Annotated in this window: 55 protein-coding genes, 3 pseudogenes and 1 riboswitch (1 of these 59 running past the window's edge); of the genes and pseudogenes, 49 read left to right on the top strand and 9 right to left on the bottom strand. The window is 39.3% G+C overall.

The features are described 5' to 3' along the window. Nucleotides 1–1,070 carry the 5' portion of an iron-containing alcohol dehydrogenase gene (locus J2R98_RS10795; protein ID WP_307068864.1) on the bottom strand. Its footprint begins 94 nt before the window's first position, so 1,070 of the gene's 1,164 nt are visible here — the first part of the coding sequence; its start codon is at nt 1,068–1,070; its stop codon lies off the left edge, out of view. 312 nt (nt 1,071–1,382) lie between these two features. On the opposite strand from J2R98_RS10795, the pseudogene J2R98_RS10790 reads away from it, so the two are divergent. Next, a pseudogene (locus J2R98_RS10790) lies at nt 1,383–2,651 on the top strand (SLC13 family permease). A gap of 255 nt (nt 2,652–2,906) precedes the next feature. Here the strand turns inward: J2R98_RS10790 and J2R98_RS10785 are convergent. The 4 genes from J2R98_RS10785 to J2R98_RS10770 all read right to left on the bottom strand — a co-directional run bounded on the left by J2R98_RS10785 (nt 2,907) and on the right by J2R98_RS10770 (nt 6,426). Then, nucleotides 2,907–3,857, bottom strand: coding sequence for a nuclease-related domain-containing protein (locus tag J2R98_RS10785; RefSeq protein ID WP_307068862.1), 951 nt, complete (start codon nt 3,855–3,857; stop codon nt 2,907–2,909). A gap of 249 nt (nt 3,858–4,106) precedes the next feature. Further along, a complete protein-coding gene (locus tag J2R98_RS10780; protein ID WP_307068860.1) occupies nt 4,107–4,862 on the bottom strand; it encodes a hypothetical protein in 756 nt (251 codons plus the stop codon). A 28-nt stretch (nt 4,863–4,890) separates the two neighbouring features. Next, the gene (locus tag J2R98_RS10775; RefSeq protein WP_307068857.1) at nt 4,891–5,268 is read right to left on the bottom strand and encodes a hypothetical protein; all 378 of its coding nucleotides are present in this window, start codon (nt 5,266–5,268) and stop codon (nt 4,891–4,893) included. Between the two features lie 147 nt (nt 5,269–5,415). Next, nucleotides 5,416–6,426: an acyltransferase family protein gene (locus tag J2R98_RS10770; protein ID WP_307068856.1), complete on the bottom strand. Its 1,011-nt coding sequence runs from the start codon at nt 6,424–6,426 to the stop codon at nt 5,416–5,418. A gap of 191 nt (nt 6,427–6,617) precedes the next feature. Here J2R98_RS10770 and J2R98_RS10765 point away from each other — a divergent pair, with 191 nt between their 5' ends. From J2R98_RS10765 to J2R98_RS10650, 24 genes are all read left to right on the top strand, one after another. Then, nucleotides 6,618–7,739, top strand: coding sequence for a CdaR family transcriptional regulator (locus tag J2R98_RS10765; RefSeq protein ID WP_307068854.1), 1,122 nt, complete (start codon nt 6,618–6,620; stop codon nt 7,737–7,739). 85 nt (nt 7,740–7,824) lie between these two features. Further along, nucleotides 7,825–9,267: an FAD-binding oxidoreductase gene (locus J2R98_RS10760; protein WP_370871981.1), complete on the top strand. Its 1,443-nt coding sequence runs from the start codon at nt 7,825–7,827 to the stop codon at nt 9,265–9,267. Next, nucleotides 9,267–10,586, top strand: coding sequence for a (Fe-S)-binding protein (locus J2R98_RS10755; RefSeq protein WP_370871983.1), 1,320 nt, complete (start codon nt 9,267–9,269; stop codon nt 10,584–10,586). The genes J2R98_RS10760 and J2R98_RS10755 overlap by 1 nt, the downstream gene beginning before the upstream one ends. A 21-nt stretch (nt 10,587–10,607) precedes the next feature. Then, nucleotides 10,608–11,609 (top strand): DctP family TRAP transporter solute-binding subunit, encoded by a 1,002-nt coding sequence (locus J2R98_RS10750; RefSeq protein ID WP_307068850.1) that lies wholly within the window; start codon nt 10,608–10,610, stop codon nt 11,607–11,609. A 24-nt stretch (nt 11,610–11,633) separates the two neighbouring features. Then, nucleotides 11,634–12,116 (top strand): TRAP transporter small permease, encoded by a 483-nt coding sequence (locus J2R98_RS10745; protein ID WP_307068849.1) that lies wholly within the window; start codon nt 11,634–11,636, stop codon nt 12,114–12,116. Continuing rightward, complete coding sequence (locus J2R98_RS10740) at nt 12,113–13,447, top strand: TRAP transporter large permease (protein WP_307068848.1); 1,335 nt, start codon at nt 12,113–12,115, stop codon at nt 13,445–13,447. Before J2R98_RS10745 ends, J2R98_RS10740 begins: the two co-directional genes overlap by 4 nt. 22 nt (nt 13,448–13,469) lie before the next feature. Then, nucleotides 13,470–14,234 carry an SDR family NAD(P)-dependent oxidoreductase gene (locus tag J2R98_RS10735; protein ID WP_307068846.1) on the top strand — a complete coding sequence of 255 codons (765 nt, stop codon included), beginning with the start codon at nt 13,470–13,472 and terminating at the stop codon, nt 14,232–14,234. Next, entirely contained in the window at nt 14,227–14,712 is a 486-nt protein-coding gene (locus J2R98_RS10730) for a PPC domain-containing DNA-binding protein (RefSeq protein ID WP_307068844.1), read from the top strand. Before J2R98_RS10735 ends, J2R98_RS10730 begins: the two co-directional genes overlap by 8 nt. A gap of 3 nt (nt 14,713–14,715) precedes the next feature. After that, entirely contained in the window at nt 14,716–16,197 is a 1,482-nt protein-coding gene (locus tag J2R98_RS10725) for a class I adenylate-forming enzyme family protein (protein WP_307068842.1), read from the top strand. Beyond that, nucleotides 16,194–17,327 carry a thiolase C-terminal domain-containing protein gene (locus J2R98_RS10720; RefSeq protein ID WP_307068840.1) on the top strand — a complete coding sequence of 378 codons (1,134 nt, stop codon included), beginning with the start codon at nt 16,194–16,196 and terminating at the stop codon, nt 17,325–17,327. Before J2R98_RS10725 ends, J2R98_RS10720 begins: the two co-directional genes overlap by 4 nt. 3 nt (nt 17,328–17,330) lie before the next feature. Beyond that, the gene (locus J2R98_RS10715; protein ID WP_307068913.1) at nt 17,331–17,636 is read left to right on the top strand and encodes a Zn-ribbon domain-containing OB-fold protein; all 306 of its coding nucleotides are present in this window, start codon (nt 17,331–17,333) and stop codon (nt 17,634–17,636) included. Nucleotides 17,637–17,862: 226 nt separating this feature from the next. Next, nucleotides 17,863–18,774 carry a DMT family transporter gene (locus J2R98_RS10710; protein ID WP_370871979.1) on the top strand — a complete coding sequence of 304 codons (912 nt, stop codon included), beginning with the start codon at nt 17,863–17,865 and terminating at the stop codon, nt 18,772–18,774. Between the two features lie 60 nt (nt 18,775–18,834). Continuing rightward, a complete protein-coding gene (locus tag J2R98_RS10705) occupies nt 18,835–19,938 on the top strand; it encodes an NAD(P)/FAD-dependent oxidoreductase (RefSeq protein ID WP_307068836.1) in 1,104 nt (367 codons plus the stop codon). 15 nt (nt 19,939–19,953) lie between these two features. Next, nucleotides 19,954–20,889, top strand: coding sequence for a nucleoside hydrolase (locus J2R98_RS10700; RefSeq protein WP_307068834.1), 936 nt, complete (start codon nt 19,954–19,956; stop codon nt 20,887–20,889). A 598-nt stretch (nt 20,890–21,487) separates the two neighbouring features. Continuing rightward, nucleotides 21,488–23,848, top strand: a complete 2,361-nt coding sequence (locus J2R98_RS10695) for a glycoside hydrolase family 65 protein (protein ID WP_307068832.1) — start codon at nt 21,488–21,490, stop codon at nt 23,846–23,848. 26 nt (nt 23,849–23,874) lie between these two features. Beyond that, nucleotides 23,875–25,119, top strand: coding sequence for an ABC transporter substrate-binding protein (locus J2R98_RS10690; protein WP_307068830.1), 1,245 nt, complete (start codon nt 23,875–23,877; stop codon nt 25,117–25,119). A gap of 114 nt (nt 25,120–25,233) precedes the next feature. Next, nucleotides 25,234–26,109, top strand: coding sequence for a carbohydrate ABC transporter permease (locus tag J2R98_RS10685; protein WP_307068828.1), 876 nt, complete (start codon nt 25,234–25,236; stop codon nt 26,107–26,109). After that, the gene (locus J2R98_RS10680) at nt 26,109–26,945 is read left to right on the top strand and encodes a carbohydrate ABC transporter permease (RefSeq protein WP_307068912.1); all 837 of its coding nucleotides are present in this window, start codon (nt 26,109–26,111) and stop codon (nt 26,943–26,945) included. Before J2R98_RS10685 ends, J2R98_RS10680 begins: the two co-directional genes overlap by 1 nt. Nucleotides 26,946–26,964: 19 nt before the next feature. Continuing rightward, nucleotides 26,965–27,657, top strand: coding sequence for a DUF624 domain-containing protein (locus tag J2R98_RS10675; RefSeq protein WP_307068826.1), 693 nt, complete (start codon nt 26,965–26,967; stop codon nt 27,655–27,657). Between the two features lie 5 nt (nt 27,658–27,662). Next, the gene (locus J2R98_RS10670; RefSeq protein ID WP_307068824.1) at nt 27,663–28,688 is read left to right on the top strand and encodes a LacI family DNA-binding transcriptional regulator; all 1,026 of its coding nucleotides are present in this window, start codon (nt 27,663–27,665) and stop codon (nt 28,686–28,688) included. A gap of 15 nt (nt 28,689–28,703) precedes the next feature. After that, on the top strand, nt 28,704–29,393 hold the full coding sequence (gene pgmB, locus J2R98_RS10665) for a beta-phosphoglucomutase (RefSeq protein ID WP_307068820.1): 690 nt from the start codon (nt 28,704–28,706) through the stop codon (nt 29,391–29,393). 183 nt (nt 29,394–29,576) lie between these two features. Next, nucleotides 29,577–31,817: a glycoside hydrolase family 65 protein gene (locus tag J2R98_RS10660; RefSeq protein ID WP_307068819.1), complete on the top strand. Its 2,241-nt coding sequence runs from the start codon at nt 29,577–29,579 to the stop codon at nt 31,815–31,817. A gap of 15 nt (nt 31,818–31,832) precedes the next feature. Beyond that, nucleotides 31,833–33,143: a sulfatase family protein gene (locus tag J2R98_RS10655; protein WP_307068817.1), complete on the top strand. Its 1,311-nt coding sequence runs from the start codon at nt 31,833–31,835 to the stop codon at nt 33,141–33,143. Nucleotides 33,144–33,352: 209 nt separating this feature from the next. Continuing rightward, nucleotides 33,353–34,288 carry a formylglycine-generating enzyme family protein gene (locus J2R98_RS10650; RefSeq protein WP_307068816.1) on the top strand — a complete coding sequence of 312 codons (936 nt, stop codon included), beginning with the start codon at nt 33,353–33,355 and terminating at the stop codon, nt 34,286–34,288. A gap of 187 nt (nt 34,289–34,475) precedes the next feature. Here the strand turns inward: J2R98_RS10650 and J2R98_RS10645 are convergent. Further along, a pseudogene (locus J2R98_RS10645) lies at nt 34,476–35,573 on the bottom strand (ABC transporter ATP-binding protein). Nucleotides 35,574–35,736: 163 nt separating this feature from the next. On the opposite strand from J2R98_RS10645, the gene J2R98_RS10640 reads away from it, so the two are divergent. From J2R98_RS10640 to J2R98_RS10575, 14 genes and pseudogenes are all read left to right on the top strand, one after another. Next, a complete protein-coding gene (locus tag J2R98_RS10640) occupies nt 35,737–36,012 on the top strand; it encodes an ROK family protein (RefSeq protein WP_307068813.1) in 276 nt (91 codons plus the stop codon). Then, nucleotides 36,002–36,154 carry a BadF/BadG/BcrA/BcrD ATPase family protein gene (locus tag J2R98_RS10635; RefSeq protein ID WP_307068811.1) on the top strand — a complete coding sequence of 51 codons (153 nt, stop codon included), beginning with the start codon at nt 36,002–36,004 and terminating at the stop codon, nt 36,152–36,154. Before J2R98_RS10640 ends, J2R98_RS10635 begins: the two co-directional genes overlap by 11 nt. A gap of 130 nt (nt 36,155–36,284) precedes the next feature. After that, nucleotides 36,285–36,632, top strand: a complete 348-nt coding sequence (locus J2R98_RS10630) for a hypothetical protein (protein WP_307068809.1) — start codon at nt 36,285–36,287, stop codon at nt 36,630–36,632. A gap of 52 nt (nt 36,633–36,684) precedes the next feature. Continuing rightward, nucleotides 36,685–37,938 carry an aminopeptidase gene (locus tag J2R98_RS10625; protein ID WP_307068807.1) on the top strand — a complete coding sequence of 418 codons (1,254 nt, stop codon included), beginning with the start codon at nt 36,685–36,687 and terminating at the stop codon, nt 37,936–37,938. A 403-nt stretch (nt 37,939–38,341) separates the two neighbouring features. Beyond that, nucleotides 38,342–38,851 carry a GNAT family N-acetyltransferase gene (locus J2R98_RS10620; RefSeq protein WP_307068805.1) on the top strand — a complete coding sequence of 170 codons (510 nt, stop codon included), beginning with the start codon at nt 38,342–38,344 and terminating at the stop codon, nt 38,849–38,851. Nucleotides 38,852–38,950: 99 nt separating this feature from the next. Further along, complete coding sequence (locus tag J2R98_RS10615) at nt 38,951–39,592, top strand: HD domain-containing protein (RefSeq protein ID WP_307068804.1); 642 nt, start codon at nt 38,951–38,953, stop codon at nt 39,590–39,592. Nucleotides 39,593–39,647: 55 nt separating this feature from the next. Beyond that, on the top strand, nt 39,648–40,280 hold the full coding sequence (locus tag J2R98_RS10610) for an HAD family hydrolase (RefSeq protein WP_307068910.1): 633 nt from the start codon (nt 39,648–39,650) through the stop codon (nt 40,278–40,280). A 153-nt stretch (nt 40,281–40,433) separates the two neighbouring features. After that, a complete protein-coding gene (locus tag J2R98_RS10605; RefSeq protein WP_307068802.1) occupies nt 40,434–40,985 on the top strand; it encodes a putative glycolipid-binding domain-containing protein in 552 nt (183 codons plus the stop codon). Between the two features lie 345 nt (nt 40,986–41,330). Then, nucleotides 41,331–41,822, top strand: a complete 492-nt coding sequence (locus J2R98_RS10600) for a GNAT family N-acetyltransferase (protein WP_307068800.1) — start codon at nt 41,331–41,333, stop codon at nt 41,820–41,822. 23 nt (nt 41,823–41,845) lie between these two features. Beyond that, the gene (locus J2R98_RS10595; protein WP_307068798.1) at nt 41,846–42,145 is read left to right on the top strand and encodes a MazG-like family protein; all 300 of its coding nucleotides are present in this window, start codon (nt 41,846–41,848) and stop codon (nt 42,143–42,145) included. A 125-nt stretch (nt 42,146–42,270) separates the two neighbouring features. Continuing rightward, a complete protein-coding gene (locus J2R98_RS10590) occupies nt 42,271–42,543 on the top strand; it encodes a hypothetical protein (protein WP_307068797.1) in 273 nt (90 codons plus the stop codon). Between the two features lie 315 nt (nt 42,544–42,858). Continuing rightward, nucleotides 42,859–44,004 carry an N-acetylglucosamine-6-phosphate deacetylase gene (gene nagA, locus J2R98_RS10585; protein ID WP_307068795.1) on the top strand — a complete coding sequence of 382 codons (1,146 nt, stop codon included), beginning with the start codon at nt 42,859–42,861 and terminating at the stop codon, nt 44,002–44,004. Next, a complete protein-coding gene (gene nagB, locus J2R98_RS10580; protein WP_307068793.1) occupies nt 43,985–44,689 on the top strand; it encodes a glucosamine-6-phosphate deaminase in 705 nt (234 codons plus the stop codon). Before nagA ends, nagB begins: the two co-directional genes overlap by 20 nt. A 196-nt stretch (nt 44,690–44,885) precedes the next feature. Next, nucleotides 44,886–45,122, top strand: a pseudogene (locus J2R98_RS10575) (MurR/RpiR family transcriptional regulator); the annotation flags it as partial. Between the two features lie 27 nt (nt 45,123–45,149). On the opposite strand, the gene J2R98_RS10570 reads toward J2R98_RS10575, so the two are convergent. The 3 genes from J2R98_RS10570 to J2R98_RS10560 all read right to left on the bottom strand — a co-directional run bounded on the left by J2R98_RS10570 (nt 45,150) and on the right by J2R98_RS10560 (nt 47,915). After that, nucleotides 45,150–45,998: a PucR family transcriptional regulator gene (locus J2R98_RS10570; protein WP_307068788.1), complete on the bottom strand. Its 849-nt coding sequence runs from the start codon at nt 45,996–45,998 to the stop codon at nt 45,150–45,152. Between the two features lie 264 nt (nt 45,999–46,262). Next, complete coding sequence (locus J2R98_RS10565; protein ID WP_307068785.1) at nt 46,263–47,621, bottom strand: hypothetical protein; 1,359 nt, start codon at nt 47,619–47,621, stop codon at nt 46,263–46,265. Nucleotides 47,622–47,708: 87 nt separating this feature from the next. Then, entirely contained in the window at nt 47,709–47,915 is a 207-nt protein-coding gene (locus J2R98_RS10560; RefSeq protein WP_017186851.1) for a zinc ribbon domain-containing protein, read from the bottom strand. A gap of 145 nt (nt 47,916–48,060) precedes the next feature. Here J2R98_RS10560 and J2R98_RS10555 point away from each other — a divergent pair, with 145 nt between their 5' ends. The 10 genes from J2R98_RS10555 to J2R98_RS10510 all read left to right on the top strand — a co-directional run bounded on the left by J2R98_RS10555 (nt 48,061) and on the right by J2R98_RS10510 (nt 57,466). Beyond that, a complete protein-coding gene (locus J2R98_RS10555) occupies nt 48,061–48,996 on the top strand; it encodes a nucleoside hydrolase (RefSeq protein WP_307068782.1) in 936 nt (311 codons plus the stop codon). A 154-nt stretch (nt 48,997–49,150) separates the two neighbouring features. After that, nucleotides 49,151–49,435 (top strand): YhdT family protein, encoded by a 285-nt coding sequence (locus tag J2R98_RS10550; protein WP_246118855.1) that lies wholly within the window; start codon nt 49,151–49,153, stop codon nt 49,433–49,435. Beyond that, a complete protein-coding gene (gene panF, locus J2R98_RS10545) occupies nt 49,432–50,874 on the top strand; it encodes a sodium/pantothenate symporter (protein WP_307068780.1) in 1,443 nt (480 codons plus the stop codon). The genes J2R98_RS10550 and panF overlap by 4 nt, the downstream gene beginning before the upstream one ends. Nucleotides 50,875–50,888: 14 nt before the next feature. After that, on the top strand, nt 50,889–51,767 hold the full coding sequence (locus tag J2R98_RS10540; protein WP_307068779.1) for a DUF1028 domain-containing protein: 879 nt from the start codon (nt 50,889–50,891) through the stop codon (nt 51,765–51,767). Nucleotides 51,768–51,899: 132 nt separating this feature from the next. After that, the gene (gene rbsK, locus J2R98_RS10535; protein ID WP_307068777.1) at nt 51,900–52,799 is read left to right on the top strand and encodes a ribokinase; all 900 of its coding nucleotides are present in this window, start codon (nt 51,900–51,902) and stop codon (nt 52,797–52,799) included. Nucleotides 52,800–52,858: 59 nt separating this feature from the next. Continuing rightward, a riboswitch (cyclic di-GMP riboswitch) is annotated at nt 52,859–52,941 on the top strand. Between the two features lie 275 nt (nt 52,942–53,216). Then, nucleotides 53,217–53,837 (top strand): methyl-accepting chemotaxis protein, encoded by a 621-nt coding sequence (locus J2R98_RS10530; protein WP_370871982.1) that lies wholly within the window; start codon nt 53,217–53,219, stop codon nt 53,835–53,837. 18 nt (nt 53,838–53,855) lie between these two features. Continuing rightward, a complete protein-coding gene (locus J2R98_RS10525) occupies nt 53,856–55,322 on the top strand; it encodes an aldehyde dehydrogenase family protein (protein WP_307068772.1) in 1,467 nt (488 codons plus the stop codon). 163 nt (nt 55,323–55,485) lie between these two features. Next, nucleotides 55,486–55,947 carry a flavin reductase family protein gene (locus tag J2R98_RS10520; RefSeq protein WP_307068770.1) on the top strand — a complete coding sequence of 154 codons (462 nt, stop codon included), beginning with the start codon at nt 55,486–55,488 and terminating at the stop codon, nt 55,945–55,947. Between the two features lie 167 nt (nt 55,948–56,114). Continuing rightward, nucleotides 56,115–56,591 carry a DUF3237 domain-containing protein gene (locus tag J2R98_RS10515; protein ID WP_307068768.1) on the top strand — a complete coding sequence of 159 codons (477 nt, stop codon included), beginning with the start codon at nt 56,115–56,117 and terminating at the stop codon, nt 56,589–56,591. A gap of 17 nt (nt 56,592–56,608) precedes the next feature. After that, a complete protein-coding gene (locus J2R98_RS10510; RefSeq protein WP_307068766.1) occupies nt 56,609–57,466 on the top strand; it encodes an alpha/beta fold hydrolase in 858 nt (285 codons plus the stop codon). Nucleotides 57,467–57,671: the final 205 nt, after the last annotated feature.

Below are 57,671 nucleotides of genomic sequence, written 5' to 3'. Positions count from 1 at the left end.
ATACCATTTCCTGAAAGTGCATCTTCTGTAAGTTGAGGGATGTCGTCTTGAAAGTCATGTTGAATATAAGTTTGAGCAAGTTCGTAAATGTTAAATGTATCGTTAAGGTCTTCGATGAATTGATACGTGTCTTGCGCATCTGTTTTTAGAGGGTCTTGGTGTAAAGCGCTTGCTATATTAGCATAACGTTGTTCAGTAGATTGGAGCCCGAATTTGACGACTTGTGAAAGTGTTAATGCTACGCTTAATCCGTGTGGAATTTTGAACCGCGCTCCTAATGGTCTGGCAGTCGCATGAGCTAGGTTTGTAGATGCATTTGAAAAGGCAATGCCAGCGTAAAGACTTCCTTTTAACATTTTTTCACGGGCTTCGATGCTTTCTGGTTGATGGACGGCAATTGGTAGATATTCACCGATTAAGCGAATGGCTTTCAATGCATAATCGTCGGTTAAATCACTTGCTAACGTTGAAACATATGCTTCCATTGCATGAGCGAGTGCATCTATTCCAGTATAGGCTGTGATGTGTTGAGGCAAAGATGTTGTTAGAAGCGGATCTAGTATTGCAACATCTGGGGTGAGGTCATGGTGAGCAGGGTTCATTTTAATTTGGCTAGTCTCATCTGTGATCACCGTTATTTTTGTTGCTTCAGAACCAGTGCCAGCTGTAGTTGGAACGGCGATTAGTGGAACTCTCGGGATGTGATCTTGATTAGGTATTTCAGTAAGTTTCATAGAAGGATTTAAAGTTTGATACGAAACAGCCTTAGCTAAGTCGATTGCGCTGCCGCCACCAATCGCAACGATACTGTCACATTGCTTTTGTTGGAAATGGTCTGTTGCTAGAGTTAAGTGGTTAGTGTTTGGTTCGCCTTGAAAGTTAGTAAAAGTTGACGTTTCGTATGGTAGTTTGTTAATAGTCTCTTGGACGTATGGTGATTTTGCTAGAGTTTGACTCATGATGAAGAGCGGGTTAGTGGTATTTAGTTGTTTTAAAGTTTGCTGTAATTTCGTTAAACTTTTTTCACCGATATAAATTGAACGCGGGTATTGCACTGCTTGTACGATCAAACCACCTTCCTTAAATGTTTGTAGAATAGTATTTATTTACTATTATAACGAAAATATATGAAGAGAGGTAGGTTTTATTCAGAAAAGTTTGATAAATTTAGAGTGGAGTAAGAAAGCGAAGAATGAAATCGTCTGGTTATTGTGGAATCAGGCGATTTTTTTGATATTCAGGCGAAATCCACGATAATTAGGCGAACGCCCGATTAATTAAGCGTTCGCTTAATTACGCTATCAATCCTAGGTCGTCCGCTCTTACCGATCGACTTTTGTTTTCATAGATTATGTGAGAACTCGAGGTAGAGGATTGGTAATATGACGGTTGAAATGATGTTGGTTAGTGGACTTATATGTTTCATGATTATCGTTTTATTGACGGATCGGTTTCGAGCGGAGTGGGTTGTTTTTGTGGCGTTAGTCGTGCTTTTGTTATCGGGAGTGCTCGAGCCGAATGAAGCGGCGAGAGGCTTTGTTAATGAAGGGGTCTGGACGATCGGTTTGTTGTTTGTCATTGCTGGCGTGATTGAAAGAAGCGGAGTGATGACGCGAATCGTTGGGAAGCTTTTGCGTGGAGCGGAAGTGGGTTCGATGAGAGATTTAGTGGTCCGGTTACTCGCACCTGCAGCTGGGGCTTCAAGTTTTTTGAATAACACGCCGATTGTGGTCACTTTAGTTCCGGTTGTATGAAATTGGTGTAAGCGAAACGGCGTGCCAGAGACGAAACTATTAATTCCGCTTTCTTACGTGACGATTTTAGGCGGAACGGTGACGTTAATTGGGACGTCGACGAATCTTGTTGTCGATGGCTTGCTGCGAGAAGTTGAGCTGGAAGGGTTTGGTTTTTTTCAATTGGCGGTCGTTGGTGTGCCTATTACCCTTGTAGGGCTTGTTTATGTGGCGATTGTCGGCTGGCGACTTTTGCCTGATAAAAGAACGAAGCGTGGTCGTCGGGGGCGGGGGATGCGTCGGCGTAAAATGGGTACAAGCCGAGGGAATCCGGCAGACGGATGGATTGCTTTATCGCTTTTAGGCGTGGCGATTGTGTTAGTTGCTTTTGGCTTGGTGCCGATGTTGATCGCTGTTACATCTGTTGTCGTGTTGCTTTTAGTATCGCGCGTGTTGAAAACGGGGGATGTTGTGCGAACGATTCCTTGGCAAATTTTAATCCTCGTTTCGAGTGCGATTGGCGTTGGGATGGCTATGTCGAAGTCCGGTTTAGCAGATTGGATCGCCACGGTCGTGTTGGCGGCCGTCGCCCCGCTAGGCATGTTCGCCGTGGTCGTCGCACTGTACCTTTTAACGAACCTATTCACTGAGCTGATGACGAACGTCGCTGCCGCCGTGCTCATGCTGCCAATCGGTTTAGAAATGGCACGGGTGCTACATGTCGATCCGATTGGCTTCGCAGTCGTCATCGCCATTGCCGCCTCCGCAAGCTTCGTCACCCCAATCGGCTACCAGACGAATCTCGTTGTATACGAGGCGTGCGGCTATAGATTTGTAGATTTCGTTAAGGTCGGGCTGCCGTTGAGTGTGGCAGTCATGCTGGTGACCAGTGCGATTGTTTATGGGGTGTATTTTTAGGAAGGATTATTAAGGAAAGGGTTGAATGTTGATTTACTTGTGATTTTTTATTGTGAGCTTAGTTAATATCGCTTACATTATCTGGATTATCAGCGACTTTTATGGTAATCCGGCGAAAATCACGATATTCCGGCGAATTTTTCAATAATCCGGCGAAAATTAAATTTTTCCGGTGAAAGTGCCTCATAATCCGGCGAACGCTGAATTCCTAGATTATGCCAAAATAACTTAACCGCTCTCTCATTTGAGGAGCGGTTAAGTTAATGAATTTAAAAGGTATAGACTTCCTTTTGTATCACCGATTCTATCAAACTTTGACAGCAACCTTTTAGCTGTTGATTCGGATTCGATTTTTAAAAATGTTCTAGCCTCTTTATTGGTAATCTGTTGTCGATCATACAAAATCGAGAATTCTCTTAATGCTTGCATGTGTGCAGTTTTGTCTTTGTGGTTACATTTTGGGCAGTGCCAATTTCCGTGGATGCGAATCATCATTATTTTTTGACAAGCTGTGCACCATACTCCTTTCCGAACTAGGTGGTCAGTGATTCCGTAATAATTTATTAAGTTATTGTTTTTAGGTGAGTGTTGGAATTTTAATGTAGTGGCAATTGAATGAGCTTTTTGGTTACTAATGATAGGTTTTTTATTTTGAGATAAGACTTTATAGATATAGCTGGGAAGGTTCTGGCTTGGGAAGATGTCAACGGAGTTTTTATTGATGTTGAGAATTGATTTAGGATGTGTGAAAGTAACACACGTATAAATGGGCAAGAGATCTAACTCCCGCTGTGATAATAGGTGGGTGAGTTGGTACCTTTGAATGTTAGCTTGGGTGAGTGGGTTCTGGTAAACCTCAGTATAATCTTCGGTTTCTTGTATTAGTTGTCCAGCTTCATTGATTGAAAGTGTCCCCTTTAAATGTTTTGCTTCAATTATAAGAATGAAACTTTGCGTGATGAGCATTGAGTCAATTTGGAAATAACTATCGATTCCTTTGGCTCGAAAACCAAATAATAGAAAGTGATTGTTTAACTTTAGTAGTTTTATATAGTAATGGAGAGAACGTTCACCTTTATATCCTGCTAACTCTTTGCCAAGTCGCTCCTGAATGGTTTGATAGGTTTGATCTTTCCCTTTATAACGAGGGACGAGGGCTTCAAGTTGTTCGAGCTCAGGAGGTTTACTGTGAGGAAGTATGATCATATATCAATCTCCTTTTCTATGAGGGGCACTTTTATTATATAACAGAATGTGTGTTCGTGTCTAGTTTTTTGTAAGTTGCTCATTATATAATTTGGATCTCGTTTACATTATCTGGATTATCAGCGACTTTGATGGTAATCCGGCGAAAATCACGATATTCCGGCGAAATCTTCAATAATCCGGCGAACGCCGGAATCCAATTATAGAAAAAAACGAACGCCTTAATAGACGTTCGCTACCATTATTAAATTATATTCTGCCAACCATCACCCATAGGTCAGCTAAATAGATTCGGAACATGACGTATAGTGTTAGGATTGTCACGCCAAAAGCTAAGAAGCTTAAGTATAGTGTTGCGCGGTGGTTTTCTGTTTGTAAAATATGAAAGAAGGTCATCAGCATTGGGGTGAATGCTACAAAAAGGAGTAGTCCTATTGCGGCTAATGATAAAGTGAATGTGACGGATGAGCTTAGTCCTGTGACTATTGATAACATCGTGAGTAAGGTGAAAGGAACAGCAAGTGTGCCATATTGAGCAATCGTTTCTTTATAAGTTAAATGAATGCCACCGATCTTTAAGCTGATGATTAGTCCTACTAAACCAGTTGCTAAGATGAGTAGTGCACCAAGTGTTATCCGACTTATAATTTGGAATGCATTCGTATCGACTAGCACACCTTGCGCGTTCATCAATGAGTAAATACCAAGTGCAAAGGTGATGGATAGAAGAAGTAATGTCGCAATCGCGTTACCGTAATGATGGTCTGATTGTTTAAGTGCGTGGGTTGGATTTTTTAATGTTTTTTTATAAAATTCGCCGTAGCTTCTCATCATGGTGTTTAATGCTGAGGGCTCTGACGTTTGTTGTCTGCTACTTCGAGATAATGGAATTTGTTTTACTTGAATGACTTGCTGACCACCTTGCACTAATGCATTCCCACAGTTTTCACAAAAGTTCCCACCAGCTTGTTGGTTATAGCATTTGCTACATGTAAATGCGCCCATAGAAATCGCCTCCTTTTACAATTTCGAACTAACCTCTAGGTATTTCATAACCAAGTTCTTCTTCCAACATTTTATAAATATCTTCTATAAGTTCATTTGAAGCCTGTTCGATTGCTTTAATATGTTCTTCTCTTCTTTGGTCTGCTTCATCATGCACCAATTCTTCAATTTTAGGCTTGAAATAGTCTAAAATTGCTTCACGCTCAGACTGGACGACACTCATCATATCAGTGTGTTGTTGCTGGCCTCTTTGTTTATACATATCTTCATAATGTTCCATTAAAATGTTCTTTATTTGTTCATCTTGATTACTTAGTGCGTCTGCAAAATAGTTACTACTTGCATAAACGGTAATACTACCTCCTAAAATTAAACCGACTATTAATGGTAAAAGTATTTTTTTCATTAATATCCTCTCCTTTAATAAAACACTAATCACACCTAGAAGTTATAACATAGGATCAATAATCTTAAGCTAATCCATTCTAATATATTAAAGGTTTGTCTTAAGTATTACTTTAGGGCAAAAAAAGAACTAAACGGACTAGTCCGTTTAGTTCTTTCGATACAGTAGTGGCTGTGCAATCCTTCCTTCTATTAAAGGTCGCGTCCACTTAACTGTTTTATTCGATCCGAGTGCTAATGTGATGATTGCACCGTAAACGAGGATGAGCATGTAATCCCAAATGTCCGAAAGTGCTTCATATAAATAAAGCTCGTACATCGTCTCAACAACGACACCGTGTAAAATATAAATGTAAGCTGTTCGTTTACCAAGTTCGGTAAAAAATGTCTCACGCGTTGGCACGAATGCTAGAAAGGCAAAGCCGACAACTAATGATAGTCCGTAGATTGCTAATCGGATGAACCCAGCATACCACTGGTCATAGCCAAGTCCTGCATACGGCGTGTAGCCGAACAGCCAATTCAACGATTCGTTTAGTGATAACACTTGTTCAAACATAATATAAACGAACACGAACGCTGCCACGGCAGCCACTTTCATAAAACGCTTCTTTACCCATTTTATCTGCTCTAACTTCATGTAGTAACCGAGCAAGAAGAATGGGAAGAAGACAAACGTACGGTGCATAGACAAGTAGTGACCAATATCTGAAATATAGCCAACGCCGATCCCTAATAAAACCGCAATTAATAGTGGATACTTAATTTTTGTAAATACAAACAACATTAAGTTCCAGAAAAATAAGCTTAATAGAAACCATAACGTAAACTGCGGTGATAATAGATAAAACTCAAACGTCGGATCGTTATATAGAAAATAGTAATACGCTCCGAAAATAATCTGGAAAATAAAATACGGAACGAGCAACTTCATCGTAATTTTTTTAAGAAAACCTGGCTTCATGAACCCTTTACTTAGAAAGCCAGTGAGTAAGATTAGTGCTGGCATTCTAAATAGGCCAAGTAGATTGTTAATTTCGTTGATGACCGGGTGATCCCCACGAATCGGCACGAAAAAATGCCCTAACACGACAAGAAACACGAGCAAAAATCGCGCATTGTCAACGAACGGATCACGCGTCGTCTTAACCTCTGCCATACTCTCCCAACTCTCTATTAAAACAATTAAACATACGCCATTATATTATAGAATAACTTCAATTTCAGTTAATAAGTTATTAAATAATATTACAAATATTTAACAAGCTGTAAGGGATATATAGAAATATAGTAGTATGATAGAATGTTTGTAAAGAAAATTCAGAAACTTATAATGAGGGGTAATTATATATGAGCGAATATTTTGAGAGAGGGATACTGTCTGAGGATATTGTTCGAGAAGTGAAAAACCTCATAAAAGAAGATGTGATCCTAACCAACAATAAAGGGGTTATTGTAGCTTCGTCAGATCCAACAAGGGTTGATCATTTTCATGAGGGAGCTCTTAAGGCAATTGAGAATAAAGAAAATTTAGTTATGACTGATGAGTTAACTAAGGAGCTAAAAGGAGTGAGGCAAGGTATTGTACTACCAATCCTCATTCAGGAGCAAGCTTATGGTTGTATTGGAATTACTGGAGAACCAGATTTAATTAAACCATTTGCTATGCTAGTGAGAAAAGTTACAGAACTATTTGTTAGAGATTCAATTAATCGACTTGATGAAGAACGGCAAGCTAGAGAAATAGAATTTTTTATATTTGATTGGCTCAATTCTGATCAAATAACAAAGGGTATGATTGAGAAGAGTAATTTTTATAACCTGAACATGTATAGTTATGAAAGAGTTATTGTACTAGATACTAAAAATAAAGATTATCACTTTACTTACAAAGAAATAAAAATGTTAAAAGATGCGTGGGGTCTTAGACAAACATTAATTATTCGTTGGGGGCAAGATCGAATTTTATTCCTAATTGAGCAAGAAGAAGAACTTGTTTTAAAGTCACGACTTAAACGTTTCAAGAAAGAGTTGGAAAAGTTATTTGATGAAAGTGTTGCAATTGGAGTTGGGCAACCACAGCGTTCTGAGAATTTAAAAGTATCGTTGAAGCAAGCAGAACGAGCTTGTGCAGTATCACTTAAAACGAAAGATATAGTATTTGATGGAGATCTTCGGCTAGAGCTGTTGCAACAAGTGTTGGATTCTAGTGTTAAAAGAGAGTTTGTTAGACGCACAATTAATCCAATTACAGGTCAAGATGTATATCTAGAAACAATAAGTGCTTGGTTTAAAAATGATTTATCTCGTCATAAAACAGCTGAATATTTATACATTCATAAAAACACCCTTGATTATCGGCTGAGAAAGATTGAACAGTTAACAGATCTAGATCTAAAAAGTGTTCATCATATTACGTTACTCTATCTAGGATATCGATTTTTATATGAAGATACAAAAAAGAGAGCTTGAATGCTCTCTTTTTTGTGTTTTAATACATTGATTTAAGAACATTCAGAATAATATAATTAATCTAACAACGTTGTAAACGGTTTCATTGTTTGATAGAGGAAGGAGGGGGAAGAAGATTTTAAACCGAGAATTTATACAGAAACTAGAAGGAATATCCGGTGTTGAAAACGTAAAGACATCAACAGCATCAAGGTTATCTTATTCTTATGATGCGACTGCAGGATTTCAATCAATGCCAGATTTAATCATATCTCCCCGAAACACAAGTGAGGTTTCACAAATTGTAAAGTCGTGTAATGAACAAGATGTTCCCATTGTGCCCAGGGGATCTGGTACAAACTTAGCAGCAGGTACAACACCAACAAATGGTGGGGTTGTTATATTATTTAACAACATGGATCAAGTTGTTGAGCTTGATGAGGAAAATTTAACGCTGACAGTTGAACCAGGCGTTTTAACTGAGACAGTTCATGGCTATGTAGAAAACCGCGGCTTGTTTTATCCACCTGATCCGAGTTCGGGTAAAATATCGACGATTGGAGGTAATATTAGTGAAAACTCAGGTGGATTACGAGGGTTAAAATATGGTGTAACAAAAGATTATGTTCTAGCTCTAGAAGCTGTGCTACCCAATGGGGACATTATATATACTGGTGGGAAACTAGCAAAAGATGTTGCTGGCTATGATTTAAAAAGCTTACTAATTGGATCTGAAGGGACTTTAGCAATTGTGACTCAAGCAACACTGAAGCTTATACCCAAGCCGCCATCTAAGCAGACAATGGTAGTGATATATAAATCTATGGAAGAAGCAGCAGAGGCAGTATCAGCTATTCTTGCTAACCGAATAATTCCAGCAACTTTAGAGTTTATGGATCAAGAAACTATTCGTGTAGTTGAAGATTATAAACAAATAGGGTTGCCGACAGACTGTGAAGCGTTATTACTTATAGAACAGGATGGTCCAGAGGCTGTAGTTGCAAATGACATTGAAAAAATCAATGAAATTTGTCAGCGTTTTGGAGCAGTTAGTATTACAAGAGCTGCTAATGAACAAGAAGCAGAATCGTTAAGGCGAGCGCGTAAAGATGCGTTGTCTTGTTTGGCTCAATTAACACCTACAACTATATTAGAAGATGCAACTGTACCAAGGTCTGAAATTGCTACGATGGTTAGGGCCATTACTGAAACGGCAGAAAAGTATAACGTAAGAATTCAAACTTTCGGTCACGCTGGTGATGGTAATTTACATCCTACATGTGTAACAGATGAACGAAATAAAGAGGAAATTAAGCGTGTAGAGGAAGCATTTGCAGAGATTTTCCAAATTGCTGTTGATCTGGGTGGCACCATAACAGGAGAGCATGGTGTAGGTGAAATGAAATCCTCCTACTTAGAGTGGAAAATTGGTAGGGAAGGTATAGAGTTGATGAAGTCGATTAAAAAAGCAATCGACCCCAATAATATTATGAACCCTGGAAAGATGTTCGCTAAATCTACTAAAAAGCGTGTGGTGGTTTCAAGATGATCACTTTAGAAATGCAAGAAAAAATACAACAAGGTTTTCAGGAAGAGATTGAGGAAACGAAACTGCTTGATTGTATGCGCTGCGGTTTTTGCTTACCGGCATGCCCTACATATGTTCACTCCAATTACGATGAAACACAGTCCCCACGTGGGAGAATTGCTCTAATGAAAGCAGTAAGGGATGGTGATATTCCTTTTGATGGATCTGTGGAAGAATCGATTGACTTGTGCTTAGGATGTCGAGCTTGTGAACCCGCCTGTCCGGCTGGGGTTGAATATGGGTCATTACTAGAGAGTGCGAGAAACGTTATACAACGAGAAACAAATGCTCCTGTTAAAGAAAAGGCTGCGAGAAAAGTAGCTTTTGATTATTTGTTTCAGAATCAAAGTGCAATGGAGAAGGTTACAAGTTTTGTTAAGTTTTATCAACGTTCAGGTTTGCAAACGCTTACAAGAAAGATGGGTATTCTATCATTTTTTCCATCAACAATGAGAGAGATGGAAAAAGTGATTCCAAAGATAGAAAAAAGTAACGTCAAAAAGGGGATGGTTTATGAGGGGAAAAGTAAAAAGACGAAGGTTGCTTTCTTCACAGGTTGTTTAATGGACACGATGTTTGCAAAAACAAATGAAGCGACGATTAATGTTCTACAAGAGCTTGGTTGTGATGTATGGGTACCTGAAAATCAAGTTTGTTGTGGAGCACTTCAAGGACATAGTGGAGAGTTAGAAAAAGCGAGAGAGAATGCAAAGGTTAATTTACAACAGTTTTTGGCTGAGGATGTAGATTACATCGTCAATAATGCTGGAGGTTGTGGAGCCTTTCTTTCTGAGTATGATCATTTATTAAAAGATGAAGATTATGCGCTATTAGAGCAAGCAAAGCAATTTTCGAGTAAGTCAATTGACATTACACAATTAGTTTATGAATTAGGCATTACGAAAGAAACTTTAACTTCTAAACAACAAAGTCCCGTTACAGTAACATACCAAGATTCTTGTCATTTGAGAAATGTGAGCCGTGTTCAAGACGCACCAAGAGAAATATTGAAGGCTATTAACAATGTTTATTATGTAGAGTTGGAAGGTTCTGACCATTGTTGTGGCTCTGCTGGCATCTACAATTTATCTCAACCAGAAATGTCTATGAAAATTCTCGACGACAAGATGGAATATGTTAATGAAACACAAGCACAAATCTTAATTACAACAAACCCTGGTTGTCTATTGCAGATGAAACTCGGCATAGAGCGAGAAGGATTGTCTGACCATATGGAAGCCATGCATTTAATAGATTTTATTGACGACTATATTCTTTAAAAATTAGGGGAGGAAAATGAAATGAAGAGGTTTTCTATTTTAGTCTTGTTAGTTGTTTTATCCATTTTTTTAATTGCATGTGAAGAAGAGGGATCTACTGCAGGAGAAGAGAGTCATGATTTACAAATGTCAGTTACAGTTGCTGAATCTTCTACTTGGTTTGAAGCGGCAGAAAAATTAGCAACAGATATTGAAGAGGAAACAGAAGGTCGCATTACAATTGATGTTTATCCAAACGAAGAGTTATCTGGTGGGGATTCAGGGCAAGCTGTTGAGTTGTTATCGCGAGGAAATATCGACTTAACTTTTAACTCTACTATTATTTATTCGATCTTAGATGACAGGTTTGGTGTAGCAAGTGCTCCATTCTTGTTCAGAGATCACGATGAGGTTGATGAAGTGTTTAATGGTGAAGGTGGCGAGATGTTGCAAGATATTTTAAGAGAAATTGGTGTAGAACCTTTAGGTTATGGTGAAAATGGTTTCCGCCAAGTTACAAACAGTGTTCACGAAATCACATCACCTGAGGATATTGATGGCCTAGGAATTCGAATTCCTGGTATTACGATGTATACAGATTTATGGAGAGAGTTAGGTGCTGATCCTACAACTATGACTTTCTCTGAAGTATTTACTTCATTACAACAAGGAGCTATTGATGGTCAAGAAAATCCAATTGATGTCATTTATTCTTCTCGTTTAGATGAAGTGCAAGACTATACGACAATGTGGAACTACTCATACGATCCATTAGTGTTAGGTATGAACCAAGAATTATTTCAGTCAATGAGTGAAGAAGACCAAGAACTGTTCACTCGTTTAGGCCAAGAAGCAGCAGCGTATCAAATTGAATTAGCAAGAGAAAAGGAAGCTGAGCAAATTGAGGAGTTAGAAGAGGGCGGTATGCAGTTCTATTACCCTACCGATGAAGAATTAGATGCATTCCTTGAAGTTGTACAACCAATCTATGATGACTTTGAAGATGTATGGGGTGCGGATTTACTAGAAGCGTTTACACCTTAAAGCGGTTAGAAGGGGGAATAAGGCATGACTCGGTGGTTGAATAATATTGAAGAGTTTATAGTGGTTTCCGTATTAGCGGTCATGTCAATTATCGCTTTTACAAATGTCTTATCGAGAAACTTCATTGGAATTTCATTATCGTTCACAGAAGAAGTGACTGTTAACTTGTTTGTTCTTTTAACGTTCGTAGGAGCAGCCATAGGTGTGCGTAAACATGCACACCTTGGCTTTACTTTACTTTTTGATATTGCACCGAAAAGTTTAAAGAAAATCATCTCGATCATCGTGACGTTTGTTTCAATTTTCTTTTTTGTATCGATCGCCTACTTCGGATATGAAATGATTGACTTTCAACGAACAATCAATAGTACTACTCCTGCACTTGGTTGGCCAAGGTGGTTATTCTCACTTGCGTTACCTGTAGGTGCAGCGCTCTGTATTATTCGAACAATTCAAGTCTTTGTTTTGGAATGGCGTTCTATAAATGATGAGGAGGTCGAAAGATGACAATAATCTTACTCTTTGGGCTATTTTTCTTGTTGGTGTTATTAAAAGTCCCAATAGCAATTGCCATTGGAACGACCTCTGTATTCGTTCTGTTCTCCATAGGTGGTATGACGAGTGTCAATACTATGTCAAACATTATGTATACAAGTATCTCAACCTTCACTTTATTAGCCATTCCATTTTTCATTCTTGCAGGTGTCATTATGGAGTACGCTGGGATATCTAAAAGGTTGATTAGTTTCGCTCAGACATTAGTAGGTAATGTAAGAGGCGGAATTGTTTTTATAACAGTGATTACAGCACTATTTTTTGCGGCAATCTCTGGTTCTGGTCCAGCTACAGTTGCGGCAATTGGTGGTATTTTAATTCCTGCCATTGTGAAAAACGGGTATCGAAAAGATACAGCAGCATCTTTAGTTGCAAGTTCGGGTTCAATAGGTATTATTGTTCCTCCTAGTATTGCTTTTATCGTTTTTGCTGTAGTAGCGGGAGATCAAATTGATGTCACAATTGGTAGGCTTTTTATTGCAGGTATTGTTCCTGGAATACTCCTTGCCATTGCCTTTGTGATTACAGCATTAATGATCAAGTGGCGTGATGATCAAAAGCTACTTCCTGTAAAAGAAGAAGTGAAACCTGTTCAGAAATACGAAAGAAGTAGTTTAAAAGATATTGGAAAGTCTTTTTTATCAGCTTTTTGGGGCTTGTTAATTCCAATAATTATACTTGGTGGTATTTATGGTGGAATCTTTACACCAACAGAAGCTGCAGTTGTAGCTGTCTTTTATGGTTTGTTTATTGGCATGTTCGTTTATCGTGAACTGTCTATTAAAAAATTGTATAACGTCTTTGTTGATGCATCGGTTCAAACAGCTGTTGTCATGTTTATTGTGAGTTCAGCTTCATTATTTGCTTACATAATCACTTCAGAGAGAATAGCTAGGCAAATCGCTGATTCACTATTATTTATAACGGAAAATCCTATTTTGATTTTATTATTAATTAACTTAATGCTTTTAGTTGCTGGTGCATTTATCGATGCAATTTCAGCATTTTACATTTTTGTGCCAATCATTTTACCGATTGCGCTGTTTTTAGATATGGATCCAACAGTCATTGGTGTGTTTATGACTCTAAACTTAGCAATTGGACTATTTACACCACCGGTCGGGTTGAACTTATATGTTGCGGCAGGTATAACCAAATTGCCTATATCACAAGTTTCCAAGGCCATATTACCTTTCTTAATTGCAGCTATAGTGGTCTTAATTTTAGTAACGTTTATTCCAGAAATTTCAACTTTCTTACCGGATTTAATTGGAATTGATTAGTCAAAAAAAGGATGTGTTAATAATGAGTGTCGAAGGACAAACGGCAATAATTACTGGAGCTGCTGGAGGGATTGGTGCAGCTTCAGCTATTAAACTAGCAGAACAAGGGGCGAATATAACTTTAGTCGATCTAAAATCGTGTGAAGAAACGGCTCAATCTATTAAGCAAGCGAATCCTAGTGTAGGTGTAATTGAAATGACTGGAAACATTCGTGAAGAATCGTTCGTTAAAAGTGTAGTCGACAATACAGTAGAAAGCTTTGGTGGCGTTCAAATTCTAGTGAATAATGCTGGAACTTGTGGACGTGTTGATATTGAAGATATGACTGATGAGATATGGGACCGTGATTTAGAAACAAATGTAAAGGCTGCATTTAATTTTATGAAAGCCGTTATATACCCTCATATGTTAGAAAGCAAATATGGAAGAATTGTGAATATTAGTTCCGTCTCAGGTATTAATGGGGGAGTTTTATCGAGTCATCAAGGGTCAAAAAAAGGTAGATCAGGACCAGCTTATGCTGCTTCAAAAGGAGCTTTAATAGCCTTAACGAAATGGGTAGCAAAAGAATTAGGTGAGTATGATATTACTTGTAATTCTGTTGCGCCAGGTGCAACAGAAACTGGTATTACATCAGGGTTAGCCTACAATTTTGACCAGCAAGTCATAAAGAGAATGGGGCAAACAGAAGACATTGCTGAGGCTGTTTCATATTTTGCTAATCCAAAGTCAGGGTATACAACTGCTCAAACTTTAAGAGTTGATGGAGGTGTTGATATTGGGTAAATACCAATCAATAGAAAGTGTTCAAGGAAAAAGTGAACAAACCATTATGGGACGTCTAACTAAGGATGTTGATTTGTTTGAAGGAATGATCGAAGTTTGTAAGGAGTACGGTATTCAGACAGCATCCTTTCAATGTATTGGATCATTAAAACGTGTTGGAATGTTGCAAATTAGTCAAAACGAAGATGGAAGTATTGGCTATACAGATCAAATTAATATTGAGAAACCGGTTGAGATTTTATCAGGCACTGGTTTTATCGGATTAGATCAAAATGGAGAGTTGGATGTACACTTCCATGGCCTCATTGTTGATCCAGATGGAAATATTACAGGGGGACATTTCTTGAAGGGAGAAAACCCTACGGCTGTAACGATGGAGTATACATTAAACCCAGTAGATGGTATTCATTTGCAAAGGCAAATAGATGACTATTGGGGGTTACCTGTATTTAGATTTTCATCAAAAGGGGAGGTTTAATCAATGGAAACATTAGGATTGCAAGCTAAGAAAGTGATGAAAGCCTATCCTAATAGAACAGCAGTAAAGTTTGAGGATGTATCGATTACGTATCAGGATCTTTATTATCGCTCTATGGCTATTGCTAGTTATCTAGAAGATAAAGGTTTGAAAAAGGGAGACCGTTTTGCAGTATTAATGTCTAATCGTCATGAGCATGTTGAGCTTGATTTGGCAGCTGCTTTTGGTGGCTTTATTAAAGTACCGTTAAACTACAAGTTACATCCAAGAGAACATGAATATATGATTGACGATGCGCAATTAGGTATTGTAATTGGAGAAGAAGATTTGATTAATCCAATAGAGTTAGACTTTGATCGCCTTTTAATAGGAACTGATTACGATACTGTGATCAACCGTTATTACGGTGATGCAGTAGAAGAAGATGTGCATGAAGATGATTTGTTTGCCATTATGTATACTTCAGGAACGACCGGCAATCCCAAAGGTGTCATGTTATCTCACCGAAATATGTTAACAGGTGCTTTATCACTGTCTGAGGTTTGTGAGGTTACGAACAGAGATGTGATTGGTCATGTAGCACCGTTAACTCATGGTAGTAACTTTTTATCTCACGTTGCATGGTTACATGGAAACACACAAGTCGTGTATAACAACTTTGAACCTGAAGAGTTTATTGATGACATTGAAAAGGATCAAGTCTCTGTTATTTTTATGGTGCCAACGATGGTCAACTTAATGATTCAGAATCCAAACTTTGACCCTGAAAAGTTAAAGTCTATTAAGTCGATTAACATGGCAGGTTCACCAATCGCTGCGAGCAAATTACAACTTGCTCTATCTAAACTAGGAACTAAGTTTGTTGAGACTTATGGTCAAGTTGAAGCACCGATGTGTATTACTGTCATGCCGAGGAATCAGTTAAGTAGTCGATTGGAATCTTGTGGTTATACGGGTCCTTTTGTAGATATGAAAATTATCAATTCTGATGGTCTTGAAGTTGAAAATGGTGAAGTAGGAGAAATTGTTTGTAAAGGTTCTCTCGTTATGAAAGGTTATTGGAATAATGAAGAAGCGACAAACAAAACGTTACAAAATGGCTGGTTGCATACTGGAGACTTAGGATGGGTTGATGAACAAGGTTATTTACACATCGTTGATCGTATTAAAGATGTTATTATTTCGGGCGGATTAAATATTTACCCTAGAGAAGTTGAAGAGGTACTAAACAAGCATGAGGGTGTCAAAGAAACTTGTGTAATTGGTATACCTGATGACAAATGGGGCGAATCAGTTGTAGCATATGTTGTTCCAAATGGCACTACTGAAGTTGTTGAAGAAGACTTAATTGCGCTTTGTAAAGAGTACTTAGCTAGTTTGAAAAAACCTAAACAAATTCATTTCGTAGATCAGTTACCTAAAAGCTCTTATGGTAAAATTCTTAAACGTGAACTTCGTAAGCAGCATTTAGAGGGGGTGCAATGATGCAAACATATATTCACGGTGTCGGCATGACGCAGTTCGGCAAATTAGAAGATAAAACATTGAAAAACTTATTGCTAGATGCATCAATTGAAGCGCTTGAAGATGCCGGGAAACCAGATGTTGATGCGGTATTTGTAGGTAACTTCATGGGAGGTTCTATTTATAACCAAGAAATATTAGGCGCAATTATTGCTAATGATTTAGGTTTAGGTTATGTACCGACAGCAAAAATTGAAGGGGCATGTGCATCTGGTGGCATTGCTTTTCGTCAAGCCTTATTGGGCATTATGAGTGGAGAATATGAAACAGTTCTCGTTGCTGGTGTAGAAAAAATGAAACATGTTTCTACAGTAGAAGTTACTGAAGCAATCAACGCAGCAATGGATAATGACTCTAATGAAAAGCATGCGGGGTTAACTTTCCCTGGTTTCTTTGGTGTATTAGCTAATCGGTATTTTTATGAGACTGGTGCAACTAAGGAACATTTAGCTCATGTCGCTCTGAAAAACCGAAATAATGCCATTAATAATCCGTTATCACAGTTTAAGACTGAAACGTCAATTGAAGAAATTATGTCAGCTCGTATGATTACGGAGCCACTAGGGTTATTTGATTGCTCTCCGACAACAGATGGAGCCTCGGCTGTTGTATTGTCAAAGAAAAAAGGAGACATAGCAGTAAGAAGCAGTGCTCAAGCATCAGGACCGACTGAAATGCAAAATGCCGAAAACCTATTGTCGATCCCAGCAGTTGGCGAATCTGGGAGAATAGCTTATGAAAAAGCTGGGTTAGGTCCAGAGGATATTGACGTAGTAGAAATTCACGATTGTTTTTCGATGACTGAAATAATTTCATCAGAAGAATTAGGCTTTTTTAACCGAGGAGAAGGTTACTTAGCAGTAGAACAAGGTAAAACATTGCCAAATGGTGAAAAACCAATTAATACAAGTGGGGGTCTTTTATCTAAGGGGCATCCAATAGGTGCAACAGGCATTTCTCAACTGTATCAAATTGTTCATCAGTTGAGGGGAACGGCCCCAAATCAAGTAGATGGCGCGCGTATTGGATTGGCGCAAAATTTAGGTGGCACAGGGTCATACTCAACAGTTCATATTTTAGAGAGGGTGTAAGTGATGGATGCGTTTCGTTGTAACCAATGTGGATATGAAACATTATCAGAAAAGTATTATTGCCCAAAGTGTAGGAATTCCAGTTTTTCTAGGCTAGACATCGAAGGAAAAGGTGAGGTTTATAGCTTCACTACTATTCACATCGCGCCTCCAAAGTTTGCTGATAAAGCTCCATACCAAGTCGTACTTGTTCAACTAACTGAACGTTTAAGAGTGACAGGATATATGGATGAAGATATTGATATTGGAGATTCTGTTTCTTTTAAAGAAATTCAAGAAGGAGCTTATATATTTCAAAAGTCATCATAAGTAGAGTATTTGAGTGAATTAGCAATCGCCGGGTAATAGATTCCGGCGATTATTTTATTTTTCGGGCGAAATTTTTATTATTCCGGCGAAAATTAAAATATTCCGGCGAAATGCAACCATAATCCGGCGAACGCCGGATTATGAGGATTAGGAAGTCGTACTTATTGCTTCTAGTCACGAAATTGTGTATGGTGGAAGAATTATAGTTTAGAAACAGGTGAAAAGTTTGGTTAAGATTTATATTTTGTTATTCCTAGTCATGCTTATGTGGGGGATGAATTTGCCGGCGCTTAAAGTGCTGGTCGATACGATTGATCCGGTGTTGCTGACATCTTTCCGTGTGTTTACGGCGGGGATTGCGGTGTTGGTCATTTGTTATTTTATGGGGATTTTCCGTTTGCCGCATAAGTCAGAGTGGCTCGTTATGTTATATATTGGAACATTTAATGTCGTGTTACACCATTCGTTTATTGCGGTTGGGTTAGAAGGGACAACTGGTGTTAACGGAGCACTTATTCTTGGGTTAATGCCGCTTATGACCGTGTTGATGGCAGTTATTTTCTTAAGGCAGAAAGTAAACTTGTTAAGGACGATCGGGTTTATTTTTGGTTTTGCTGGTGTGGCAACAACAACACTTGCAGGCAGTGGTGGACTAGGTGCGATGTCAATGGGGGATGTGTTTGTCTTCCTTGGTGTGGCGGTTCAAGGGTTTAGTTTTGTGTTAATTAGTAAATTAAGAGCGACGTTTGATCCTCGTTTGATCACGGGTTACATCATGGTGTTTGGTTCGGTTGTTATTTTCGGATTAAGCCAGGCGTTAGGTGCAGATGTGAGTGAGATGACGCGAGTGTTTGATTGGCATATTGGCTCTGTCTTTTTATTTAGTGCGATTATGGCGACAGCATTTGGTCATATGACGTATAACTATGTGATTAAAAAAGTTGGCCCGGCTGAATCGGCGATTTTTATTAACTTAAATACGTTGTTTGCGATTATTGGTTCGGCGGTCTTTTTAAATGAAGCGATTATGCTTGAACATATTATTGGGTTTGTACTTATTATAATAGGGATCTTCTTAGGGACTGGTGCTATTGAGTACTTGTTAAAAAGGCGCCGTGGGAAAGTTGTTGAGAATTAGCTGTAAATATATTTCCTATTAAGTAAAACTGTGACATATAATTGAAAGGGGAGGGCTTTTTTGAAGCATATCATCATTGGTGCGGGCATTTTAGGAGCTGCAACGGCATATCGTCTCGTTCAGCAAGGAGAAGATGTCGTGTTAGTGGATGCGGACTTTCAAGGAAAGGCAACACGGGCTGGCGCTGGGATTGTTTGTCCTTGGGTTGGTGCAAGAAAGGATCCGGATCTTTATGAGTTAGCGAAGGCTGGCGCGGTGGATTATCCAGTATTAATTGATGATTTGCGTAAGGATGAAGCTGGTGAGACAGGGTATTATAAGTGTGGTGCGCTGGCGTTAGCGAATACGGAAGCGGAACTTGAGGCACTTTATGAAGAAGCGGTTCGAAAGCGTGAGGAGACGGATTTTGTCGGAAGTGTGGAAAAGTTGACGAATACAGAGGCAAAAGCGATGTTCCCGCCACTTCAAGATGATTGCAAGGCTGTCCATGTTTCTGGTGGTGCACGAGTTGATGGAAACTTGCTTACTCAAGCGTTAGTGCGTGCTTTTGAAAAACGTGGCGGACAGTTGTTTGAAGAAGAGGTGGAGCTTGAGAGTCGTGGTGGTGAAATTGTTGTTAGGACGCTTGAAGGAGTGTTAGAAGCAGATCGTGTCATTGTGGCATCAGGTGCTTGGTCGAAAAAGTTGCTTGAACAGGTAGAAGTGTCGATTGAGCTAGAGCCGCAACGTGGTCAAATCGCGCATTTGCGGTCTGAAGGTGAAGATACGAAAGGTTGGTCGGTCGTTTTACCACAGTCGAGTCATTACATGTTAGCGTTTGATGATGGGCGTGTCGTGTTTGGTGCGACGCGCGAGGCAGGAAGTGGCTTTGACTACAGGTTGACTGCTGGTGGTGTGCAAGAGGTGCTAGATGAAGGTCTTGCCGTGGCACCTGGGTTAGCCGATGCGACGTTGGAAGATGTTCGTATCGGCTTTCGACCTATGGGGCCTGATCAAAAGCCTTTATTAGGAAAAACTGCTAGTTATAACAATCTGATTGTCGCAACAGGCTTAGGGCCTTCAGGATTGACCATTGGACCTTTTGTCGGTAAAATGACGGCTAAGCTAGCTATAGACGAAGAAGTGGAAATGGATTTAACACCGTTTGATCCACTTCGAACATAAGAAGAGGTGAGTGTAATGGAGAAGACACCAGTCATTATTGATTGTGATCCTGGTATTGATGATGTGATGATGCTTTTATTAGCGTTAAGGCATGAGAAGACAGAGGTGAAGTTAATTACGACGAGTGCGGGTAATCAGACGCAAGATAAAGTCATGGATAATGCGCTTCGTTTTGTCAGTTACATAGGAGAAGAGGTTGAAATTGCGCGCGGATCTGAGAAGCCATTTTTACGCGACTTAGTGATTGCCGACCATATTCACGGTGAGTCTGGTATTGGTGGTGTCGAGTTACCTGAGGCGACGTTAGAGGAAAGTGATCGTCCAGCAATTGAGGCGATGGTATCTGTTTTGAAAGAAGCTGATGAGCCGGTGACGATCATTGCGACAGGCCCACTTACAAACGTTGGGGCGTTGTTGTTAGCGCATCCGGAAGTGAAACCGAAAATTAAACAAATTTCGATTATGGGTGGCGCTGCACGAGGCGGTAACGTTTCGCCTAAGGCCGAATTTAATATTTACGTTGACCCAGAAGCGGCTGAAGTCGTTATGCAAAGTGGGATTCCGATTGTGATGAGTGGTCTTGATGTGACGCATAAAGCTTATTTAGACCAAAAAGACTTAGACTTATTAAAAGCAACAGGTAACGAGCTGTCGAAAACACTTTATGAAATGTTGCAACATTATATGGATGCCCAAGATTCTTCACCATTTTTAGAACCGTATCATTCTGAAGTACTGCGCTTGCATGATTTATGTGCGGTTGCTTATGTGATCGACCCTAGTTTATTCGAGGGACAGGATTGTTACGTCACTGTTGAGACAGCAGGCTACACAACAGCAGGTGCGACGGTCGTTGATCATTTAGGGACGATGAACAAATCACCGAATGTACACGTATTGCATGATGTTGAGCGCAAACGATTTGTAGAGTTGTTTTTTAGTGTATTATAGAAGGAAATGAAAGAAGGTTTTCCGCGAATCGCCGAATAGAATTGTTCGGCGATTTTTTTTGGCGTTCGTGGGGATATTCTGGCGTTCGCGGTCAAAAATTTGGCGCACGCGGAAATATTCTGGCGCTCGGACGAATTAATTTGGCGTTCGCTTAAAAATTCTGGCGTTCACGAGATAATTTGGCGCTCACGAACATAACAGCACTTCGACTATGATATCAGCGTTCACGAGGATTTATCGGCGCTCGGACCAAGCTTATCAGCGTTCACGAAAATTTATCAGCGCTCGGACCAAGCTTATCAGCGTTCACAAAAATTTATCAGCGCTCGCGCTCAAGTTATCAGCGTTCACGAGAATTTATCAGCGCTCAAGCCAAAAGATCAGCTTCCACTCAAAACATCCCCAAAATTTGTCTATAAAATCGCTTTCATTTTCTGTTGACTTTTTAATAGAATGCTCTTATACTTTGATTTACGAGCACGAACAGGGTGCTTAAAAAATTTTTTGAAAGTTACTAAAACGTTTTCGTAAATTCTAGTAATCTATATTTTTTCATACGTTTAGTAAGCGGTTACACGATTTGTAAAAGGGGTATGATATGATCCGATATGATTATGGCCAAGAGGAGTTTAAAGATTGGATTGTAGCTGAAAATGACTTTTCGCCGAATCATTTGCGGAAGTTTGAAGCGGTTATGGCATTAGGTAATGGCTATATGGGGCTTCGTTCGGCAACAGAAGAGTCTTATTTCGGTGAGAAACGTAACTTATTTGTTAATGGGACGTTCAATCAAGCCGATCCGACTGAAGTAACAGAGCTTCCTAACTTAGCAGATGTAACGCAAATAGATTTTTATATCGATGGTGAGCGTTTTCATTTAGAAATTGGCGAAACGAATGAATACGTTAGAATATTGAATTTAAAAACAGCTGAGCTAACGCGTTCGTTTAAGTGGACATCACCAAAAGGAAAAGCATTTCAATTCCATTGTCGTCGTTTCGTCTCGCTTGCTGAACGTCACTTAATTGGCATGAAAGTTGAAATAGAGGCGCTAAATAAAAGTGCATCAATTCAACTAGAAAGCTCAATTAACGGTCAAACGACGAACACAGGTGCACAGCACTTTTTAAATGGTGTGCCGAGAATTTACGGAAATGATTTACTCGAATATGTGCAGACGACGCGTCAGTCTGATGTGGATGTTGCGTTAGTCAGTCAGCACCGTTTATCGAAAGAATCTTCAGTCGATAAACTTATGGACAGGCGTAAAGTCGGTGTTGGTTGTCAGTTTGAATTAGCGCCGGGTGAAAAGGTTACATTTGAAAAGTTAACGACTGTTTATACGAGTCGTGATCGTGAGTTTTTACCGAATGGTGCTGATCAAGAAACGGTTAAGCAACAAGCACATCAAACATTGGAAAAAGTCGCGCAAAAAAGTTATGACGAGTTAAGAGATGAGCATCGACAAGCGTGGTTCAATCAAATATGGAACCGCTACAATATCGAGATTGATAGTCAAGACAACTTTGACCAGCTAGCTGTTCGATTCTCAATCTATCATATGACGATTATGACACCTGATCATGATTCGCGGATGGGGATTGGTGCGAAAGGGTTATCTGGTGAAGGGTATAAAGGCCACTCGTTTTGGGATACTGAGATTTTCGTTCTACCATTTTTCACTTATTCGAATCCTGAAGTGGCACGTTCTCTATTAACCTATCGTTATTACGGGTTGGAAAGTGCGCGAGCGAAGGCGAAAGAAAATGATTATGAAGGTGCGATGTACCCGTGGGAGATGGCATTCCCAGATGATGGGGAAGTGACACCGCTTTATGGTGACATTGATATCGTAACTGGTGAAAGAAGTAAGATTTGGACAGGCTTAATCGAGCAGCACATTACGGCTGACATTGCTTTTGCAATTAATCAGTATTACAACGTGACGAACGATGAAGCGTTTCTAAATGATTACGGTTACGAAATGGTTTTTGATAGTGCTAACTTCTGGGCTAGTCGTTATGAATGGAATGAAGCTGAGGCAAGATATGAAATTCATAATGTGATTGGACCAGATGAATATAAAGAGCATGTGAATAACAATGCTTATACGAATTACATGAGTTATTTTAATTTGAAGCTAGCCATTAAGTATTATGAGTTTTTAAGTGAGCAAAACGAAAACGTTTTCGCAACACTTAATGAAAAACTCAACTTACAGCAAAACTATGAAAACTGGAAAGAAAAAGCTGAGAACATTTTCTTACCAGCACCGAGGGAAGATGATCAAGTCATTCCTCAAGATGACACGTATTTATCACTTCCTGAAATCGATTTAGAAAAATATAAAAAGCAAGAGCAGCCAAGAACGATTTATAAAGATTACAATCAGCCACAAATTAATGGGCTTCAAGTGACGAAGCAAGCTGATGTACTCGTTTTACTCTATTTACTTGAGCAAACGTTCTTAAAAGATGAGGTTGAATTTGATGCAGCGCTTAAGCGTGCAAACTTCGATTATTATGAACCGCGTACGTTACACGATTCGTCTTTAAGTCTATCGACGCACGCGATTGTGGCGAGTGATTTTGAAAAGATGGACATGGCTTATCGCATGTTCCGCCGCGCAGCAGAGATTGATCTTGGTCAAAATATGAAATCATCTCAAGAAGGCATTCATGCTGCATCGATTGCAGGGATTTGGAGTATTTCTGTGTTTGGTTTTGCAGGGGTGAGGTTAACGCCCAAAGGTTTATCCGTTAATCCGACTCTACCAAGTGAATGGGATTCGATTACGTTTAATATCGATTGGCAAGGTGAGCAGTTACGCTTTGAGATTACGAGAGCGCAATGCACGATCTCAAAGGATTCACAAAGCGAGTTGCCGATCACGATTCAAAATGAGGTTATGAAGCTAAAAGACACTCTCACTGTTCCTTTAGCTTTGCAATATAATTAATCAGTTTTATAGGGGAGGAAAATTTTATGAAATTTAATAAGTTATTTTTTACACTTTTTGTTGCAGCAATGCTAGTGTTAGCAGCGTGTGGTGGCAATGGTGACGATGCTGAAAGTGGTGTGAATGAAGACGGTGAGGTTGAACAAATCTCAGTTTTCCAAAGTAAAGTAGAAATCTCTGAGCCACTAGAAGAGTTAGCGGAAATGTATGAAGAGGAAACAGGTATTGAGGTTGATGTTTGGGGGACGACAGGTGATGACTATTTATCACAACTACAAGTTCGCCTAAACAGTAACCAAGGTCCTTCAATTATGACAGTACAAAACATTCAAGTAGCCGATCAGCTAGATTCATATTTATATGATTTAAGCGACATGTCATTAGCTGATGACGTTGCACCTGAAATGGGATTAGAGTACGAAGACCGTTTAGTTGGTCTACCATATGGTATTGAAGGTTTCGGTTTAGTTTATAACAAAGACTTAGTTGACCCTGAAGATATTACAGATTACGAGTCATTCGTTCAAGCGTTACAAGACTTTGAAGAAGAAGGTATTAACGGTCTGACGCTTTCACAAGAAGCTTACTTCTTAATTGGACACATTAGTAACTATCCGTTCTCGCTACAAGACGATTACATGGGTTTCATTGATCAGTTAAATGACGGCGAAGTGGCAATGTCTGAAACGCCTGAATTCCAAGAGTTCGGTCAGTTTATGGAAGCGATTCGTGAACACACTGTTAATCCACTTGATGTGAACTATGACCGTCAAGTTGGTGACTTCGTAAATGGTGAAACAGCGATGATTCACCAAGGTAACTGGGTTGTTTCAATGTTAAATGATTATGACTTAGATTTTGAAGTAGGTTTAATGCCATTCCCATTAGACGGTAATGATAAGCAAATCGTTGGCGTTGGTGGTAACTGGGGCGTTAACGCTAATAAAGAGCAAGCTGAAATTGATGCAGCAAAAGATTTCTTAGAGTGGTTACACAATAGTGATGTCGGTCAAGAGTATATGGTTGATGAATTTAATCACGTGCCTGGATTTACACACATTGATGCAGATGGTTTAGACCCACTAGCACAAGAAGTACTAGATGCTTCTAACAGTGGTGACACAATTCCTTGGGCACACAACTACTACCCAGCTGACATCGTACCGAACGATTTAGCACCAGCTACAGAAGAGTTTTTTTTAGATGACAGCATGACAGGTGAAGAATTTATCGAGCGTTTAGATGAAGTTTGGGAAGGTGCAACGAGGTAATAAGATCTTTTGACAAAAAAATAACAGGGTCACCCAATGAGGTGTTCCCTGTTATTTTTTCCTTTCTTAACAACAGGTTGTGACATGGTTCAGGTTAGAAAAGAGGGATGAAAGTTGAGTAAACATCGCAATAAGTTATGGTATTTAGTGTTTGTTTTACCGTTGTTTATCATTTTTGCGACGGTCGTGTTAATTCCGTTTGTTATCGGAATTTTTTACTCATTTTTTGAATGGGACGGTTTTTCAGCTAATCCAATGGTGTATGTTGGATTAGATAACTATATTGAGTTAATAGACGATGGGCGCTTTGTGAACTCGGCTTGGCTAACGTTAGAGTTTACGATTTTAAGTTTAGTATTAGTTAACGTATTAGGTTTAGGTTTTGCCTTACTAGTTACGTCAGCGTTTAAGTCTGCGAACTTTGCACGTACGATGTTCTTCATGCCGAACTTAATTGGTGGATTAATTTTAGGTTATATTTGGCAGTTCATTTTCTCTGATGGGTTTAGAATTATTGGAGATTTAACAGGTAATGAAGAGGTGTTTCGTAACTGGTTAACGGACCGTGATTTAGCAATGTATGCACTTGTTATCGTGTTCTCATGGCAAATGGCTGGTTACATGATGATTATTTACATTGCTGGTATTCAAAGTATTCCAGGTGAGGTAATGGAAGCAGCTGAAATAGACGGTGCGAACTACTGGCAACGTCTGAAAAATATCGTCATGCCATTATTAATGCCAGCTTTAACGATTAGCTTATTCTTAACGTTATCGTTTAGTTTCAAGATCTATGACGTCAACCTGTCTTTAACATCAGGAGGTCCAGCTAATTCGACTGAGCTATTAGCGATGCACATTTATAATGAGATCTTTGGCTATAACAACTATGGTTACGGACAGGCTAAGGCGATTATCTTCTTTATCGTCATTGCAGCCATTACATTAGTCCAAGTTTATATGACGAAGAAGAGAGAGGTTGAAATGTGATGCGTCTCTTTAAGAAGTATTTAAAAGAAATATTGTTAGTCGTAGGAGCTTTAGTGTTTTTATCTCCGGTTTATATTATGCTCGTTAACTCGTTTAAGAGCCGTTCTGAGCTGTATGAAAATGTATTAGCATTGCCGGAAACGTTAACGTTTGAACATTATATTCGTGCAATGGATCGGATGAACTTTGGGTTGGCGTTTTTCAACTCATTAGTCATTACGATTATATCGGTTGTCATCATCGTCATTTTATCCTCGATGACTGCGTGGATGCTTGTGCGTAAAGATAATACGTTAAGCCGTATTATTTTCATGACGTTTATTGCGACGATGTTAATCCCGTTCCAAACGATTATGATGCCGTTAATTCAGTTTATGGATCAAATCATGTCGACAACGGGATTACCGATGTTAAATACGCGTAGTGGTTTAATTTTCATGCACGTTGGATTTAACGCGAGTTTAGCTGTATTCTTATATCATGGATTTATTAAATCAATTCCAGTGTCATTAGAAGAGTCAGCTGAAATTGATGGAGCGAATAAGTTTACCGTGTTTTGGAAAATTATATTCCCTATATTAAAACCGATTACGGTAACAGTTATTATTTTAAATGTTATTCAAATTTGGAATGACTATTTACTGCCTTCATTAGTGTTAACGGATCAAAGCTTGCGTACGATTCCGCTTGCGACGTTCTACTTCTTCGGAGAGTTTACGATACAGTGGAACCAAGCGATGGCAGGTCTTGTGTTAACGATTATTCCGGTCGTGATCTTCTATGTGTTCGCACAGAAACACATTATTAGAGGAATTGGTGAAGGAGCGGTGAAGTAATATGGTGTGAGGTGAGACTATGAACGGGTTTAGTTTATCAGGATGGATTGTCATGTTATCACGTTGGGTTGCTAGGTTGGCACTAACGAATGTCAGTTGGTTTTTCCTTAACATTCCGACGTGGTTTGCGATCTATTCTTGGTATGTCAGTGACCATAAGTTTGCGATGATTCACTACGTCCTGTTCATAGTCGTCTTCACGTTTGTCTATTTCCCAACGACAAGGGCGATGTTTATGTCGCTTCGGCACTGGATGTTGGAACAAGATGAGAAAAATAAACAAACACACTATTTCAGAACGTTATTTCGACATTACAAAAGTTTTCTGAAGACGAATGTGTTGTTCACTGTTATATGGATGATATGGTTTGTAGACTTTTATATTTTAATCGATGTTTCACAGTTTATAGCTGTCGTCATGATCGTCATAGGTGTGCTATTGTTCGCTTTTCAAATGATCTTCTTCTGTATGGAAGCTCATATGGACATGACGATGAAAGATTTAATGAAGTATGCGGCCTTAACAACAGTAGGTAGCCCAGTATTAACGGTGTTTATTTTGTTTGTGACAGGCGCGTTATCGTATATTGCGCTATTTCAATTTACAGCATTGTTACCGTTTTTCTCTGGCGTCGGAATCGCTTATTTAGCGTTATTAATGTTTAATCATTGGACTGAGAGTGTCAAAAACAAAGCTGAAAAGAGGAAGTGAAGTTAATGGTGTCGATTAAAGATGTAGCAAAAAAAGCCGGTGTATCAGTCGGAGTTGTTTCTAAAGCACTAAACAACTACCCAGATGTTGGGGAGAAGACGAGACTGCGTGTGTTAGAAACAGCAAATGAGTTGGAGTATTCACCAAATCGTGTTGCTCGTATGCTTTCATCTAAGAAAAATTCAGCCATTAGCTTAATCTCCTCTGGTTTTGAAGAAAACGATCAGAAGGATAACAATTCATTTGAGTTATTTAAAGGGATCTACTTCGGCAGTCAGCAGCTTAACTTAGATTTTTCAATTTATTTTACCGATTCGTTTAAACAGGAAGAGCAAAGTTATGTTCAATTTTGTCGTGAGCGCAATATTGGTGGAGCGATTTTGCAAGGGATTCGGTTAGATGATCCATTTTTTAAAGAAATGGTCGATACCGAAGTGCCGTGTGTGTTAATCGATGTCTTAATGGATGAACCTCAACCTTGTGTAGGCAGTGTGACGATTCAAAACAGAGAAGCAACTAAGGCGCTCACGAACTATTTAATTGAAAAAGGTCATGAAGATATCGCAATTATGGCAGGGACGAAGGAAGCCTACGTCAATGAAGAGCGATTAAGTGGTGTAGAAGAGGCATTGCTTGAAAGTGGGTTAACGTTTGAAGACAGGCCGGTTTTTTATGCGGATTTCGATGATGGTGAGGCGTATGAGAAAGCGAAAACGTTTTTAGAAACTCATCGTCCAACCGCGTTCGTTTGTTTTAGTGATCTTATGGCTTATGGTGTCATGCGTGCAGCGCAAGATCTAGGCTTATCTGTGCCTGAAGATTTGTCGGTCGTCGGCTTTGACGATTCGATGATTGCAGGCATGACTTCGCCTGGCATAACGACAGTAGCGCAAGACTTCTTTGAAATGGGACGTCAAGCAGCACAGTTGTTGAATCGTATTGTTGATGGTGAGGCTGATGAAACGGAGATTTACTTAAATTATAAATTGTTAGAACGTGAGAGTGTTAAAGATATAACGAAACAGCAGTAGAAAGGAACATGAATCATGATCATGCCAAAAGCATTTATTTTTGATTTAGATGGTGTTATTACCGATACGGCTGAATTACATTATCAAGCGTGGAAAAGGTTAGCCGATTCTTTAGGAATTACGATTGACCGCGAGTTTAATGAAGAGTTAAAAGGTGTTGGGCGTATGGAGTCGTTAGAGAAAATTTTAGCGCTTGATTCTAATCAGAGTGACTTATCACTTGAGCGTAAAGAAGCATTAGCAACTGAAAAAAATGATCACTATGTCGACTTATTAGGCACGATAAGTGAAGACGATATTTTACCAGGCATTACAGATCTATTAGCAACGATTCGTCAGCAAGGGATTAAAGTAGGTTTAGGTTCAGCGAGTAAAAATGCAACGCACGTCTTAAAGGAACTTAAGCTCATTGATCAATTTGACTATATTGTCGATGCCGCACAAGTGTCGAAAGGTAAACCTGACCCTGAGACGTTTACGAATGCAGCAGATTATTTTGGTGTCGATTATGTCGAGTGCATCGGCATTGAAGATGCACCATCTGGCGTAACAGCCGTTAACAGCGCTGGAATGTTTTCGGTCGGTGTCGGAACAGCTGAGGCGTTATCGCACGCTGATTACCGCGTCGATGATACGACTGAACTTGATTTTGATGAGATTATTCAAGCATATCAGAGCTTCGGTGTGAGTGCGAAGGCGGAGTAATCAGGCGTTCGCCGGAATATGAGGTGGTTTCGCCGGAATATAGAGATTTTCGCCGAATTATTTAAGATTTCGCCGGAAAAATTTAATTTTCGCTGGAATATATGAAAAATCGCTGATAAAACATAATTTACCAATTTGCTTCAAAAGATGTCACGGAATTTTTATAGAGTGGGAGTGTCGATTTTGACTTGGCAGTTATCAAATACAGCTTTAGATGAACAGCAGCTTTTAGTTAACGAAAGTCTTATGTTCCTCGGTAATGGTTACTTAGGGGTAAGAGGAAATTTTGAAGAAGGCTATCGTGACGATTTTAAATCGATTCACGGAACGTACATTAATGCGTTTCATGAAGAGACAGATATTCAGTACGGGGAGAAGTTATTTGGTTTTCCTGACTTTCAACAAAAGTTAGCAAACGTGATCGATGCGCAACAAATTGATGTGTTAATCGATGGCGAGCGTTTTAGCTTATTTGAAGGGGAGGTCGTGAGCTTCGACCGTACGCTTCACATGGATCAAGGTTATTCTGTCCGCCACATTCATTGGCGTTCGCCGAATGGAAAAGAAGCAAAATTAACGTTCACGCGTGTCGTTTCATTTGTGACGAAAGAATTGTTCGCGATTAAAGTAGATGTTGAGCCGGTTTCTGACATAAAAGAAATTAAGCTCGTATCAAAAGTAAATGGCGATGTGACGAACTACGTTGAAAAAGGTGATCCGCGTTTGGCTTCTGGTCATGCGAAACTTATATACGCAGATCAGGCGGTGAATGAATCAGGTTTAACGCAAATAAAAGCACGTACTGAGCGTTCGAATTTAGAAGTAGCTTGCGTGACGCGTCATGAGCATGAAGGTGCGCACGACGTTGAGTGTGGCGATTATGACGTAACAGAGACGTTTACATTCAGTGGTGATGGGGCGTCTTTAATTAAGTATAACGTTTATACAGATACGCTTCGTCACGGTGATGATCTTTTACAAAAAGGAATCGACATTCAAAAAGGGATCGCTGATTTTGATACAATCTTATCTGAACAAAAAGGTTATTTAGACGAGTTTTGGCGTGTGTCTGACGTGGCGGTGTCAGGTGATGACAGTTTACAAGAAGGAATTCGTTTTAACTTGTATCACCTTCTGCAGTCAGTTGGAAAAGATTCAGTGAGTAACATTTCAGCAAAAGGTCTTTCAGGCGAAGGTTATGAGGGTCATTATTTCTGGGATACGGAAATTTATATTTTCCCAGTTTTCTTAATGACAAATCCTGAGATTGCAAAAGGCTTACTGTTACATCGTTACTCAACGCTAGATGCAGCAAGAGCGCGTGCGAAAGAAATGGGACATAAGCAAGGTGCATTGTTCCCGTGGCGTACGATTACAGGTCCTGAAAGCTCAGCGTTTTTCCCAGCAGGTACAGCGCAATATCACATTAGTGCTGACATTGCGTACAGCTTTATTCAGTACTACTTAGTGACGAAAGATGAGCAGTTCAAAGAAGATTATTTAGCAGAAGTGCTTATTGAAACAGCGAGACTATGGGCTGACACAGGCTTTATGAAAGATGGGAAGTTTTTAATTAATAACGTTACAGGCCCTGATGAGTATACGTGTATTGTTAATAATAACTATTACACGAACGCAATGGCGAAGTATAACATGGAGTGGGCTTATAAAATTTATCAAGACGTTCAAGGTGGCGGTCTAGTAGAGAAGCTAGGTGTGACTGATGAGGAAGCGGCGTTTTGGAATGAAGCGGCAGAGAACATGTTCTTGCCTTACAATGAGGAGCTTGGCATTAACGAGCAAGATGATACATTTTTAAACAAAGAAGTGTGGGACTTAGACAATACGTCTGAAGAAGAATACCCGCTACTATTAAATTACCACCCGCTAACGTTGTACCGTTATCAAGTGTGTAAGCAAGCCGATACCGTGCTCGCTCACTTTTTAGTAGAAGATGTGGCTGATGAAGAGACGATCCGCAAATCGTATGACTATTATGAGCGTGTGACAACACACGATTCGTCTTTATCTTACTGTGTGTTTAGCATTATGGCGTCAAAACTTGGACACGATGAAAAAGCGTATCATTATTTCAACGAAACCGCACGTTTAGATATTGATAATTTACACAAAAACACGAAAGACGGCTTGCATATGGCGAATATGGGCGGCACGTGGTTAGCGATGGTTTACGGTTTTGCCGGACTTCGTGTAAAAGAAGAAGGATTAACTTTTGCGCCAAGACAAGTAGCTGCTTGGGATGATTTTTCCTTTAGTTTACGCTTCCGTGGCCGTTTAATTAATGTTGAGCTAAAAGATGGACAAGTGGTTTACACGTTAGTTGAAGGTGAAGGCGTGACAATTGGCCATTACGATGAGCGAGTGCAGTTAACAGTAGATTCACCTGTTGCAAAATCACTTTAAGAGAGGTGTAGCATCATGCAGCGACCGAATATCGTTTTTATTATATCGCATGATACAGGGCGTTACTTAGGCACATACGGCCGAAATGTTGAAACGCCAGAAATTGATGAATTAGCTTCTGAAGGTATTCAGTTTAATAATTATTTTTGCTCACAGCCACAATGTAGTCCGAGCCGCGGCAGTATTATGACGGGCCGCTACGGGCACAATCACGGTATGATGGGGCTTGCGCATATGGGGCATTCGATTTATGAACAGTTGGAGACGATCCCATCTGAGTTGAACAAAATTGGCTACCGCACGTCGTTAATTGGCCTTTACCACGAGTCTGTAAACGATGAATTTGACCCGTACAAGTTAGGGTATCAACATTATCAACAAGTACCTGGCAACTGGGCAACTGATGTGACGGATCATTTCGTCGACTTTTTAAAAGAAGAAAATAAGCGCGATGACGACTCGCCATTCTACGTCTCACTTGGGTTTGAAGAGACGCACCGCCCGTTTGACGACTATGAGCCTGTTGACTTAGACGAAGTTGTTTTACCAGATTATTTACCAGATACAGAAGAAGTGCGTAAAGATTTTGCGCAGTTTTACCGTTCGGGTATGGATATGGATGATGCAGTTGGGCGTATTAAACGGGCTATTAAAGAACAAGGCTTTGACGATAATACAGTTATTATTTTCACGACAGACCACGGCATTGCCTTCCCACGTGCTAAAGGAACGCTTTATGACTCAGGGCTTGAGACAGCCTTTTTAATGAAGTTCCCTGAAGGCATGTACGAACAAGGCTATCAGTCAGATGCGTTATTATGTAACGTTGACTTAATGCCGACGATCTTTGATTTAGTCGATTGTAAAGTTCCTGAAGGCGTTGACGGTGTCAGCTTCTTGCCGTTAATTGAGGGCGAAGTGGAACAGACGCGTGATCACTTTTTTGCAGAAATGACGTGGCACGATAAGTATCACCCGATGCGCGGTGTCCGTACTGAGAAGTATAAATACATTCGTAACTTTGAAGACGGGCCTAAAGTTTATATGCCGTACGATTTGCATACGAGCTTAACGGGTGAAGTCGTGCGTGATGATTATTACGTGCCGAATGTTGATGAAGAGCTCTATGATCTAGAGGCTGACCCGGCTGAGTTGAATAATTTAGCTAGTGATGAAGCTTATCGTGAAGTGGTAGCTGACCTGCGTGCGAAAGTTGATCAATGGATGGAAGAAAGCGATGATCCATTGTTAAAAGGCCGCGTCCCAGGCTATGAAGCAGAAGAATGGGAAAGTGTTGATGACGATTACGAAAGTCGCAAAAAGTAATGAATAGAAGTGGGGGCGCTCGCGTTCGTCCCTGCTTTTATTTATGATATTATTTAGTGGGTTGGTTGTCGATTAGTGTCGTTTATCAGCGATTTTGTTGATATTCCGGCGAAAAATTCAATAATCCGGCGAAAATTAAATTTTTCCGGCGAAACAGGTGGGGATTCCGGCGAACGCCGAATTAGATTGTGTAGAAGTGAGGTGTTGGTGTGAGTGGAGAAAAATCTTGCTGCAGTGCAAAACGTGAACAAGTGAAGGTCGACTTTTCAACGGGTGAACGCCGCAATGCAGACATCTCGAAAAGTGAACATGACCTTGAAAAAGAGATGGTGTTTCTAAATGGAGGTCCATTTTTAATGGGCTCTGACGATCACGACATTAACCCTCATGATGGGGAAGGACCTGTTCGTGAAGTCGTTGTTGACCCGTTTTATATCGACAAAACAGTCGTGACGAATCGTGAATTTAAAGCTTTTATCGATGAGACAGGATATGTGACAGAAGCTGAGCAGTTTGGCTGGTCGTTCGTTTTTCATAAGTTTATCAAAGGGGAAAATGTACCTTTTGCTAGACAGCGCGTGCCGAATACGCCTTGGTGGGTTGTCGTTGAAAAAGCTTATTGGTACCAGCCTGAGGGACCATATTCGAATATCGATCAACGAATGAAGCACCCCGTTGTACACGTGTCATGGAATGATGCGGCCGCTTATTGTAAGTGGGCTGGAAAAAGATTGCCGACTGAAGCAGAATGGGAGTATGCTGCACGTGGTGGACTCGTGCAAAAGCGTTACCCGTGGGGAGATGAGTTGATACCTGGTGGCAGGCATATGTGTAACATTTGGCAAGGAGAATTCCCAACGCAGAACATTATGGAAGACGGGTATTTAGCGACAGCACCAGTCTATGCATATCAAAGCAATGGATTTGGACTTGATCAAATGGCAGGCAACGTATGGGAGTGGAGCGCGGATTCGTTTGTAATTGAGGGATCCCAGGTAGGTGAAGCAGATGCAAAAGCGATGAGAGGCGGGTCGTACTTATGCCACGACTCATACTGCAATCGCTACCGAGTGGCAGCACGTACTTCCAACACACCAGACAGCTCGTCAGGTAATATTGGCTTTCGATGTGTGAAAGATGTATAGAATCGATAGTGAAATCGCCTGATTATTTGAGAATCAGGCGATTTTTAAAATAATTAGGCGAAATTCTTGATATTCAGGCGAAATGAAAAATTTTTAGGCGAACGCCTAATTAACTAAGCGTTCGCCTAATTCCGCGATGTACAACACTATCAAAACGAAAAAAACCGCCCTCGAGGCGGTTTTTTCACTATTTAATTCGCTCTTCTGTTTCTGAATCGAAGAAGTGGACCTTGTTCATGTCGATTGCTAGTTTCACGCTGTCGCCTGCGTTCACTTGTGTACGTGCGTCAACGCGTGCAATGTATTCTTGCTCGCCTAGGCGCGAGTATAGGTAAGTTTCAGATCCCATTAGTTCAGCTACTTCGACGTTTGATTCGAATGCTGTACCTGGTGAGTTTTCGATAAAGACTGGCTCATCATGAATATCTTCAGGACGAACGCCCATCGCAACACCTTTTCCAACATAGCCTTGATCGCGTAAAATTTTCATGCGGCCTTCAGGGATTTCAAAAGTTGTATCGCCCACTTTAAATGCTCCATCTTCAATTGTTCCATTAAAGAAGTTCATTGCTGGTGAACCGATAAATCCTCCTACGAATACGTTGTTCGGATAATCAAATACTTCTTTCGGAGAACCAACTTGTTGAACAACGCCATCTTTCATAACGACTAGGCGTGTTGCCATCGTCATCGCTTCTGTTTGGTCGTGTGTCACGTAGATTGTTGTTGTTTGTAGACGTTGGTGAAGCTTTTGAATTTCTGTACGCATTTGAACACGTAGTTTCGCATCTAAGTTTGATAACGGTTCGTCCATTAAGAACACTTTTGCATCACGTACGATTGCGCGTCATAGTGCAACACGCTGACGCTGACCACCTGAAAGTGCTTTAGGCTTACGGTCTAAGTAGTCTTCTAAGCCAAGAATTTTAGCTGCTTCTTCTACTTTTTCTTTAATCACTTCTTTTTTAAACTTACGTAGCTTTAAGCCGAATGCGATGTTGTCATAAACCGACATGTGCGGGTATAGCGCGTAGTTTTGGAAAACCATTGCGATATCACGGTTTTTCGGTGGGACATCATTGACACGTCGATCGTCAATCATTAAGTCACCTGATGTAATGTCCTCTAACCCAGCGATCATACGTAGTGTCGTTGACTTACCGCAACCAGACGGGCCGACAAATACAACAAATTCTTTATCTCCAATATCTAAATCAAAATTTTTAACGGCGTGTACATCTTTTTCATAATACTTATTAATATTGTTTAGTTTTAACTCTGCCATTTCAACCATCCTTTCTACTAATCTTATTTTATAAAAAAGCGCTTTCAAAAACTATGGCAAAAGTGCACACATTTACTAGATTAACTATGTGCAATCTGCTATTGCTTTTTTGAAAGCCTTTACACATAATGAAAAGTAAATTCGAATATATGGGGTTGAGTTTATGGCAATCGTCTTAGGAATCGATGGTGGTGGAACAGGGACACAAGCGGTCGTTGCAGATCAACACGGAACGGTTTTCGCCGAAGTAACAGTAGGGCCGACAAATCCGAATGCGGTTAGTCGCGAGCAATTAAAAGAGACCGTATCACATATGTTTGATCAGTTAAAAAAGCAAAACGGCGAAGCTTTCGATCAAGTAGCGCTCGTGTTTGCGGGCATGTCAGGATCAGGTGATTCAGAAAAAAGTAAATTAGTAGAATCTGTGTTTGCTGAATAGGCGTATCATTGTCGCGAATGATGCAATTAATGCATTATATGCAGGGACTTATGGTGAGCCAGGGATCGTTCAAATCGCTGGGACAGGTTCGATTACATATGGCATTAACGAAGAAGGTAAGGCTTCGAGAATCGGTGGCTGAGGCTATCTTTTCGGTGATGAAGGAAGTGGTTATGCGATCGGTGAAGCGGCTTTAAGGAAAGTATTCCATACGCATGACAGGAAAGCTGATGCTTATAACTTAGTTGAAAAGGTTTCGGATTACTTTCAAGTTGATGTGGTACGATTTAGTTCCAGCCGTTTATGAATCTAGTAGTCCACGGGGAAAAATCGCATCACTTAGCCGTGTTGTTTTTGAGGCTTATGATGAGCAGGATCCCCATGCGATTGAAATTGTTGAACAAGCGGCTGATGATTTAGCTTTATCAATTAATACGATGTTAAATGAGCATTTTCAACAACATCAAACGGTCATCTTGGCAGGTTGCTTGTTTAAAAGAGAAGATGTCTTGCCTGAGTTGTTAAAAAGTCGAATTCCTTCAAGTAGTCAGTTAAAAGTGTTGAAACGTGAACCCGTGATGGGCGCGGTTGATGCAGGGTTAAAACAATTAGATGGTTAAACACCGCATCAGGTTTCTCTAGTAAAAAAGAACATCCCAGGAGAGATATTAAATGATTAAAGGAATATATGAATTTATAAGTGAAGAACAGTTAAAAAAGTATGCAGAACTTGCTGTACGAGCTGGTGTAAATCTACAAAAAGATCAATTATTGATTATTCATAGTGATATACAAAATGCAACATTTGCACGTCTGATCCAAACGGTAGCCTACGGGGCAGGAGCTTCAAATGTATTTATAGATTGGACAGATGAACAGTCTACCAAAGAATTTTACTTAAATGCAGCAGATAGTGCCATCGATTACTTTCCTGATTGGCAAGCTGCTCGTTTTAAGGAGTGGGCTGATGCAGGTGCTGCTTACATCCATATCATTTCTGAAAACTTAGGTGTCTTTGAGGAGGTTTCTACAGAAAGAGTTAATCGTTTTCAAAAAGCTTCCCGTACAAAATTGAGGGATTATCACGCGAAAATTAGGTCCCACGAGGTACGCTGGTGTCTTCTGGCTGTTCCATACGTTGAATGGGCAACTAAAGTTTTTCCAAACGTAAGTGAAGAAGAAGCTTTACAATCATTATGGAAATTAATTTTAAAAGGAGCTCGGGCAGATGGAGAGAATCCTATAAAAGATTGGGAGAGTCACAATAGAGCCTTCGAGTCTCGCAAGAAAATCTTAAACGAGAGCCAATTTGAAGCCCTGCATTTTACAAATAGCCGAGGAACTGATTTATTAGTTGGTCTACCTAAAAATCACCTCTATGTCGGTGGGGGTGTCATAGATAAAAATGGAATACCTTTCTTTCCGAACATTCCTACCGAAGAAATATTTACTGCTCCCCATAAAAATAAGGTGAATGGCAAATTGGTAGGTACTAAACCTCTAATTTATGGGGGAAGGGTCATCGATGAATTTGATCTAATTTTTAAAGATGGATGGATTACCGACTATTATGCCGCAAAGGGACAGGAGGTGTTACAAAATCTCATCGAAACAGACGAAGGTTCACATTATCTAGGTGAAATTGCCTTGGTCTCTAATAAATCTCCTCTTGCTCAGACAGATACTCTTTTTTACAATACCTTGTTGGACGAGAATACGTCCTGTCATATTGGAATCGGAAATGCATCTCCCTCCAATATTCATAATGGCATTGGCCAATCCCAGGAAGAGTTGCAGGCAGCGGGTCTGAATACTTCGCTTTTGTTAGTCAATGTGACGTTTGGCACCGAAGATATGAAAGTAGTGGGCATTGAAGAAGGTGGAACTGAAGTCCTACTAATGAAGGAAGGGGATTTCCAATTCTAAATCGTCTACAACTTAAAGACAGAGAAACTGATTTCTTGTGGTTTATACTTAGTGCTAACTCTAATTATAGTAAAAACAAACTGGGCAGCATTCCTGTAACAACTGAAGATTATGGATTATGTTTAGATATACGATAATTCGAAAGAGGTATGGAAGGATTGAAGTCGCAAAAATTATTGATGATTTCTCTGCATGAATAGTTGTATTTAAAAGTGAATGTCTTGTTCAACCAAAGGGGGGGCAAGAGTTTAATAAGGCGATCAAGAAAATTGGTCGTCTTTTTATTGATACAATTATTGGAATATTATGTTAACATCGGTGTAGAAGCTATTGAACTAACGAAGCAGGATAGCGTGATAAGGTTAAATGGTAATCTATGAAATAACATTGAGAGGTATCTATTATGGAAATTACATTGGAAAAATTACAGCCAGGTGATGCTAAAAAGCTGTATGAATTTGAAATTAAAAACAGAGATTATTTTGAAAAGATGGTACCAAGTCGTGGAGAGGACTATTATAATTATGAAACATTTAAAATAAGGCACGAAGACTTACTTGATGAACAAACTAATGGACAATCATATTATTATTTAGTTAAGGATGACAATGGTTTAATCCTTGGACGAATGAACTTAGTAGATATCGATAAATCCCGTAATTTAGGCTATATTGGTTATAGAGTGGGTGGAGCGTATACTGGAAAAGGAATTGCTAATAGAGCATTGAAGCTATTATTAGAAACTCTTAACAAGCAAGGTATTAAACAGATTTTAGCAAAGACAACAACTAACAATATACCGTCACAGAAAGTCTTGGAAAAAAACGGATTTAAACAAATATCAACAAGTGATGAAGAATTTATAATGAATGGAAATAGTGTGAAGTTTGTTTATTATAAGTGGACTATTTAAGACTTTTATCTTCAACTATAGGGGGGGCAATAATTGAAGAAGGAAATTATACTTTAGAAGAGAAAGGGTATTCATTAATTAGAAAAGGAATGACATCCCATGAAATATATATTGGACAGAAATTATGCATTTGAGCTTATTGAATGGGCATATAGCCAAAACCCAGGACCGTGGTTTAAACATTCGATTAATGTCGCAAAAGCGACTGAAAATATTTTAATTGAACTAAATAAAAATGGATATGATTTTGACGTTGGTTTAGGGTACAATGCCGCTCTCTTACACGATATAGGTAGGTATAAAGGATTTACCAAATCTGTTATTCATTCATTCGATGGCTACATTTATTTCAAGAAAATTGGCTTTACTGGTAATGCAATTGTTTGTGTTACTCATTCATTTCCTTGCATGAATGAACATATTGAAAAAGCAGCTGATTGGAGCCTTGTCCCTGAACATATGAAGTTAAAATTGGTTGAAATTCTTAATGAGAACAGTACATATGATATTTATAATAAAGTAATCACTTTGTGCGATGCTCTTGCTGATGCCGAGGGTTTTACTACACTTGAGAAAAGGTTAGTATCGGTTGGTTTACGACATGGAACAACTTTACACACTTCGCTACACTGGAAGGGATTTTACAAAATTAAAAATGAGTTAGAAGGACTGCTCAATAAAAGCATATACAAGCTTCTCCCAGGTGTAGAAGATTCAATATATACCAATATAGATCATTAATTATTTGAGCCAGTTTTTATTCGAAGATACATTATTTGATAAAGGGTGTGTAGATATTAAAGCGATTATTTTTGATTTTGATGGTACACTTGCTGATACTTTGCCAGTTTGTTTTTATGCATTTCAAGCTGTATTTAAGGACTTTGACAACAAAGAGGTTACTCCAGATGAGATAAAGGCTATGTTTGGTCCATCTGAAACTGGAATCATCAGAGAAAATCTTATGGATTCAAATCATGATAAAGCAATTGAATTATATTATGAGAAGTATAGTGAAAAACACCAAGAACTTGTCTTTGAGAATGAGAAGGTTAACGAATTACTTCTGTTTTTAAAAAGAGAAGGTTATAAATTGGGGATTGTAACAGGAAAAGCTAGCAGAAGTTTACATATCTCTTTAGATTGCCTTAATATGAAAGACTTATTTGATGTAATAATCACTGGTGATGATGTTTCTATACCAAAACCTCATCCAGAAGGGTTGAACAAGGCATTGGCACAGCTTAACATAAAGAACACTGATGCTATTTTTTTAGGAGATAGTGACGCTGACATTTTGGCTGGTAAAAAAGCCAACGTACATACTATCGGAGTACAGTGGTTACCAAATTATCAGGCATTAGAGTTTGGTGTTCAACCAGATCAAATGTTAAGCAACATAAATGAATTCATACAAGCACTAAAATAAATTATAGGTGTGAACAACAGTAAAGGTATGTAAACAAATTAGTCTTATTCAAGTAACGGGGGGCGTTTGTTTATTAAGAATGATCGCTTTTGAACAAACGAAACAGTTTACTTCTATAACCTTTTTTATCGAGAAATTAATGGGGGAGTGTACATGGATGGAAAAGTAGTATGGAACAATGAAGAATTATATGGTTACGAGTACCTTAAATTAGGTAGTACACCCGAAAAACTCGTTGTTCAAAGTACGGTATTTTATGTAGATAACAGCTATGCTCATTATTTAAATTATAATGTTGAATTAAATGAGCATTGGCTTACTAAGAAGTTTAGTATTAATGTTGAAAACACTGGTAGTTTAGAATTACATACTGACGGAGAGGGAAACTGGTTTAATAATGGTGGGGAAATAATTGACAAGCTTGAGGGTGCTATTGACATAGATATTTCAGCTACTCCTTTTTCCAACACTTTGCCTATTAATAGAATAAATTGGAGTATTAATCAAATAGAACACTTTCATATGGTTTATATATCAACTCCTTCTTTAGAAACAAAAAAGGTACCCCAGTCTTATCAATATATTCGTAAGGAAGGTGAATTAAGGTACTTCAAATACCGTTGTTATGATTATGAGACAATCATATGTGTTGATTCAAATGGGTTAGTTGTTGATTATCCAAATACATTTAGTAGGGTTCTATAATGATTAATATGTGACTCTATTCATTTAAATTAACGGTGCGATTGATCAATAAAAGCTATCCATTTTGAGTTAACGGGGAAGGATGTTTTAAAGAAAGGTAACATAATACTTTATTGGGGAGGGAGCAGATGAGAAGATTATTAAAATATTTAGGATGGTCATGTGGTTTGATTTTAGTGTTGTATATTGGTAGTTTAATTCAATTAGAGTTAATGGAGCATAACAAATAAGTAGTATTTTCTTGTTGAGCGAAATTTATAAAATGCATGGAGTTGAATATAGAATATTAAGAACATACATTCATCGTGTTAATATGTAAAAAATGTAAGGAGAGAATACAGTCTTATGAAAACAGTTAATCACATAAAGTTAGAACATTTCTCAGATGAGTATTTAGATGACTTGAAGTCTTTTGAACTTCCTGAAGAGCAAGCACAATTCACTGCTTTACCGAGCAAATATTTCGAGGTCACAGAAGGACAATATAGAATTGTTGTAGTAAGCGAAAATGAACCTATAGGCTTCTTTTTATTACATTCAACAGAACGTGTAAAAGAGTATTCAGATAACCCAAATGCAATGTTGTTAACTTCATTATCTATTAATCAAACGAAGCAAGGAAAAGGATATGCTAAACAGGCTATGTTCTTATTAAATGATTTTGTTAAATCTGAATTTCCTAACTGTAACGAAATTATATTGGCTGTTAATCATAAAAACATTCCTGCTCAGAAACTGTACTCTACAATAGGTTATAGGGATACGGGCAGGAGGAAAATGGGTCCTATTGGTGAACAGTTTATAATGAGTTTATCGTTATACATAAATGGTAAGTAGCAATCTAATAGAGGTGAGAAATCATGGAGCAATTGCTAACAGAAATAAAATCACTTAGTGAAAGAGAACCAAAAACGTTAGAACAAATGGCACTAAAGTTAACTGAAGAAGTTGGTGAAACTTCTCAAGCTGTATTATCTTATCTTAAAGCAAGTGGGAGTGACTATAAGCAGTTAGGAATCGATGATGTAAAAGAGGAATGTATCGATGTTGTTTTGGTCGCCTTAGCTATGTATTATAAGTTATCTGAGAATGAAGAAGAGTTCGGAAAGTTAGTTAGTGAAAAGTTGAATAAGTGGGAAAGTAAAATTAGTTACAAATAATAATAACGTTGTAAACTAAACTTACACTAACTTGAGCAATAGTAGATTAAGTAAATCAGCGTAAATCAACTATTTGGAGCGAAATAGTTGAAGAAGGGAAAAGAGGGAAAATGGAGAAACACACAGTGGATAAGAAACAATTACTAAAAATAGTTATTCAAAAGTGTTTATTATACTATTCACTATTGGGGTTAGTGATAGGGGTAGGACTATTTTTTTATTCTTTCTTTAATGAGAACCTTACTTTTCAAGCAGGACAAAATGAGATTAGGGGAATCAAATCAGGGTTAATTGCAATTCCATTTACTCCATTAGTAATGAGCATTGTTGGATTAGCGCATGGGATAATGATGTGGTTTCCCATTATTTATTTTCTAAAAAAAGTACTGAGGAAGTGATGGCCTCTTACTGAACTAAACTAACGTAGACGTTAATCCAAAAAGGGTTAACGCTTTTTTGTCGAAGTTATTGTAGTAACTATAAAGTTTGTTAAATGAACAACTTATTTGGAGGAGTTAAATTGAAATACCTTTTTAAGTATAATCTGTTGTTCATCGAGCCATGCCTTAGACATGTGAAGCACTCCTTTAAGTAAAGTTTTCTGAAAGTTTTTGTGTCTCTATTATAATATGAATTCGAATATGTTAAAACAATATTACGGATTTTATTAAAGTTTCTTAAAATAAAAGTTAACATATAAAGGAGAGCTCTGTATGTTCTCAATCAATCACGTTAATTTATACTTAGAAGATGGGGTCATTGTTGACGGCGCGATTACAGTAGAAGACGGGCGCATTGCCGAAATTCATCACGAGCCATTGGAAGGTGAAAGGGCAGTCGACGGAAAAGGCTTTAACCTTGTCCCAGGTTTCATTGACACACATATCCACGGTGCTTCTGGGGTTGATGTAATGGATGGAACAGAAGAAGCTTTAGATCAAATCGCAGAAACTTTGCCAAAAGAGGGGACAACATCGTTTTTAGCAACGACTTTAACGAGTCCGCTAGATGAATTGGACCAAGTCGTCAGCACGATTGCTCAATATTCATCGAAACGAGGGCAAGCTGAAGTTCTCGGCGCTCATGTAGAAGGCCCTTTTATTGAAAAATCAAAAGCAGGCGCACAACCGCCAGACTGTATTATTGAGCCAGACCTCACCGTTGCGAAACGTTGGGTTGAAACTGGTGCTGTTAAAGCGATGACGTTAGCGCCAGAATTAGAAGCTGCTAGTCCGTTAATCCGTTATTTAGATGAACACGGAGTGATCGCATCTGCAGGCCATACCGATGCCAGTTTCCAACATATTGAACAAGCTTGTCGTGAGGGGCTGAAACAGTTAACTCATTTGTGCAATGCGATGAATGGCGTGCATCACCGTGAAGTTGGTGCTGTTGGAGCGGCCATGTTAATGGATGAGTTGAAAAGTGAATTAATCGTCGATGGCATTCACGTCTCTGATGATATGGTTAAAATTTTGTATAAGACGTTAGGTCCTGACAAAATATTGATGATTACCGATGCGATGCGTGCAAAAGGCTTGAACGATGGCACATACAGGTTAGGCAGTCATACTGTAACAGTTGAGGGTGAGAGCGCGACTTTGACTGATGGAACACTTGCGGGTAGTGTTCTAATGATGGATCAGGCGGTTAGACGCATGATTGAACTTTGTGAAGCTAGTTTTCACGATGTCATTAAGATGACGGCTGAAAATCCAGCTAAACAGTATGGAGTGTGGGATCTGAAAGGCAGCATTACAGTCGGAAAGGATGCTGACTTTTTGTTAGTTGATGATCAATTTAATATTCATTCAACGTATTGCAAAGGAGTCATCAGTTATGAGGCACATAAAAGCTAATCGTTATGACGACTTTAGTCTAACAGCAGCAGAATTAATAATGAATCAGCTGAAAAAAAAGCCTAATTCAACGTTAGGCTTAGCGACTGGCAGCACACCAAAAGGGATGTATGAGCAGTTAATCAAACGTTTGATTGATTTGTCAAAGGCTGTGACGTTTAATCTAGATGAGTATGTTGGAATTGCTTCTGATCATCCGCAAAGTTACCGTAGTTTTATGGAAGACAATTTATTTCAACATATTCGAGTTGGCCAAACATTGATTCCAGACGGTGAAGCGGCTAATTTGACTTTAGAGTGTGAGCGGTATGAACAACTGATTAAACAGCATGGTGGAATTGATTTACAAGTACTCGGCTTAGGGCATAATGGTCATATCGGCTTTAATGAACCTGGCACCCCTTTTTCTTCGCGCACCCACGTTGTTGATTTAGCCGAGACGACTCGAAAAGCTAACGCTCGATTTTTTAACAGTTTAGATGAAGTGCCGAAAAAGGCGATCACAATGGGGATTGAAACGATTATGGAAGCGGAGCAAATTATTTTGCTCGTATACGGCGAAGATAAACAAGAAGCGGTCAGTCGAATGTTACAAGGCGAAGTCGATGAGCAATTCCCAGCGAGCATTTTGCATGAACATTCGAATGTGACATTGCTGTCAGGCGGTGTGAAGGTGTTGAATTGAAATCAGTTCGGTGGTGAGCGCTGATAAATTGGTCTGAGCGCTGATAAAAGTGGGCGAGCGCTGATAAAACTTGGTTGAGCGCCGATAAAATTTTACGAGCGCTGATAAAAATAGCGTGAATGCCGATAAATTATCACGAGCGCCGATAAAAGTGGGCGAACGCTGATAAAATTTACCGCAAAAAAATCGGTGCGAGCGCCAAATCAGTATTACAAAGTATGGACGCTCAAAAGTGGCTGACCTTTCAGACATCACGCTTCATACTTCAGCAGCGCGTGAAGCGACATTTAGAAGTGGTGCGACATCATCACGAATTGCGCAATTACATATTATAGATATGCTTTTCATGTGTTTAGCATCGGTTCAATACGAACAAGCCGTCGACTATATCGACCAGACAAGAGAAGCGATTTCATATATTCGAGATGATTAATTCCCTTGGAGTTGCCCAAGGGAATTTTTACGTTAAATATTTAATACAGACGTAGGCTTTTAACGCATCTTCAAACTGACGCACGTCAAGCCCCGTTAGCTCGTAAAATTTTTCAATCCGTTTTTGCACGGTGTTACGATGCATATACAGTTCTTTTGCTACAACCGAAATATTCACTTGATGTTCAACCGTTGCTACAATCGTCTTCAGTAGTTCTGAATCATTGATAGCTTCTTTTAAAACCGTATTCACAAAATAGCTGCGGTCATCCTCGCTTAAGCTTTCGATCATTGTTGGGATGAGCGCTTCACTTTGTGTTAAAACACGTTGATGAGACGACTTCAATAACTTTTCCGCAACTTCAATGCTCCAGTTGTAAAGTTTAGGCAAAAGTTCGATCTCTTCGTAAATTTCGGTTTGAAAGATCGAGAGCTTTACTTCTAAATCGTTCGACAAAATATCAATCACTTCATGGAACTGCAGAGATTCCTCATCCATTTTTAGAGACTCCAACACAATCGCTGAATTACTATTTTGCCAAATGAAGATGAGTTTTTTACCGAGCACATCCTCTAACGTACTTTCCAATAGTGACTGTTCAAAAGTCGATTGGACGTATAAAGCGACAACACGAAAAGCCTCTAGTTGTTGTGGTGGTTCACTCGTTTGTCCCGTTAAAAAGTGAATCCAACCTTGTTCTTTTTGCGAAGTTACTTGGTTCGGTAACAATGTTTGAAGAAGCGTCAGCGATTCTTCAGATAAGTCATCTTTTGGAATGCCGTACAACGTTTCGCTAACAATAAATGTGATATAGTCGTCAGTCGGTTGATCCAATTGAGTCATGCTTGGATATAATGTTTTCAGCTGTTCGATCATTAACGTCACTCCAACTGTTATGTTAACCGTATTATAGCATGAATGGTGTAGGTACTGGCGAGCAATTATTTGGCGTTCCCGGAATTAATTTGGCGCTCGCGAAAGTTATTTTGGCGCTCGCAAAAATAAATTGGCACTCACGAGATTCATTTGGCGCTCACGATAAAATATCAGCGCTCACGATAAAATATCAGCGCTCAGCAAAATTTATCGGCGCTCACGATAAAATATCAGCGCTCAGCAAAATTTATCAGCGCTCACACTTTAAAATACAAAATACAACCCAACCATAATCACATAAGCAATCCCCCACAGTGTCAGTGCGAATGGCAAGTTACTTTTCGGGCCGATCGCGATTGGGTTGCTTTGTGCTAAGCCGGACATGAGCAAGTTCAGTCCTGAAAATGGTGATGAGATCACGGATACCATCCAGGCTGATAGTAAGCCGAAGCTTAATAAAAAGTGATCATCGATGAAAATCGGTGATGAGCTCAGTGTAATTGCTAGTGCAGTCATCGTAATAATTGGATGCACCCCAACGAATGAAAGCAGATTAACGACAACTAATAAGACAGGTATTAAAACAAGAATGTGTGAGATGCCGAATACGTCGATAAAATAAATAATCCAATCACTAGCACCTGCGCTTAAAATGGCAGCACCGAAAGCCCCCGCTGCGATAAATAACGACAGCTCATTACCCATAGCTGGCAGCCGTTCTTGTGTGAAGTTGAAAAAGCTTCGTCCAAGCTCTTTTGGCGACTGGTAAACAAGTCCCCAGCCAATCGACAGAACAATAGCAATGAGCGGAATAATCGTTAAAACAGAAAGGTTAACAAAATATTCGATGACCATAATTGCTGCGGTCATCACGATAATAATGACGAGTAATTCGAGTAACTTTTTCTTCGCTTGATCGATTGAGACATTCGACTCCACTTCCTCATCAGTCGGAATTACAGCATCATGTTTTGATTCAAAAAAACTACCTAACACAATACCAATGATTGCCATTGAAATACCTAACGGGAAAAGTTGAATCCATTCAACGTCAAAGTAAGAAATAATTAAAGCAACAGAAATGAAATAGGGCGACCACATGAAGGCCATCGCAAAACCGCGTCCTAAAGCACGCGTTCTTAACATACGATACGGTTTGTACGATTCAGTGTCCGTCAGTTGAAATAAAATCGGGACAGTCCCTAAATTCATAACTGATCCGACACCCATTAAAGCCGTTTTAACGTAAATATAGAGTTGCTTAGTCGTTTTAATATAGTAATTAAATACCGTTTCTAAATAGAGTAAGTAATTCCCTTGGTAAATAGGAATTGATATGAGCGGGACGAAAATAAAAATCGCTAAAACGGAAACGTTCGTATTCAGTCCGTGAAACATTCCCCATAGCCCTTCACCTTGAATGAAAAATATAAAAGATAAACCGAGTAGTGAGCTAATTAAAATCATCGGGACTTTTTTTAAATATGGAATAAAAGAAATAATCGTAATAAGTGCAAATAAACTCACTAAGATTGGAAGTATGTCATGGTCGACGAATTGTGATACTAAATAAGTCGTCCCCATTAAAAGTGTCACTAGTGGTCTAATGATGATCGGTTTCAAAATGTAGCTCCTTCCTAATGATGAGACTGTCTATATTTTAGCATAGAAAAGCCAGTTCATTAATGAATTGAACTGGCTTAAATGTTGCTATCCACCGAAAAAGAAGTCAAATACGTTACTCGCTGTTGAAGTATTTGAATTATAAAACTCAGAGTAGCCACAATTATTACAAAATACGACGATGAACTTATTGTGTTGGACGTCGAACATTTTTGAAAAACCTGTTCCTGTCATTGCGACTTCTTTTTGATCGGCATCGCGACTGCCGCATTTAATACAACCTTTTTGTTCCATGGACATACTCCCCTTTCTCCTGCTCTATTTATAGAAATACCTTAAAATTCCTTGTCGAAATTCCAAGTCAAATGTCTATCTTTTGTAAGCGTTTTCTATTAGACTAAGCATTGTAGCAACATTTGAGAGGTATAGGAGGCATATTATGGTAGAACAACGTAGAGTTATTTTAGATTGTGATCCTGGTCATGATGATGCAATTTCGATGATTTTAGCGCATGCGAATGACAAAATAAAAATAGAAGCTGTTACGACGGTGGCAGGGAATGTTGAAGTGGATAAAACGACTTTAAATGCAAGACGTGTTTGTGACATTATTGGACTAGATGTTCCAGTTGCACAAGGTTCAAATCGCCCGATGGTTCGTGAAACACAAATTGCTGAATCGATTCATGGTGACTCGGGATTAGACGGGCCTAATTTACCTGATGTACCGAATACACCTGTCGTGGAACAACACGCCGTTGATTTAATTATTGAAAAAGTGATGGCATCAGATGGCGATATTACATTAGTGCCAACAGGGCCTTTAACGAATATTGCGATGGCGATGGTAAAAGAACCGAAAATTGTTCCGAAAATTCAAGAAATCGTGCTAATGGGTGGAGGAACGTTTGGAAATTGGACGCCAGCAGCTGAATTTAATATTTGGGTTGATGCTGAAGCGGCAAAAGTCGTCTACGAAAGTGGTGTGCCAATTGCGATGTTCGGTTTAGATGTGACGCATGAAGCACAAGCGACAGATGAAACGATTGATCGTTTTGCAGCAATTGATAACCCTGTATCTGAATTCGTTGTTGAACTGCTTCGTTTCTTTAAAAAGACATATAAAGAAGTGTTCGGATTCGATGGAGCACCGATTCATGATGCTTGTACAGTCGCGTACTTAATTGACCCATCGATTTTTGATACGGTTGATGTCCGTGTCGATATTGAAACGAAAGGTGAGTTTGCTTACGGTATGACGTGTGTGGACTTACTTGCTGTAACAGATCGTGAGCCAAATGTGAAATTTGCACGAGACTTAAACCAAGAAAAGTTCTGGGGTCTACTATCAGACGCCTTAGCGACATATAGCTAATAATAAAGCGGGCCAATATCGGTTCGCTTTTTAAATGGTAAGTAACTGCTAAAGGCGGGGATAACTAATTTTTTAAAACCCCAATGATTTTTAGTCCGCCTTGCTTTACAATGGAAGTATTCAACACGTTAATTTATTGAAAGGGGATGTTGAAGTGCCGAAGGGGGAGAAGCGGACGGATTGGCGTTTTCGGATTGCGCACCGAGAAGCGTTAATTGGTTGTGCGTTAGCGGTTTTTAACATCATTTGGTGGTATGGATTCGCCTACACATTAGGGTCTAAACCACCTGAAGATTATACATATATATTCGGTTTTCCAGCATGGTTCTTTTGGAGCTGTATTATGGGCTTCATCGTTATGGTATTTCTCGTCTATTTAGTCGTGAAATTTGTGTTAAAAGAAGTACCATTTGACGAAGAGGGGAGTGACGAGCGGTGAATTGGGAAGTGTTAGTTCCTCTCTTAGCATTATTGTTTGTAATTTTTTTAATCGGAATCTGGTCAAATAGAAAAATGAAGCAGTCGTCTTCGTTTTTGAGTGACTATTTCTTAGGAAGTCGTGAGCTCGGTGGACTCGTCTTAGCGATGACGATGGCTGCGACTTACGGCAGTGCATCAAGTTTTCTTGGTGGGCCGGGTGCAGCCTACACGATCGGGTTAGGTTGGGTGTTACTTGCGATGACACAAGTGGCAACTGGTTATTTCGTGCTGCTCGTTTTAGGTAAGAAATTTGCCATTGTGACGAGAAAATTTAAAGCCGTAACGTTAATCGATTTTTTGAAAGAACGTTACCAAAGTAAATCAGTCGTATTAATTTCAGCGTTTAGTATTGTCGTCTTCTTATTTGCTGCAATGGCGGCACAGTGGATCGGCGGTGCTTACTTAATTCAAACGGTAACAGGTTTGTCTTATTTAGGAGCATTGTTTTTATTTGCTGTTGCTGTGTTATTATACGTCATTATCGGTGGGTTCCGCGCGGTTGCCGTCACAGATGCAACGCAAGGGATTATCATGTTTGTCGGAACACTTGTGTTATTAATTGGTGTTGTGATCGCAGGTGGTGGGATCGATCAAATTATGACCGATTTAGTGACTGAAAACCCGAACTTAGTAACACCGTACGGGCATGATGGGCAATTAACGGCTGCATATGTCACATCGTTTTGGATTTTAGTCGGTGTAGGTGTCGTTGGTCTTCCACAAGTAGCGGTACGTGCGATGTCTTATCGTGACGCTCGCTCAATGCATCGTGCTCTTATGATTGGAACCATTGTTGTCGGATTCATTATGTTGAACATGCACTTAATTGGTGTTTTCGCTAGACCCGTTTTGCCTGGAATTGAAGTAGCTGATCAAGTGATTCCGCTCATTGCCATGGAGACGCTACCGCCTTGGGTGGCGGGGATCGTACTCGCAGCACCACTTGCGGCGATGATGTCGACGGTCGATTCATTGTTGTTACTCGTCAGTTCATCTGTCGTAAAAGATGTTTACATTAACTATTTCAAACCTGATGCTAATCGTGCTCATGTGAAAAGGGTGAGCATTGGCTTTACGGCCATTTTAGGTGTTATAGTATTTTTACTATCGATTAATCCACCTGAACTATTAATCTATTTAAATTTATTTGCGTTTGGTGGTTTAGAAGCGGCATTTATCTGGCCGATTGTACTCGGACTTTATTGGAAATATGCCAATAAACACGGTGCGATTGCTTCGATGGTTGTCGGGATTGGTTCGTATATCGCAATCCATCAGTACAATGATACGTACGGTAATTTATTTGGTGTCCATGCTGTTACGATCCCAGTATTTTTATCATTAATCGCATTTATTACGTTTAGTTTAATATTTAAAAAAGAGCCTTACCAATTTTAAGGAGGAGTTAAATTATGAACAAAATTCCTAACGATTTAGTCGCGACATTTTCAATTGTTGGTAGAGACCCAGAAACTGGAGAGCTTGGTATTGCCGTACAGTCTAAGTTTTTAGGTGTTGGTGCTGTTGTACCGTGGGCTGAAGCTGGTGTAGGAGCGGTTGCTACACAATCGATGGCCAATACGTCTTATGGCCCTGAAGGTTTACGGTTGTTGAAAGAAGGTAAGTCAGCTCAAGAAGTGATGGACATATTAGTGGGAAAAGATCCGGACAAAGCGATGCGTCAAGCTGGAATCGTTGATGCAAATGGTGGCGTGGCCACGTTCACTGGTGACGGTTGTTATGACTGGGCTGGTGGAAAAACAGGAGAAAACTATGCCGCACAAGGTAATATCCTTGTAAGTGAAGAGACCGCTAACGCAATGGCAAAAGGTTTTGAAGAGAAAGCTGGTGAGCCACTAGCAGAAAAACTTCTCCACGCCTTAAAAGAAGGACAAAAAGCTGGTGGTGATTCACGTGGTATGCAGTCAGCTGCTCTGTTTATCGTTAAAGAAAAAGGCGGTTACGCTGGCTTAAATGATCGAATGGTTGATTTAAGAGTTGATGATCATGAAACGCCAATTCATGAACTAGAGCGAATTTATCGTTTACATCAATTGTACTTCACTCGTCCGAAATCGGAAGATATTTTGGACATTGATACAGAAAAACGTGAAAAACTCGTTCGTCGCTTCACACAATTAGGCTATTTACACGATGCGACAGATGTTACCGATGAAACGTTTTATAAAGCATTAAGAAGTTATATCCACTCGGAAAACTTTGAAGAACGAGAGCAAGAACAAGGGAAAATAGACTATAAGTTATATCAATTCATTTTAATGGAACAATAGAGTGATGAAGTGCCTATGTCTTGCGCGTAGGCACTTTATAGCTTTTTATGTAAAATGAAGTCAGGAAATTTCCCGGGAAATTTACATATAATTGTCGGTGAGTGTCATATAAGTGAGTTAAGGAGGAGCATTATGTCATCAGGAACAGTAACAGTGATCGGTAGTATTAATATGGATTTAGTGACAGAAGCAGAACAGTTTCCGAATAAAGGTGAAACGCTCTTAGGGAAATCTTTTTCAACGATCCCAGGTGGAAAAGGAGCTAATCAGGCCGTTGCTTCAAGTAAGCTTGGTGCGAATGTGAATTTAATTGGTTGTGTTGGAAATGATGCTTTTGCTAAAACGTTAAATCACCATTTTGAAACTCAAGGTATCAATACAAATTATATTGAAGAAGCCCCAGGCGAACCAACGGGTGTTGCGTCGATTACGATTGCGGAGAATGATAATCATATTATCGTTGTTCCTGGTGCTAATCATGCAGTTACGCCACAGTTAGTCGAGAAATATGAGCCTATCATTGCAGAAAGTGAGACGATTTTACTTCAGTTTGAAATTCCGATTGAATCCGTTGAAAAAGCGGTAGAGTTGGCGAATAAGCATGGTGTTCGTGTGATTTTAAACCCTGCGCCTGTTCAGCCGATCTCAATTTCTGTTATGGCTTCTGTCGATTATATTACACCGAATGAGCATGAGTTAGCGGTGCTTTTAGATGATGAAGAGAAGAAGGCGTTTTATGAACAAAATCGCGAAAAGTTCGTAATCACTCACGGGTCAAAAGGTGTCGAGTATTTTGAGCATGGCCAGTCTCACCTAGTCCCTGGTTTTTCTGTAGATGTCGTCGATACGACGGGTGCAGGCGATTCATTTAATGGCGCGTTGGCCGTTGCGTTAACGCGAGGTGATTCGTTAGCTGAAGGTTGTTTGTTCGGAAATGCAGTTGGGGCACTGTCGGTTAGTAAACTAGGCGCACAGTCTGGTATGCCGACGAAAGAAGAAGTCGAGGAGTTTATTCAAACTAGAAACGTCTAAAGGGACAAATTACCAACAGTTATGATATGCTTCTTAAGTTAGAAAAATTTTATGTAAACCGAAAAGAGTGGCAAGTCATTTGAAAAAGTGATACGCAAAGTTACGGACCTAAGGCAGTTGCTATGGTGGCCGTGCCGCCGGGTAACTACAAACGGTTTACCTCTAAATCCATGATTATAAGGAGGTTTAAGTTTGGAAACAGTTAAAAATGATTTAAGTGTGTTGGAAGCGTTTCAAAAAGTTGCACCATTATTGAACCCTTTAATACAAGAGGATGTAACAGTAGGAATCTATGATACTGAAAGACTATTATTAAACATTCCAGGTGAGACTTTTCAGTTACCAGTACAACAAGGTGACCCGTTACAAGAAGGGGATATTATTACAAAAGCGATCAATGAAGGTCAGCAACAGACGATGAGAGTACCTAAAGAAGTCTTTGGTGTACCTGTAATTGCTAGAGCAATTCCGCTGAGAAATGATGATGGTGAAATCATTGGTGGCGTCGGTATTGGAACAAGTATAGAAAGAGCAGAAGTGCTCTCAGAAGTTAGTAATAAACTATATGAAACGTTTGAAAACATAACTTCAGTAATTGAAGAAGTGACATCAACAAGTGATGAGTTATCTCGAAACTTGGAAGAAACGAAAGAGCAGTTTGGTTCTATGAATAATAACATAAAGAGTATAGACGAATTTTCAGAAGACGTAACTAAGATTTCTGATCAAAGCAATATTCTAGGACTAAATGCTTCAATTGAAGCTGCTAGAGCTGGAGAGTATGGAAAAGGATTTTCAGTTGTAGCTGATGAAGTTAGAAAGTTAGCAAGTGAATCTAAGAAATCTTCAGAAGAAATAAGTGATATTACTTCAGCATTGGTTGAGAATGTACAGAATTTCGAGCAAATGGTTCAAAACGTCAACCAACAATCAGCTGAACAGTCAGATGCTATGGAAAGCATGTCACAAGCCGTTCAAGACGTTTTAGAAGATGTAGAGAAATTAAGTAACTTAATCGATGACAACTTACAGAGATAGCACTGGAGGAATAAATATATGACACATTTTAGTTTTGATCAATTATCAAAACAGGCAATCGGAGGAAAGTGGAGAGAGGGCCAGGGTTCAATCGAAATGAATAACCTAAATCCTTATAGTGAAGAAGTCATTGCTACAATGACAAGCGCTTCTAAGGATGATTTGGATCAAGCATATGAAAGTGCAAATGAAGTACAGCAAGATTGGATTAATATAAATCCATATGAACGTCGAGACTTACTTTTACAAGCAGCGAAAGTTGTAGAGGAAAATCATGATGAAATTACAGAACTAATCATTGAAGAGTTAGGTGGAACAAGGTTAAAAGCTGGCTTTGAAATTGGTTTAGTTACTAATATTATTAAGGAAGCATCTACATATCCGTTAAGAATGACAGGTGAGATTTTGCCATCCCCTGTAGATGGTAAAGAAAATCGAGTTTATCAGGAACCAGTAGGTGTAGTTGGGGTTATTAGTCCATTTAACTTCCCATTTTATTTATCAATGAAATCTGTTGCAACAGCAGTTGGAGCTGGTAACGGAGTGGTCATTAAACCGCACGAAGATACGCCAGTAACAGGTGGTACATTATTAGTTAAGATTTTTGAATTAGCTGGTTTACCAAAAGGATTAGTAAACTCTGTCATAACTGAGATCTCAGAAATTGGCGATCGTTTCGTAGAGCACCCATTAAACAAAGTCGTTTCATTTACAGGCTCTACAGTAGTTGGTAGAAAGATTGGAGAAGTCGCGGGTAGAAATCTAAAAAAAGCTTCTCTTGAATTAGGTGGCAATAGTGCGTTAATTATTTTAGATGACGCAGATATTGATTATGCTGTAAGTGCTGCTGTATTTAGTCGTTTTACACACCAAGGACAAATTTGTATGTCAGCTAATAGAGTTTTAGTTCATGAAAGTGTGAAAGACGAGTTCTTACAAAAGTATAAAAATAAAGTAGAGTCGTTAAAAGTTGGTGACCCTCGAGAAGAGGATACCATTATCGGCCCACTAATTAATAAACGACAAGTTGAAACATTAGAAAATACAATTGAGAAAAGTATTGAAGAAGGTGCAGTACCATTAGTTCGTGGTGAAGTGAAAGGTAATGTTGTGACACCGACTATTTTAACAGACGTTTCACCAAATATGAGTGTAGCTAACGAAGAAATGTTTGGCCCAGCGGTAGCCGTTACTACGTTTGAATCTGATGAAGAAGCTATAGAGATTGCTAATGCCTCTGATTTCGGTTTAAGTGGAGCTGTTCATACTGCTAACACTGAGCGTGGTGCAGAATTAGGTAAGCGTATAGAGACAGGCATGATTCACGTGAATGATGGCACAATTAATGATGAACCCATTGTAGCCTTTGGCGGTGAAAAAATGTCTGGAGTCGGTCGATTGAACGGTAGTGAGAGTTTAGAAGCATTTACAACTAAGAAATGGATTTCCATTCAACATAAAAAACGTCAATTCCCTTACTCTTAAAGAAAAGCCTCGGTCTTCGAGGCTTTTTTCTATAGATTAAGTTTAGTATGATAGGGTTGTTGGTGGATTTAATAGAGATCACATTTAAAACAAGCATATTGCGTTATAATATGAATAATTTTAGTAGTAACCGGTTGTAGTAAGGTACAAAGGAGAGGTTTAAATGGACCAACGAGATTTTCGTAATTGCATGGGGAAGTTTGCAACAGGTGTCACAGTCGTCACATGTGAAGCAGACGGACATACACACGGCTTTACAGTAAACTCATTTACTTCTGTTTCACTAGAGCCGCCGTTAGTGTTAGTTTCAGTTGACCGGAATACGAAAGCTTTAGAAAAGATGCGCGGCAATCATTTTATTGTCAACGTTTTAAAAGAAGAACAACAACAGACAGCAATCCATTTTGCTGGTAAGCCGAATGAAGAATCTCCATTTGAATGGGAAACTTCTGAAGGTGGTCAGCGAATTAAAGATAGTTTGGCACATATTGAGTGTGCACCATGGGCTGAATATGATGGTGGTGACCACGTTTTATTCATAGGTGAAGTTGAAAACTATGACTATGATGAAGGAGAACCTTTAGGTTATTACTGTGGCCAGTTCTCAAAAATCGTTCCAAAATAATAGAGTTATGATCCCTAACGTCAATTGAGGCGTTAGGGATTTTTTGTGTATTTTAAAAGTAGTCTACAAACTCTATTGGTCTATTTTTTTATATAGGACATAGGATGTAGTAATAGAGAAGTGCAGCAATTTTCACGTTCAGTTGTAAAGGAGGCTGAGGCGTAAATATGCCATTATTACCGAAGCCAGACTTAGTTCATTTGTGTGATTTAGAGTTAACGGTGGAAAAACCACACTTACCAGGTAAAACACCGGTTGGCAATCGGCGAGTGATCCGTGTGACAGGTGGTGTTTTTAAAGGAGAAAGGCTTCAAGGAAATGTCGTGCCAGGTGGTGATGATTGGAGTACTGTTCGCGATGATGGAACGGTTATTCAAGATGTTCGTATTTTGTTAGAAACGAATGACAAACAGTTAATTATGATGACTTATCGAGGAATACGAGCAGGTGAACGATCCGTTATTAAAAGGTTAGATGATGGTGATGAAGTGCCGATCGATGAATACTACTTTCATACGGCACCGATTTTCGAAACGTCTTCTAACCAATATCAATGGCTGAACAATCGCTTGTTTGTATCGCGTGGAAAGCGAATGTCAGGGAAAGTGATTTACTCGATTTATCAAGTAGGGAAATTGAATTAAAAGCTGAGGTGTTCGAATTGGAACGTCATATTCAATTAACTAACGGTAAAAAGCTTCGTGTATTTGAGCGAGGCGAAGGGGAACATGTTGTTATTTTAGTTCACGGTTTAACCGGTAACCATAAGCAAATGGCATATTATCAAGATTCACTAGCTAGCGATCATCGAGTCATTAGTTATGACTTACGAGGGCGAGGGTTAAGTGATGAGACGGACCGGCCAACTTCGATCGACCATCATGTAGGTGATTTACTCGATTTATTAATGATGTTAAATCTTAAAGAGGTTACATTAGTCGGTTATTCAATTGGTGGATATATTTGCGCGAAAGTGACAGCTTTAAGTAGCCGCGTTCGATCACTCATTTTACTAGATGGTGCAGGGGTTGCTGATTTCGGTCAAAAAGAACTCATTTTACCGTCACTACAACGGCTAGAGAAGCCATATCAATCTAAGGCTGATTATATTGATTTTACAAAGCGTGCGTATGAGAAGCTAAACATTAACTGGTCACAACAGTTAGAGGAGATTGCACAGTATGAAACAAAAGCAATCGATGAAAAAACGGTGCGTCATCGTTCAAAAGTTGAAGTGATAGAGAAAGACTTTGATAGTTTTTTTGAGTTTAATCACGAAGAAGTATTGCCACACATTACAGTTCCCGTACTTTTAGTTAAAGCGACGGGTTACATGGGAGCAGGTAGGCCACTTTTTTTCAACGAGTCATTTGCGGAATTAGAAAAGATTGTTCCACGGATTAATGTGTTAATGACAAATGCTAACCATTTCTCGCTAGTTTTTGAACGGCAAAAAGATGTCCTAAACACAATTAATCGTTTTCTTACTAATGTAAGAGAAGATCCAAGCGAGGTATGATGACTTCGCTTGGATCTTTTTTGTTGTTGAGGAAATGAGGGCAGTGTTCAAATATTTTATCAGCGCTCGTGCCAAACTTATCAGCGTTCACGAAATTTTATCAGCGCTCGCGGCTAGGCCCCCTTAAACTGGACACAAAACAATTCACCTAGCTGTGACTCAAAATTGCTCAATTTTTTATCATTTCCCTCCATATTATAGTGGT

Origin of the sequence: Alkalibacillus filiformis (assembly GCF_030814115.1) — a bacterium.
Classification (GTDB): Bacteria; Bacillota; Bacilli; order Bacillales; family Alkalibacillaceae; genus Alkalibacillus; species Alkalibacillus filiformis.
Note: the sequence above shows the minus strand (reverse complement) of the source record. Positions and strands in the feature narration are given on the sequence as shown.

What these genes read in the sequence shown, in the direction of transcription:
- J2R98_RS10785 (WP_307068862.1), bottom strand. Translation starts at nt 3,857, where the DNA reads ATGATCATACTTCCTCACAGTAAACCTCCTGAGCTCGAACAACTTGAA.
- J2R98_RS10780 (WP_307068860.1), bottom strand. Translation starts at nt 4,862, where the DNA reads ATGGGCGCATTTACATGTAGCAAATGCTATAACCAACAAGCTGGTGGG.
- J2R98_RS10775 (WP_307068857.1), bottom strand. Translation starts at nt 5,268, where the DNA reads ATGAAAAAAATACTTTTACCATTAATAGTCGGTTTAATTTTAGGAGGT.
- J2R98_RS10770 (WP_307068856.1), bottom strand. Translation starts at nt 6,426, where the DNA reads ATGGCAGAGGTTAAGACGACGCGTGATCCGTTCGTTGACAATGCGCGA.
- J2R98_RS10765 (WP_307068854.1), top strand. Translation starts at nt 6,618, where the DNA reads ATGAGCGAATATTTTGAGAGAGGGATACTGTCTGAGGATATTGTTCGA.
- J2R98_RS10750 (WP_307068850.1), top strand. Translation starts at nt 10,608, where the DNA reads ATGAAGAGGTTTTCTATTTTAGTCTTGTTAGTTGTTTTATCCATTTTT.
- J2R98_RS10745 (WP_307068849.1), top strand. Translation starts at nt 11,634, where the DNA reads ATGACTCGGTGGTTGAATAATATTGAAGAGTTTATAGTGGTTTCCGTA.
- J2R98_RS10740 (WP_307068848.1), top strand. Translation starts at nt 12,113, where the DNA reads ATGACAATAATCTTACTCTTTGGGCTATTTTTCTTGTTGGTGTTATTA.
- J2R98_RS10735 (WP_307068846.1), top strand. Translation starts at nt 13,470, where the DNA reads ATGAGTGTCGAAGGACAAACGGCAATAATTACTGGAGCTGCTGGAGGG.
- J2R98_RS10725 (WP_307068842.1), top strand. Translation starts at nt 14,716, where the DNA reads ATGGAAACATTAGGATTGCAAGCTAAGAAAGTGATGAAAGCCTATCCT.
- J2R98_RS10720 (WP_307068840.1), top strand. Translation starts at nt 16,194, where the DNA reads ATGATGCAAACATATATTCACGGTGTCGGCATGACGCAGTTCGGCAAA.
- J2R98_RS10715 (WP_307068913.1), top strand. Translation starts at nt 17,331, where the DNA reads ATGGATGCGTTTCGTTGTAACCAATGTGGATATGAAACATTATCAGAA.
- J2R98_RS10700 (WP_307068834.1), top strand. Translation starts at nt 19,954, where the DNA reads ATGGAGAAGACACCAGTCATTATTGATTGTGATCCTGGTATTGATGAT.
- J2R98_RS10695 (WP_307068832.1), top strand. Translation starts at nt 21,488, where the DNA reads ATGATCCGATATGATTATGGCCAAGAGGAGTTTAAAGATTGGATTGTA.
- J2R98_RS10690 (WP_307068830.1), top strand. Translation starts at nt 23,875, where the DNA reads ATGAAATTTAATAAGTTATTTTTTACACTTTTTGTTGCAGCAATGCTA.
- J2R98_RS10680 (WP_307068912.1), top strand. Translation starts at nt 26,109, where the DNA reads ATGCGTCTCTTTAAGAAGTATTTAAAAGAAATATTGTTAGTCGTAGGA.
- J2R98_RS10675 (WP_307068826.1), top strand. Translation starts at nt 26,965, where the DNA reads ATGAACGGGTTTAGTTTATCAGGATGGATTGTCATGTTATCACGTTGG.
- J2R98_RS10670 (WP_307068824.1), top strand. Translation starts at nt 27,663, where the DNA reads ATGGTGTCGATTAAAGATGTAGCAAAAAAAGCCGGTGTATCAGTCGGA.
- pgmB (WP_307068820.1), top strand. Translation starts at nt 28,704, where the DNA reads ATGATCATGCCAAAAGCATTTATTTTTGATTTAGATGGTGTTATTACC.
- J2R98_RS10655 (WP_307068817.1), top strand. Translation starts at nt 31,833, where the DNA reads ATGCAGCGACCGAATATCGTTTTTATTATATCGCATGATACAGGGCGT.
- J2R98_RS10640 (WP_307068813.1), top strand. Translation starts at nt 35,737, where the DNA reads ATGGCAATCGTCTTAGGAATCGATGGTGGTGGAACAGGGACACAAGCG.
- J2R98_RS10625 (WP_307068807.1), top strand. Translation starts at nt 36,685, where the DNA reads ATGATTAAAGGAATATATGAATTTATAAGTGAAGAACAGTTAAAAAAG.
- J2R98_RS10620 (WP_307068805.1), top strand. Translation starts at nt 38,342, where the DNA reads ATGGAAATTACATTGGAAAAATTACAGCCAGGTGATGCTAAAAAGCTG.
- J2R98_RS10615 (WP_307068804.1), top strand. Translation starts at nt 38,951, where the DNA reads ATGAAATATATATTGGACAGAAATTATGCATTTGAGCTTATTGAATGG.
- J2R98_RS10605 (WP_307068802.1), top strand. Translation starts at nt 40,434, where the DNA reads ATGGATGGAAAAGTAGTATGGAACAATGAAGAATTATATGGTTACGAG.
- J2R98_RS10600 (WP_307068800.1), top strand. Translation starts at nt 41,331, where the DNA reads ATGAAAACAGTTAATCACATAAAGTTAGAACATTTCTCAGATGAGTAT.
- J2R98_RS10595 (WP_307068798.1), top strand. Translation starts at nt 41,846, where the DNA reads ATGGAGCAATTGCTAACAGAAATAAAATCACTTAGTGAAAGAGAACCA.
- nagA (WP_307068795.1), top strand. Translation starts at nt 42,859, where the DNA reads ATGTTCTCAATCAATCACGTTAATTTATACTTAGAAGATGGGGTCATT.
- nagB (WP_307068793.1), top strand. Translation starts at nt 43,985, where the DNA reads ATGAGGCACATAAAAGCTAATCGTTATGACGACTTTAGTCTAACAGCA.
- J2R98_RS10570 (WP_307068788.1), bottom strand. Translation starts at nt 45,998, where the DNA reads ATGATCGAACAGCTGAAAACATTATATCCAAGCATGACTCAATTGGAT.
- J2R98_RS10560 (WP_017186851.1), bottom strand. Translation starts at nt 47,915, where the DNA reads ATGGAACAAAAAGGTTGTATTAAATGCGGCAGTCGCGATGCCGATCAA.
- J2R98_RS10555 (WP_307068782.1), top strand. Translation starts at nt 48,061, where the DNA reads ATGGTAGAACAACGTAGAGTTATTTTAGATTGTGATCCTGGTCATGAT.
- J2R98_RS10540 (WP_307068779.1), top strand. Translation starts at nt 50,889, where the DNA reads ATGAACAAAATTCCTAACGATTTAGTCGCGACATTTTCAATTGTTGGT.
- rbsK (WP_307068777.1), top strand. Translation starts at nt 51,900, where the DNA reads ATGTCATCAGGAACAGTAACAGTGATCGGTAGTATTAATATGGATTTA.
- J2R98_RS10530 (WP_370871982.1), top strand. Translation starts at nt 53,217, where the DNA reads ATGAGAGTACCTAAAGAAGTCTTTGGTGTACCTGTAATTGCTAGAGCA.
- J2R98_RS10525 (WP_307068772.1), top strand. Translation starts at nt 53,856, where the DNA reads ATGACACATTTTAGTTTTGATCAATTATCAAAACAGGCAATCGGAGGA.
- J2R98_RS10520 (WP_307068770.1), top strand. Translation starts at nt 55,486, where the DNA reads ATGGACCAACGAGATTTTCGTAATTGCATGGGGAAGTTTGCAACAGGT.
- J2R98_RS10515 (WP_307068768.1), top strand. Translation starts at nt 56,115, where the DNA reads ATGCCATTATTACCGAAGCCAGACTTAGTTCATTTGTGTGATTTAGAG.